General features: G+C 71.2%; 46 protein-coding genes, 4 tRNA genes, 1 other RNA gene and 2 pseudogenes (1 of these 53 cut by a window edge). 18 read left to right on the top strand and 35 right to left on the bottom strand.

Translation table 11 applies throughout. From position 1 onward, the window contains the following. Positions 1-8 carry the 3' end of a DUF6274 family protein gene (locus ACZ5PB_RS34725; protein ID WP_468696806.1) on the top strand. 259 nt of this gene lie to the left of the window's left edge, so 8 of the gene's 267 nt are visible here — the last part of the coding sequence; its start codon lies off the left edge, out of view; the stop codon is at positions 6-8. Between the two features lie 605 nt (positions 9-613). Here ACZ5PB_RS34725 and bldC read toward each other — a convergent pair. Together bldC and ACZ5PB_RS34715 are read right to left on the bottom strand one after the other, a co-directional pair. After that, positions 614-820: a developmental transcriptional regulator BldC gene (gene bldC, locus ACZ5PB_RS34720; protein ID WP_003949541.1), complete on the bottom strand. Its 207-nt coding sequence runs from the start codon at positions 818-820 to the stop codon at positions 614-616. Positions 821-1423: 603 nt separating this feature from the next. Beyond that, positions 1424-2266 carry a DUF8083 family protein gene (locus ACZ5PB_RS34715; RefSeq protein WP_468696804.1) on the bottom strand — a complete coding sequence of 281 codons (843 nt, stop codon included), beginning with the start codon at positions 2264-2266 and terminating at the stop codon, positions 1424-1426. A gap of 152 nt (positions 2267-2418) precedes the next feature. Between ACZ5PB_RS34715 and ACZ5PB_RS34710 the strand changes: the two genes are divergently transcribed. After that, positions 2419-3519 (top strand): Leu/Phe/Val dehydrogenase, encoded by a 1101-nt coding sequence (locus ACZ5PB_RS34710; protein WP_468696802.1) that lies wholly within the window; start codon positions 2419-2421, stop codon positions 3517-3519. 277 nt (positions 3520-3796) lie between these two features. Continuing rightward, positions 3797-4045: a DUF3073 domain-containing protein gene (locus ACZ5PB_RS34705; protein ID WP_384343443.1), complete on the top strand. Its 249-nt coding sequence runs from the start codon at positions 3797-3799 to the stop codon at positions 4043-4045. Positions 4046-4241: 196 nt separating this feature from the next. On the opposite strand, the gene purM is transcribed toward ACZ5PB_RS34705, so the two are convergent. Further along, a complete protein-coding gene (purM, locus tag ACZ5PB_RS34700; RefSeq protein ID WP_468696800.1) occupies positions 4242-5318 on the bottom strand; it encodes a phosphoribosylformylglycinamidine cyclo-ligase in 1077 nt (358 codons plus the stop codon). Between the two features lie 50 nt (positions 5319-5368). Beyond that, on the bottom strand, positions 5369-6895 hold the full coding sequence (gene purF / locus ACZ5PB_RS34695; protein ID WP_468696799.1) for an amidophosphoribosyltransferase: 1527 nt from the start codon (positions 6893-6895) through the stop codon (positions 5369-5371). 427 nt (positions 6896-7322) lie between these two features. On the opposite strand from purF, the gene ACZ5PB_RS34690 reads away from it, so the two are divergent. The 3 genes from ACZ5PB_RS34690 to ACZ5PB_RS34680 all read left to right on the top strand — a co-directional run bounded on the left by ACZ5PB_RS34690 (position 7323) and on the right by ACZ5PB_RS34680 (position 10549). After that, complete coding sequence (locus ACZ5PB_RS34690) at positions 7323-7415, top strand: putative leader peptide (protein ID WP_468696797.1); 93 nt, start codon at positions 7323-7325, stop codon at positions 7413-7415. Between the two features lie 130 nt (positions 7416-7545). Then, positions 7546-9027 carry a sulfatase family protein gene (locus ACZ5PB_RS34685; RefSeq protein WP_468696795.1) on the top strand — a complete coding sequence of 494 codons (1482 nt, stop codon included), beginning with the start codon at positions 7546-7548 and terminating at the stop codon, positions 9025-9027. A 121-nt stretch (positions 9028-9148) separates the two neighbouring features. After that, positions 9149-10549, top strand: coding sequence for an LAETG motif-containing sortase-dependent surface protein (locus ACZ5PB_RS34680; RefSeq protein ID WP_468696793.1), 1401 nt, complete (start codon positions 9149-9151; stop codon positions 10547-10549). An 18-nt stretch (positions 10550-10567) separates the two neighbouring features. Here the strand turns inward: ACZ5PB_RS34680 and ACZ5PB_RS34675 are convergent, their stop codons facing one another. From ACZ5PB_RS34675 to purS, 8 genes are all read right to left on the bottom strand, one after another. Beyond that, positions 10568-11428 carry an META domain-containing protein gene (locus ACZ5PB_RS34675; protein WP_468696792.1) on the bottom strand — a complete coding sequence of 287 codons (861 nt, stop codon included), beginning with the start codon at positions 11426-11428 and terminating at the stop codon, positions 10568-10570. Between the two features lie 60 nt (positions 11429-11488). Beyond that, a complete protein-coding gene (locus tag ACZ5PB_RS34670; protein WP_468696790.1) occupies positions 11489-12289 on the bottom strand; it encodes a maleylpyruvate isomerase family mycothiol-dependent enzyme in 801 nt (266 codons plus the stop codon). Between the two features lie 51 nt (positions 12290-12340). Then, positions 12341-13198: a M23 family metallopeptidase gene (locus tag ACZ5PB_RS34665; protein WP_468696788.1), complete on the bottom strand. Its 858-nt coding sequence runs from the start codon at positions 13196-13198 to the stop codon at positions 12341-12343. Between the two features lie 60 nt (positions 13199-13258). Next, positions 13259-13768, bottom strand: a complete 510-nt coding sequence (locus tag ACZ5PB_RS34660) for an ArsR/SmtB family transcription factor (RefSeq protein WP_468696786.1) — start codon at positions 13766-13768, stop codon at positions 13259-13261. A gap of 59 nt (positions 13769-13827) precedes the next feature. Then, the gene (locus ACZ5PB_RS34655) at positions 13828-15570 is read right to left on the bottom strand and encodes a hypothetical protein (protein ID WP_468696785.1); all 1743 of its coding nucleotides are present in this window, start codon (positions 15568-15570) and stop codon (positions 13828-13830) included. Between the two features lie 122 nt (positions 15571-15692). After that, positions 15693-17942, bottom strand: coding sequence for a phosphoribosylformylglycinamidine synthase subunit PurL (purL, locus tag ACZ5PB_RS34650; RefSeq protein ID WP_468696783.1), 2250 nt, complete (start codon positions 17940-17942; stop codon positions 15693-15695). After that, the gene (purQ, locus tag ACZ5PB_RS34645) at positions 17939-18619 is read right to left on the bottom strand and encodes a phosphoribosylformylglycinamidine synthase subunit PurQ (RefSeq protein WP_468696781.1); all 681 of its coding nucleotides are present in this window, start codon (positions 18617-18619) and stop codon (positions 17939-17941) included. The genes purL and purQ overlap by 4 nt, the downstream gene beginning before the upstream one ends. After that, entirely contained in the window at positions 18616-18867 is a 252-nt protein-coding gene (gene purS, locus ACZ5PB_RS34640) for a phosphoribosylformylglycinamidine synthase subunit PurS (protein ID WP_389252250.1), read from the bottom strand. The genes purQ and purS overlap by 4 nt, the downstream gene beginning before the upstream one ends. A 346-nt stretch (positions 18868-19213) precedes the next feature. On the opposite strand from purS, the gene ACZ5PB_RS34635 reads away from it, so the two are divergent. From ACZ5PB_RS34635 to ACZ5PB_RS34600, 8 genes are all read left to right on the top strand, one after another. Beyond that, a complete protein-coding gene (locus tag ACZ5PB_RS34635) occupies positions 19214-19531 on the top strand; it encodes a histone-like nucleoid-structuring protein Lsr2 (RefSeq protein ID WP_468696778.1) in 318 nt (105 codons plus the stop codon). A gap of 164 nt (positions 19532-19695) precedes the next feature. Continuing rightward, a tRNA-Gly gene (locus ACZ5PB_RS34630) sits at positions 19696-19767 on the top strand. An 83-nt stretch (positions 19768-19850) separates the two neighbouring features. Further along, positions 19851-19926: transfer RNA gene (locus ACZ5PB_RS34625), tRNA-Gly, on the top strand. A gap of 137 nt (positions 19927-20063) precedes the next feature. Next, a complete protein-coding gene (locus ACZ5PB_RS34620; RefSeq protein WP_468696776.1) occupies positions 20064-21044 on the top strand; it encodes an ABC transporter ATP-binding protein in 981 nt (326 codons plus the stop codon). Then, positions 21041-21859: an ABC transporter permease gene (locus tag ACZ5PB_RS34615; protein ID WP_468696774.1), complete on the top strand. Its 819-nt coding sequence runs from the start codon at positions 21041-21043 to the stop codon at positions 21857-21859. The genes ACZ5PB_RS34620 and ACZ5PB_RS34615 overlap by 4 nt, the downstream gene beginning before the upstream one ends. Positions 21860-21942: 83 nt before the next feature. Next, entirely contained in the window at positions 21943-23322 is a 1380-nt protein-coding gene (locus tag ACZ5PB_RS34610) for a sensor histidine kinase (protein ID WP_468696868.1), read from the top strand. Continuing rightward, on the top strand, positions 23319-23930 hold the full coding sequence (locus tag ACZ5PB_RS34605; protein ID WP_468696772.1) for a response regulator: 612 nt from the start codon (positions 23319-23321) through the stop codon (positions 23928-23930). Before ACZ5PB_RS34610 ends, ACZ5PB_RS34605 begins: the two co-directional genes overlap by 4 nt. Before the next feature lie 23 nt (positions 23931-23953). After that, positions 23954-24029, top strand: a tRNA-Gly gene (locus ACZ5PB_RS34600). Positions 24030-24111: 82 nt separating this feature from the next. Here the strand turns inward: ACZ5PB_RS34600 and ACZ5PB_RS34595 are convergent. The 6 genes from ACZ5PB_RS34595 to ffs form a co-directional block, all read right to left on the bottom strand. Further along, positions 24112-25029, bottom strand: a complete 918-nt coding sequence (locus ACZ5PB_RS34595; RefSeq protein ID WP_468696770.1) for a phosphoribosylaminoimidazolesuccinocarboxamide synthase — start codon at positions 25027-25029, stop codon at positions 24112-24114. A 95-nt stretch (positions 25030-25124) separates the two neighbouring features. Beyond that, on the bottom strand, positions 25125-26603 hold the full coding sequence (locus ACZ5PB_RS34590; protein ID WP_468696768.1) for a N,N-dimethylformamidase beta subunit family domain-containing protein: 1479 nt from the start codon (positions 26601-26603) through the stop codon (positions 25125-25127). A 316-nt stretch (positions 26604-26919) separates the two neighbouring features. Continuing rightward, positions 26920-28761 carry a M48 family metalloprotease gene (locus ACZ5PB_RS34585; RefSeq protein ID WP_468696766.1) on the bottom strand — a complete coding sequence of 614 codons (1842 nt, stop codon included), beginning with the start codon at positions 28759-28761 and terminating at the stop codon, positions 26920-26922. A 298-nt stretch (positions 28762-29059) separates the two neighbouring features. After that, positions 29060-30319: a phosphoribosylamine--glycine ligase gene (purD, locus tag ACZ5PB_RS34580; protein WP_468696765.1), complete on the bottom strand. Its 1260-nt coding sequence runs from the start codon at positions 30317-30319 to the stop codon at positions 29060-29062. A gap of 42 nt (positions 30320-30361) precedes the next feature. Continuing rightward, positions 30362-32614, bottom strand: coding sequence for a DNA polymerase III subunit gamma and tau (locus ACZ5PB_RS34575; protein WP_468696764.1), 2253 nt, complete (start codon positions 32612-32614; stop codon positions 30362-30364). A gap of 47 nt (positions 32615-32661) precedes the next feature. Then, positions 32662-32758, bottom strand: an RNA gene (gene ffs, locus ACZ5PB_RS34570) — signal recognition particle sRNA small type. A gap of 120 nt (positions 32759-32878) precedes the next feature. On the opposite strand from ffs, the gene ACZ5PB_RS34565 reads away from it, so the two are divergent. Further along, positions 32879-32963, top strand: a tRNA-Ser gene (locus ACZ5PB_RS34565). 113 nt (positions 32964-33076) lie between these two features. On the opposite strand, the pseudogene ACZ5PB_RS34560 reads toward ACZ5PB_RS34565, so the two are convergent. From ACZ5PB_RS34560 to ACZ5PB_RS34550, 3 genes and pseudogenes are all read right to left on the bottom strand, one after another. After that, a pseudogene (locus tag ACZ5PB_RS34560) lies at positions 33077-33274 on the bottom strand (FlgD immunoglobulin-like domain containing protein); the annotation flags it as partial. A 261-nt stretch (positions 33275-33535) separates the two neighbouring features. Continuing rightward, the gene (locus ACZ5PB_RS34555) at positions 33536-34186 is read right to left on the bottom strand and encodes a response regulator (RefSeq protein WP_468696763.1); all 651 of its coding nucleotides are present in this window, start codon (positions 34184-34186) and stop codon (positions 33536-33538) included. Next, positions 34183-35442: a sensor histidine kinase gene (locus ACZ5PB_RS34550; RefSeq protein ID WP_468696761.1), complete on the bottom strand. Its 1260-nt coding sequence runs from the start codon at positions 35440-35442 to the stop codon at positions 34183-34185. The genes ACZ5PB_RS34555 and ACZ5PB_RS34550 overlap by 4 nt, the downstream gene beginning before the upstream one ends. Positions 35443-35609: 167 nt before the next feature. Here ACZ5PB_RS34550 and ACZ5PB_RS34545 point away from each other — a divergent pair, with 167 nt between their 5' ends. After that, on the top strand, positions 35610-36821 hold the full coding sequence (locus tag ACZ5PB_RS34545) for a DUF418 domain-containing protein (RefSeq protein WP_468696759.1): 1212 nt from the start codon (positions 35610-35612) through the stop codon (positions 36819-36821). 92 nt (positions 36822-36913) lie between these two features. Here the strand turns inward: ACZ5PB_RS34545 and ACZ5PB_RS34540 are convergent, their stop codons facing one another. From ACZ5PB_RS34540 to ACZ5PB_RS34485, 12 genes are all read right to left on the bottom strand, one after another. After that, positions 36914-39373, bottom strand: a complete 2460-nt coding sequence (locus ACZ5PB_RS34540) for a penicillin acylase family protein (protein WP_468696757.1) — start codon at positions 39371-39373, stop codon at positions 36914-36916. A 34-nt stretch (positions 39374-39407) separates the two neighbouring features. Continuing rightward, positions 39408-41189, bottom strand: coding sequence for an ABC transporter ATP-binding protein (locus ACZ5PB_RS34535; RefSeq protein WP_468696755.1), 1782 nt, complete (start codon positions 41187-41189; stop codon positions 39408-39410). A 44-nt stretch (positions 41190-41233) separates the two neighbouring features. After that, positions 41234-43015, bottom strand: coding sequence for a thiamine pyrophosphate-binding protein (locus ACZ5PB_RS34530; protein ID WP_468696753.1), 1782 nt, complete (start codon positions 43013-43015; stop codon positions 41234-41236). Further along, positions 43012-43950: a hypothetical protein gene (locus tag ACZ5PB_RS34525; RefSeq protein ID WP_468696751.1), complete on the bottom strand. Its 939-nt coding sequence runs from the start codon at positions 43948-43950 to the stop codon at positions 43012-43014. The genes ACZ5PB_RS34530 and ACZ5PB_RS34525 overlap by 4 nt, the downstream gene beginning before the upstream one ends. Next, complete coding sequence (idi, locus tag ACZ5PB_RS34520; protein WP_468696749.1) at positions 43951-44538, bottom strand: isopentenyl-diphosphate Delta-isomerase; 588 nt, start codon at positions 44536-44538, stop codon at positions 43951-43953. It abuts the gene before it with no gap. 80 nt (positions 44539-44618) lie between these two features. Continuing rightward, entirely contained in the window at positions 44619-45407 is a 789-nt protein-coding gene (gene fabI / locus ACZ5PB_RS34515; RefSeq protein ID WP_468696747.1) for an enoyl-ACP reductase FabI, read from the bottom strand. Continuing rightward, positions 45400-46152 carry an SDR family oxidoreductase gene (locus ACZ5PB_RS34510; protein ID WP_468696866.1) on the bottom strand — a complete coding sequence of 251 codons (753 nt, stop codon included), beginning with the start codon at positions 46150-46152 and terminating at the stop codon, positions 45400-45402. Before ACZ5PB_RS34510 ends, fabI begins: the two co-directional genes overlap by 8 nt. Next, complete coding sequence (locus tag ACZ5PB_RS34505) at positions 46149-47378, bottom strand: beta-ketoacyl-[acyl-carrier-protein] synthase family protein (RefSeq protein WP_468696746.1); 1230 nt, start codon at positions 47376-47378, stop codon at positions 46149-46151. Before ACZ5PB_RS34505 ends, ACZ5PB_RS34510 begins: the two co-directional genes overlap by 4 nt. 35 nt (positions 47379-47413) lie before the next feature. Then, positions 47414-50143, bottom strand: a complete 2730-nt coding sequence (locus ACZ5PB_RS34500; RefSeq protein WP_468696744.1) for an aldehyde dehydrogenase family protein — start codon at positions 50141-50143, stop codon at positions 47414-47416. Between the two features lie 222 nt (positions 50144-50365). Continuing rightward, a complete protein-coding gene (locus ACZ5PB_RS34495) occupies positions 50366-50467 on the bottom strand; it encodes a class III lanthipeptide (RefSeq protein WP_468696742.1) in 102 nt (33 codons plus the stop codon). 257 nt (positions 50468-50724) lie between these two features. Next, positions 50725-53271: a class III lanthionine synthetase LanKC gene (gene lanKC, locus ACZ5PB_RS34490; RefSeq protein WP_468696741.1), complete on the bottom strand. Its 2547-nt coding sequence runs from the start codon at positions 53269-53271 to the stop codon at positions 50725-50727. Further along, a complete protein-coding gene (locus ACZ5PB_RS34485) occupies positions 53264-54025 on the bottom strand; it encodes a GNAT family N-acetyltransferase (protein ID WP_468696739.1) in 762 nt (253 codons plus the stop codon). The genes lanKC and ACZ5PB_RS34485 overlap by 8 nt, the downstream gene beginning before the upstream one ends. A gap of 18 nt (positions 54026-54043) precedes the next feature. On the opposite strand from ACZ5PB_RS34485, the pseudogene ACZ5PB_RS34480 reads away from it, so the two are divergent. Beyond that, positions 54044-54958: pseudogene (locus ACZ5PB_RS34480) on the top strand (FAD/NAD(P)-binding protein); the annotation flags it as partial. Between the two features lie 1425 nt (positions 54959-56383). On the opposite strand, the gene ACZ5PB_RS34475 reads toward ACZ5PB_RS34480, so the two are convergent. Then, positions 56384-56569: a DUF5708 family protein gene (locus ACZ5PB_RS34475; RefSeq protein WP_468696737.1), complete on the bottom strand. Its 186-nt coding sequence runs from the start codon at positions 56567-56569 to the stop codon at positions 56384-56386. A gap of 156 nt (positions 56570-56725) precedes the next feature. Between ACZ5PB_RS34475 and ACZ5PB_RS34470 the strand changes: the two genes are divergently transcribed. Next, positions 56726-57229 carry a MaoC/PaaZ C-terminal domain-containing protein gene (locus tag ACZ5PB_RS34470; RefSeq protein ID WP_468696735.1) on the top strand — a complete coding sequence of 168 codons (504 nt, stop codon included), beginning with the start codon at positions 56726-56728 and terminating at the stop codon, positions 57227-57229. A 52-nt stretch (positions 57230-57281) separates the two neighbouring features. Here the strand turns inward: ACZ5PB_RS34470 and ACZ5PB_RS34465 are convergent, their stop codons facing one another. After that, positions 57282-57560 carry a hypothetical protein gene (locus ACZ5PB_RS34465; RefSeq protein WP_468696733.1) on the bottom strand — a complete coding sequence of 93 codons (279 nt, stop codon included), beginning with the start codon at positions 57558-57560 and terminating at the stop codon, positions 57282-57284. Positions 57561-57671: the final 111 nt, after the last annotated feature.

The raw sequence follows: 57671 nt of genomic DNA, 5'->3' as shown, positions 1-57671 counted from the left end.
TCCCGTGACCATTGCCCCGCGACCGCTACCCCCTTTCGGTGGCAAGCTCAGATTTAGCAAGAGTCATGAGCTGTGACGGGTGTCACGAGAAGAGTTTGTGGGACAGGGGTACTTACACCCTTCCTACAACAGCCCAATTTAATATGTGCAATTGCACCTCCCCGCAATGCCTTCCGGAGCCCCTCCGAAGGCGCCCCGAAGGCCCCGCCGAGTCGCCCCCCGGCCCTCCCCGACCAGCGCCGCACCGGGCACATCCACCCCCGGCCGGCCCGCTCGCCGCCACTCGCGGCTGGAGCCCCCAGGAGGGCGGAGACCGGCCCGGGACGCCCGGAGGCCCCGGGAGGGGCGCAGAACGGCGCCCTGGCGTGAAGAGGGCATAAAAAAATCGCGCTGGACCCGGCGGAGTCCAGCGCGATCACTGACCCGGCTCCCGTTGGGGCGGGTGCCGGTCAGATGGAGCTATGGGTGGGCGGGCGGAACGAGTTGGGGGACCCGTGTCCGAAATGCCCAGTGATGCAGGGGTGTTGCTCGGTCCTGCCAGGTATTGCCGTTACTGCGGGTAAAGCTGTGACTCGTTAAAGCATGAAGCGGTAATGCGAGGTAATGCGATGCCTCAGGCCTCGCTGCGCTGCTGCGGAATACCCGCAAGCAGTGCGCGGACCTCGGCCTCGCGGTAGCGCCTGTGCCCACCCAGCGTGCGGATGGACGTGAGCTTGCCTGCCTTGGCCCAGCGGGTCACCGTCTTCGGGTCCACGCGGAACATCGTGGCGACCTCAGCCGGGGTCAGCAGCGGCTCGGCGTCAGGGGTGCGAGCGGTCATGAGCGGCCTCCTCGGGAGAACCGAACCTTCACGGTTCTTTCCTCTAAATTCTGCACCTTGACCCGCGTTGCCCGAAATGGCGGACGCGGGCCGAGTCGGTTATAGGACGAACGGCTTGTCCTCGGCACTACAACTACACCATCCGTCCAGCCGCGTGGGCCAAACCGATGGAATTGCCCTCTGAGGTGTTCATCCGCGACGGAAGCCCGTGGACCATGCCATAGCGGACAGTCACGCCACAGTGACGATCAGTCACAGAGCGATCAGGAGTCATCAGACCCCCCATAGAGTGCAATGCCGAGCATTCCGCCCCTACTTGGACGGAAGGAGCCCTCCCCGGACTCCTTGTCCTATTTTGACACGAGGGCGGGGGATGGGCGCAAGGGGCGATTAAGTGCTGTCCGTCACGCTTGACACAAAAGCCCGGATCGGGACGTAGGTCCCGAGGTCCCTCGCCTCACCTGTCACACGCACCACATCACGGGATGGTTCACCTGTAGCTCAGGTTTTGCTCAAATCGCATTCGGTATGCGGTATTCAGTGCCCGGGAAGCGGAAAACGGACGGCCGCCGGAGCAGCCGCCCGTCCCTGCGCACACCCCGCTCAGTTGGCGAACTGCCGCTCCCGCACCGCCCGCCACCGCTCCGCGAGCCTGCCGTACGCCTCGGCCGCCCCGTCCGGGTCGCCGGCCCGCAGGGCCGCGATCCCCTCGGCCACGTCCGCCGCCGACCGGTCCGCCGTGAGCTCCTTCTCGTCCAGTACGTGCGCGAGACCTCCGTAGTCCAGTTCGACGAGGGACCTGGGGTGGAACTCCTCCAGCCAGCGCCCCACCTCCAGCAGTCCGGTCACCAGCGGTCCCTCGTCCATGTGCTCGCGCAGCGTCCGCAGCCCGCGCGCCACCCGCCGCCGCGCCTGCACCATCGGCGTCCGGTAGCGCAGCACCGGCGCGCTGTCCGCCGAGCCCTTCGCGTACTCCCGCTCCTCGTCCCCGAAGAGGACGAACCACCGCACCGGCACGTGCCACACCGAGGTCTTGATCCACGGCCGTGCGTCCGGATTCCGCTCCCGCCACCGCTCGTGGTCCGCGCTCGCCTGCCGGCGCAGCAGCGGCGGCACCACGGCGTCCAGCAGCGCCGCCGGGTACTGGTCCGCCAGCTCCTCCAGGGCCAGCCAGCCGCGCAGCCTGGTCCGCCACGGGCAGACCACCACGACCTCGTCCACCTCGGCCACGTACGCGTCCCCGCTCTCGTGCACCGGCACCACCACGGGCGGCGTGGGGAGCAGATCGGCGAGCGCGGCGCGCAGTTCGTCCTGCGGGCCGGGGTGCTCGGGGCGGCGGGCGTAGCGGGCCCAGTGCGTGCGTTCCGGTTCGGGAAAAGCGGCCAGCGGTTCGTACACCCGCAAGGACGACACGTACGGGACGATCACCGATGACGCCAAGGGCACGCCGCCTCCTCCACTCGACCGGAGACAAATCGTCCCACGGCTCCTTCGGATGGGGGTGATCTGCGGCACTCCGGCCTAATGACGGGCCCTCGGGGCCTAATCTCATGCCCATCGGCCCTCTCCACCCGCAAGAGGGCTTCACCGCCTCGCAATTGGGAGTCACCACAGTGACCGCATCTTCCGACGGCGTCCTGCACACCCTGTTCCGCTCGGAGCAGGGAGGTCACGAACAAGTCGTGCTCTGCCAGGACCGCGCCTCCGGCCTCAAGGCCGTCATCGCCCTGCACAACACGGACCTCGGTCCCGGCCTGGGCGGCACCCGTTTCTATCCGTACGAGAGCGAGGAGGCGGCCGTCGCGGACGCCCTCAACCTCTCGCGCGGGATGAGCTACAAGAACGCGCTGGCCGGGCTCGACCACGGCGGCGGCAAGGCCGTGATCATCGGCGACCCGGAGCAGATCAAGACGGAGGAGCTGCTCCTCGCCTACGGCCGGTTCGTGGCCTCCCTCGGCGGCCGTTACGTGACCGCCTGCGACGTCGGTACGTACGTCGCGGACATGGACGTGGTGGCCCGCGAGTGCCGCTGGACCACAGGACGCTCCCCCGAGAACGGCGGCGCGGGCGACTCCTCCGTACTCACCGCGTTCGGTGTCTTCCAGGGCATGCGCGCCTGCGCCCAGCAGCTCTGGGGCGACCCGACGCTGCGCGGCCGCAAGGTCGGTGTGGCCGGGGTCGGCAAGGTCGGCCACTACCTGGTCGAGCACCTGCTGGAGGACGGCGCCGAGGTCGTGATCACGGACGTACGGGAGGAGTCGGTGCGCCGTATCACCGACAAGCACCCACAGGTCACCGTGGTCGCCGACACCGAGGCGCTGATCCGCGTCGAGGGCCTGGACATCTACGCCCCGTGCGCGCTGGGCGGCGCCCTGAACGACGACACCGTGCCGGTGCTCACCGCCTCCGTGGTGTGCGGCGCGGCCAACAACCAGCTCGCCCACCCGGGCGTGGAGAAGGACCTCGCGGACCGCGGGATCCTCTACGCGCCGGACTACGTGGTGAACGCGGGCGGGGTGATCCAGGTCGCCGACGAGCTGCACGGCTTCGACTTCGACCGGTGCAAGAAGAAGGCCGCGAAGATCTTCGACACCACGCTGGAGATCTTCGCACGTGCGAAGAGCGACGGTGTTCCTCCGGCCGCGGCGGCCGACCGGATCGCCGAGCAGCGGATGGCGGAGGCGCGCGCCCGGCGCTGATCGGAGGAGGCCGGCCCGGCCGATGGGGAGACATCGCTCACCCCCGTCGGCGGGTCGGCCGTCAGGAAGGGGCTAAAATCGCGGTTGACCAGCGGGGACGGATCGTCTCGCCGGTTGTGCTTCGAGGTGTCTCATGCGGGCGGCGTACCGTATGGCCAAAGAAGCAGGTACCGTTGAAGTCCTGCGGACCGGTCTCTTCACGGAGAGCCCGTTCCCAACCATGAACGCGTGTCAAGACTCTGGGGCCGTCGAGCCCCGTCACCGAGGGGGTCGAGCCATGGGGCGCGGCCGGGCAAAGGCCAAGCAGACGAAGGTCGCCCGCCAGCTGAAGTACAGCAGCGGCGGGACTGACCTGTCGCGTCTGGCCAATGAGCTGGGCGCTTCGACTTCGCAACAGCCGCCGAATGGCGAGCCGTTCGAGGACGATGACGAGGAAGACGACCCGTACGCACAGTACGCGTCGCAGTACAACGACGAGGACGAGGACGATGAGTCCGGTCCTTCGTCGCAGCGCCGCGGTGCTTGACGCTTCGGCTCTGACGCGTTCAGTTCTGGCGCTCGTACACCTCGAAAATTTTCATAAGGTTTGAGCAGAACCACCGGACCCGGTCCTGGGCTTTCGCCCCGGGCCGGGTTCTGTGCGTCCTGCTGGCCTTGGCCCGGCCCGCCCCGGCGGAAGGCCCGAGCGGCCGGCCCCGGTGGACGGGGCCGGCCTGCCCGGACTACTTCGCGTAGTCGCCGGTCAGGGTCGCACCCTCGCGGTGGTCGCCGCGCGCGAGGATCTCGCCCGCCACCCAGGAGTCGACTCCCCGGTCCTCCAGCGTCGCCAGGGCCACGTCGACCGACTCCTGCGGGACGACGGCGATCATGCCGACACCCATGTTGAGGGTCTTCTCCAGCTCCAGGCGCTCGACCTTGCCGGCCTGGCCGACGACGTCGAAGACGGCGCCGGGGGTCCAGGTCGAGCGGTCGACCGAGGCGTGCAGGTGGTCGGGGACGACCCGGGCCAGGTTGTTGGCCAGGCCGCCGCCGGTGACGTGGCTGAAGGCGTGGACCTGCGCGGTGCGGGTCAGTGCCAGGCAGTCCAGCGAGTAGATCTTGGTGGGCTCCAGGAGCTCCTCGCCGAGCGTGCGGCCGAACTCCTCCACCTCCCGGTCCAGGGCCCAGCCCGCGCGGTCGAAGACGACGTGCCGCACGAGCGAGTACCCGTTCGAGTGAAGACCGGAGGATGCCATCGCGATCACGGCGTCGCCCTCACGGATCCGGTCAGCGCCCAGGAGCTGGTCGTACTCCACGACACCGGTGCCGGCGCCCGCCACGTCGAAGTCGTCCGGGCCGAGCAGGCCCGGGTGCTCGGCGGTCTCGCCGCCGACCAGCGCGCAGCCCGCGAGGACACAGCCTTCGGCGATGCCCTTCACGATGGCGGCGACACGCTCGGGGTGCACCTTGCCGACGCAGATGTAGTCGGTCATGAAGAGCGGCTCGGCGCCGCAGACGACGAGGTCGTCGACGACCATGCCGACGAGGTCGTGGCCGATGGTGTCGTACACGCCCATCTGACGGGCGAGGTCGACCTTCGTACCGACGCCGTCGGTCGCGGAGGCGAGCAGCGGACGCTCGTAGCGCTTGAGGGCGGAGGCGTCGAAGAGACCGGCGAAACCGCCGAGGCCACCGAGGACCTCGGGGCGCTTCGTCTTCTTCACCCACTCCTTCATCAGCTCGACGGCGCGGTCGCCGGCTTCGATGTCGACGCCCGCAGCCGCGTAGCTGGCACCGGTGGTCTCAGACTTCTCAGACATGGGGAGGTGAGAACTTTCGTGTCGGACTAGCGAGGGTGTTGCGGGCGGCCTCAGGGACGACGGAGCGCTTCGGTGGCGGCGGTGTTCGCCACTCCGGCCGCGATCTCGGTCTCCAGGAGCTGCTTGCCGAGGAGCTCCGGGTCGGGGAGTTCCATGGGGTACTCGCCGTCGAAGCAGGCGCGGCAGAGGTTCGGCTTGGCGATCGTGGTCGCCTCGATCATGCCTTCGATGGAGATGTACGACAGGGAGTCGGCACCCATCGAGGTCGCGATCTCGTCCACGGTCATGCCGTTGGCGATCAGCTCCGCGCGGGTGGCGAAGTCGATGCCGAAGAAGCAGGGCCACTTCACGGGGGGAGAGGAGATCCGGATGTGGATCTCCGCCGCGCCCGCCTCGCGGAGCATCTTGACCAGTGCGCGCTGGGTGTTGCCGCGGACGATCGAGTCGTCCACGACCACCAGGCGCTTGCCCTTGATGACTTCCTTGAGCGGGTTGAGCTTCAGACGGATGCCGAGCTGGCGGATCGTCTGTGAGGGCTGGATGAAGGTCCGGCCGACGTAGGCGTTCTTGACGAGTCCCGAGCCGTACGGAATCCCGCTGGCTTCGGCGTACCCGATCGCGGCGGGGGTGCCGGATTCGGGCGTCGCTATGACGAGATCGGCCTCGGCAGGAGCTTCCTCGGCCAGTTTCCGGCCCATCTCAACCCGGCTGAGATAGACGTTGCGGCCCGCGATGTCGGTGTCGGGGCGCGCGAGGTAGACGTACTCGAAGACACAGCCCTTGGGCTTCGCTTCTGCGAATCGAGAGGTCCGGAGACCGTTCTCGTCGATCGCGAGCAGCTCGCCGGGCTCGACCTCGCGGACGTAGGAGGCGCCGCAGATGTCGAGGGCGGCGGACTCGGAGGCCACCACCCAGCCGCGCTCCAGACGGCCGAGCACCAGCGGGCGGATGCCCTGCGGGTCGCGGGCCGCGTACAGCGTTCCTTCGTCCATGAAGACGAGGGAGAAGGCACCCATCACCTGCGGGAGCACCTTTGCGGCGGCCTCCTCGATGGTGAGGGGCTTGCCGTCGTCGTCGGTCTGGCCCGCGAGGAGGGCCGTGACCAGGTCGGTGTCGTTGGTGGCTGCCACCTGGGTGGCGCGGCCGTTCTCCTTGGGGAGCTCGGCGACCAGTTCGGCGAGCTGCGCCGTATTGACCAGGTTTCCGTTGTGGCCCAGCGCGATCGAGCCGTGCGCGGTGGCACGGAACGTCGGCTGCGCGTTCTCCCACACCGAGGCTCCGGTGGTGGAGTAGCGCGCGTGACCGACCGCGATGTGGCCCTGGAGGGAGCCGAGAGAGGTTTCGTCGAAGACTTGCGAGACCAGTCCCATGTCCTTGAAGACGAGGATCTGGGACCCGTTGCTTACTGCGATACCGGCGGACTCTTGTCCCCGGTGTTGCAGTGCATACAGTCCGAAATAGGTGAGCTTGGCGACCTCTTCGCCGGGAGCCCAGACACCGAAGACGCCGCAAGCGTCCTGGGGGCCTTTCTCACCGGGGAGCAGGTCGTGGTTGAGTCGTCCATCACCACGAGGCACGGCACCGAGTGTAGGCGAGATCGACCACTGGTCCGAATTGGGGATACGAACAAGCCCTGATCCGGGGCGAAACGGTCCTGCTCAGAGGCCTGATCGGGGTCGTTCGCACGGTCCCGTCCGCAGCCCCGTCCGCAGCCCTGCGGGAGGTATTTCATGGCCCCGGGCCAGGGTCCTGTACACAGCGGAACCGGCCGGGGTCAGCCGCGGCCCCGGCGGCCGGGCTGACCGCTGCGTCCAGGTTCACGGAGGCGACGGCAACCTCCCTCGCGTCGAGTGCCCGGCGGACGAAGGTCCGGGCAGGGGCACGGAAGGTGATCGGGCGGCTCCGGGCGGTCGGCCGGGTGGGTGCGGGGGGTGTCCGGGGGTGCGTCCGCAGGGTGGGACGTGCGTTGACAGGGGGGCGGGCGGTCGGACAAGGTCCACGGTCATGCAGCCTTTCGCGGACCGTCCGGTCCCGCTCGTTGCGCGCCGACACGTCGACCTGGTCCGTGTCGCCAGCGCCATCTGTCGCTGCGCGTAAGTCCCCATCCCCGGTCAGTCCCCTTGTGCGCCGGACCCTCTGAGCAGGGCTCCTTCCGGCCGCTTCCTCCTGCCTTCCCGGAGACACCGTGACTTCGCGCGTTCCTTCCACGCCCGCCACGCCCCCGCACATGCCTGAAACACCCGATACGTCCGAACCGCCCTTGTCCCGGCGCACTTTCGCGGCCGGTGCGGCCGCCGCTGCCGGTGTCGTCGCCACCGCTGCCGTCGTCGGGCCGGCGGCCGGGTCCGCCGGGGCCGTGGAGTCCCGGTCGGGCGGCTCGGCCGGGGAGCCCCGGGAGCGGCCCTTCCGGGCTGCCGTCAAGAGGCGTTCGCGGCGGCCGAACATCCTGTTCATCCTGGGCGACGACCTGGGCTGGGCCGATCTCTCCTCGTACGGCTCGCCCCACATCCGTACGCCGAACCTGGACCGGCTCGCCCGGCAGGGCGTGCGCTTCACCGACGCGTACTCGGGATCGGCGACCTGCTCGCCGACCCGCTTCAGCCTCTACACCGGGCGCTTCCCCGGCCGTACGAAGGGAGGGCTCGCCGAGCCGATAGCCGACAAGGGGGTCGGACTGGAGCCCACGCATCCGACGCTGGCCTCGCTGCTGCGCGGCGCGGGGTACTCGACCGCGCTCATCGGCAAGTGGCACTGCGGATTCCTGCCCGACTACAGCCCCACCAGGTCGGGCTGGGACGAGTTCTTCGGGAACTTCGGCGGGGCGCTGGAGTACTACTCAAAGCTCGGCGGGAGCGGCGAGTACGACCTCTACGAGGGCGACGCCGAGTACAAGGACCTGCGCTACTACACGCGCATCCTGACCGAGCGGGCCAGTGAGTTCGTCCAGCGGGACCACGACAAACCGTGGCTGCTCAACCTCAACTTCACCACTCCGCACTGGCCCTGGATCGCGGACGGCGACGAGGAGGCGAGCGCCGAGGTCGTACGGCGGATCAAGGCCGGGGACCGGCGGGCGCTCTGGCACCAGGACGGCGGCTCGGTGGAGAAGTACACCGAGATGGTCGAGGACCTTGACCGGTCGGTCGGCGAGGTGCTGCGGGCGCTCAAGCGGTCGGGGCAGGAGGAGGACACCCTCGTCTTCTTCGCGAGCGACAACGGCGGCGAACGCTTCTCCTACAACTGGCCGTTGACCGGCAACAAGGGCTCGCTGCAGGAGGGCGGCATCCGGGTGCCGACCATTGTGCGCTGGCCCGCCCGGCTCGACGGGCGGCAGGTCAGTGACGTGCCCGTCTACACACCGGACTGGACGGCGACGCTCCTGGAGGTGGCGGGGGCCAGGGCGGACCGGGCGTTCCCGCTGGACGGGGCTTCGCTCGCCGGATACCTGCTGCGCGGCGAGCAGGCTCCCACGCGCGATCTCTTCTGGCGGGTACGGGGAGAACGGGCGCTGCGGCGCGGGGAGTGGAAGTACTACCGGGGCAGGAGCGGGCGCGACCAGCTGTTCCGGCTGAGCGGGGACGCGCGGGAGCAGGCCGATCTGGCGGGGGTGCGGCCGGAACGGCTGGCGGAGCTGCGGGCGGCCTGGGAGGCGGTGGATGCGGGGCTGCTGAAGTACCCGGACGCTTCGGCGGGATCGAGTACGGGCTGAACTGCCTTGCCTTAAGGGGGAGTTAAGGGCGGCATAACGCCTGGTGGGTGGGGGTGGCGGGGAGCGGGGCACGGTTTAGCGTGTGGCGCTCCCCCCACTTCCGGTCGTGAAGGATCCCCCCATGCGTTCCCCTTACCGCTCCCGTGTTTCCCGTGTTCCCGTGCTCGCCTGTGGTGTCGTGCTGGCGGCGGTGGCCGGTTCGTCGACCGCGTACGCCGCCGATGCCGACGCCCCCGCCGCCAAGCGGACCGTGCAGGTCGTGATGGTCAACTTCAGCGACAGCACGCTGACCGACACCGCGAAGCTCAAGTCCACCCTGGAGAGCACCTATTACGGCTCCAGCGGATCCCTGACCTCGTACTACAACGAGATCACCCGGGGCCGGACCACCTTCGGACCCCGGGACGCCGGGCAGAAGGTGATCGGCCCGCTGACCCTGCCCATGGCGGGTGCCGGGTGCGACACCTCGAAGATGGCGGACGAGACCTACAAGGCGCTGGCCGCCAAGGGCATCGCCGAGGACTCCTTCGACCACGCCTCGATCGTCTACCCGAACAGCGTCGCCAAGTGCGGGTTCGCCGGGCTCGGCACGGTCGGCGGCGGGAAGACGTGGATGCCGGCCGAGGAGTTCTCGACGGACGCGCTGATCCACGAGTTCGGGCACAACTTCGGGTACCACCACCACATGCGACTGCGCTGCCCCGAGGGCGATCTGGGTGCCGGGTGCAAGGAGGACGCCAAGGACTCCACCAGCCACAAGTCCGTGATGGGCGGCGGGGGTTCGGCCGCCGGGCTGAGCGCACCCGAGCTGATCCACAACAAGTGGCTGACCGGTGGGGAGCTGGCGCAGGTCACCAAGTCCGGGACCTACACGCTGCGTCCGCTGGCGGGGGCCGGGAGCGGGGTGCGGGCCTTGAGCATTCCGCTGGGCGAGGCGGCGGGGGCGGGCAAGGAGGGTGACCGGCTGATCGTCGACTTCCGGGCGAAGGCGGGGGCGCTGGACGGGAAGATCCAGGGCGTCCACGCGTACAGGGTGACCGCTGGCAAGTACGCCGAGTCCGCCTTCGTCGACCCCACCCCCGGTACCGGCGAGGCGGCCGACGCCGATGCACTGAAGGCGGGGGCCGAACTGACCGACACCGCACGGAAGATACGGGTCAAGGTGGTCTCGGCGGGGGCCGGTTCGGCGACGGTCTCGGTCAGCCTGAACGGGGTTCCGGCCCCGGCGGGCGGGTCGGCGGCCAAGCCCCAGACCGGCGGAAGCCCTTCGCCCGCGACCGGGAAGCCGACCGAGGCGTCCGCGCCGGGCACCCCGGCCGGGTCGACGGCCGGGCAGGCATCCGGCGCGGCTTCTGGTTCGGCGTCCGGCTCGGCTTCCGGTTCGACGTCCGGCTCGGCTTCCGGTGAGGACCTCGCCGCGACGGGAGGCAGCTCCTCGACCCTCCCGCTGGCCCTCGGCGGAGCCGCCCTCCTCGCCCTCGGCGCGGCGGCACTGGTCAAGCTGCGCCGCCGCCGGGCCTGAACACCCCTGACAGACCGCCTACTTGGTGGCCTTCGCTTCCAGTCCCTTGCCGTCCGGTCCGGTGAGGGACAGGGAGCGGCCGTCCACCTGGTAGGCGGTCTTGCCGCTCAGCACCTTCAGCAGTTGCTTCTCCACCGTGGCTCCGTCGCCCTGGCACATCATCCGGGTGGTCGCGATGCGCCCGAACTCCAGGCTCCCCTCCCCCTGCTTCGCCTTGCCGTTCAGGGAGTTGCAGCCGGTGCGGCCGGTCACCGAACCGTCCTTGCCGAAGATCAGATACGCCTTCCCCGCCGTGCTCTTCGGCAGCGACTTGGCCGTCTTGCCCTCCAGGAAGGAGTCCACGGTCCACTTGGTCCCGGCGAGCGGCGAGGCGGGCTCCACCGGCTTCGAGGTGAGCGCGATCGTGTCGCCCGCCGCCGTCGTGAGGGTCAGCCGGTTGTCGTCCAGCTTCGCCTTCAGCCGTTCCTTGAACGCCTTGCGCAGCGTCAGCTCGAAGTCCTGCTGCTCGCAGGCCATTTGAGTGGAGAGCAGCTTGTCGAGGTCGACGGCGTCGCCCTTGACGGTGGCCTTGCCGGTGAAGGAGTTGCAGCCGTAGTTACCCTTGACCGTGCCCTTGTCGTCGATCTCGACGTACACGTCCTTGGGCGCCGGGGCCTTCTTCCCGCCGACCGTCGAACTCTCGACGGTCCAGCGCACCCCGGTCAGTGGCAGGTCGGGCTGGACCTTGCTGTCCCCACCGCCCTTCTTGTCACCGCCACCGGCCCCGGCGCCCGTCGTCTCCGTACCGCAGGCGCCCAGCGCGAGGAGCGCCAGGGCCGTGACGGCAACGCTGAGCACCGGCTTCGTCTTCCGCGTCTTGAGCTTCGGCTTCGTCTGCATGCCGGTGTGACGGAACAGGTGGGACTACTGGTTCCACTTACCCCGGCGCACGCCCCCGCCTCACCCCATGATCGGCAGCACCCCCACCAGATCCGCACGCTCCCCACTGGCTCTGACCTGGGCTTCTTCAAGAGCGTCCGCCCATTGTGTACGTCCTGTGGCAAGCCGGATCCAGGTCAGCGGATCGGTCTCCACGACATTCGGCGGGGTGCCCCTGGTGTGCCGGGGGCCCTCGATGCACTGGACGACCGCATAGGGCGGAATGCGTACTTCCGTGGACGCTCCGGGCGCCTTCACGGCGAGCGCGTCCGCCAGCAGCCGGGTGCACGCGGCGAGCGCCTGCCGGTCGAACGGGACGGCGGCGCCGGTCGCCCGGTTCACGTCGTCCGTGTGCACGACCAGTTCGACGGTACGGGTGACCAGGAAGTCGGCCACGGTCATCGGCCCGACCCGGGTGGCGATCACCTGCTCGTCGGCCAGTGCGGGGAGCAGCTCGGCGAAGCGTGCCCCCGTCCTCTCGTAGAGCTCGACGAGGTCGGTGGCGGCGGCGGCCAGCTCGCGCGAGTCACTGTCGACGTCCGCCGCGCGGGCGACGGTAGCGAACGGCCAGTCCACCAGCGCCAGTTCGGCCCTGGCGGGGGCGGGCCCGCGCAGGTTCCGGTCGAAGGACGAGACGGCCATGGAGAGGTGCGCGAGGAGGTCGCGCACGGTCCACTCCCCCATCCCGGCGGCGGGCAGGGCGAGCTGCTCGGGGCTCATTTCCGCCACCGCGTCGTGCACGTGCCCGAACTGGGCGAGGACGGCGGCGCGGATCTTGGCGGAGTCGTACCGCCGAGCGCGTCTCTGCTGCTGAGGAGCCATGAACACACGCTAGCGCGGCCCACTGACAATGCCCCCGAGCCGCCGCTACCGCTACCGCTCAGGCTCCGACTCCAGCTCCCGCTCCGGCTCCCGCTCCTCGACCGTGAAGTGCGTGCCCCTGCCCGGTACGCCCACCCCCGCCCAGCTGAAGGGCAGCCCCCGCGCCGTGTCCACGTCGGGGGTGTCCATCAGCTGGAAGTGGAGGTGCGGTTCGGAGGAGTTGCCGCTGTTGCCGCACCGGCCCAGCCGCTGCCCCGTCACCACCCGGTCGCCGGTACGGACGTCCAGCGAACCGCGCCGGAGGTGCGCGTACACCGCGTACGTACCGTCACCCAGGTCCAGGACGACATGGTTGCCGAGCACCCGGTGCGGTCCCGCGATCACGCGCACGGCGCTCTCGACGACCATCAGGTACAGCACTCCCAGGAGGGAGCTGCGGCTGAGGTGGTCGCGCTGGGCGTCCTCCGCGTGCACGACGGTCCCGTCGGCGACGGCGTACAGCGGGGCCCCGAAGGCGGGGAATTCCTCGCTCCGGCGGGCGAGCGGCCAGAACCACACCGCCGCCGGCCTGCTGTCCCCGTCCGCCGGCTCCGCCAGGACGTCGATCGCGTACGTCTGCCCGTACTTGTGCGTGCCGTGGCTCGGCTGCTTGTCCGCCGGACTGTTCAGCGCGGTCCACCGCCCGGTCACCGGAGGCGCGACCTCGACCGTCGCCGGGACTCCCAGCGCGACCCGGCCGCGCCGGGAGTCCTCCCACCGCCACAGGGTCAGCGCGAGCGCCGCCACGAGCGGTGTCCAGCTGGCCAGATAGCCGTAGGGCAGTTCCACGAAGAAGCCCGCCACCGCCTGTACGGCGAAGATCCCCCAGAGAATGCGGCTGAGGTGCAGGGCTGCCTGACGTGCGGACATGGTCGTTCCCCCTTGGTCGATGCGGTGTTCAGGTGCGCGCGTCCGGCGCGCGTCCGGCGGCTACGGCGTGGCGGCGGACAGCATCACCAGCAGCGGTACGACACGGGTGACCGGCACCTCGTAGCGCCCCCGCCCGGACGTGACCAGCCAGCCCGCGGCGGTGAGCTGGCGCAGGTGGTGGTAGATCTGGCCGGTGGTGCCCAGCTCGTCGAGCGCGTTGAGCTCGGCGGCGGTGCGCAGGCCCCCGGCGATCTCCCGGAGCAGCCGCAGCCGTACGGGATGACCGAGCGCGGCGAAGGCGTCGGCGGTCTCCGCCCAGTCGCGTGCGAGCAGGTCATCGGTGGTCGCGCCGAACTGCCACTCGTACCGCGCCTTGGTCGGCAGCCGCACCGAACCCGCGAACAGCACACCCCCGTCGGCCGCCCCGAGCTCGTCGAGCTGCGCCTTGAGGCCGTCCAGGGCCCAGAGCGAGGGCACGGGATGATCATCTCCGACAGCGTCGCCCGCCCCGCCGCTCTCCAGCGCCGCCATGCGCCGCTCCAGTTCGGCGACGCGCTTCTCCAGGTCCATGAACAGAGATTACGTAATTACGTAATCCCCGACAACCCCCGCAGGCACCCCACGGCCCCCTACAGCAACAGCGCCGCCGCCCCGCACAGCACCGACACCAGCACGATCACCGGTCCGAGCGGCATGCCCTGCTCCCCGGGCGTGCTGTCCTCGGCCGGCCGCAGGGCCGGGTCGGCGAGCATCGCGCGGATCTCGTCGGCCGCGCGGCCCGCGACGTGACCTGCGGCGGTACGGCGGTCCAGCCGCGCCCACCCGGTGGGCCGGATGCCGACGCGTACGCCCTCGGGACCGCGGAAGGTGATGCTGTCGTCGTCGTACTCGACCTTCTCGATCTCCGCCCAGCGCAACTGCCGCACCCGCCAGCCGCCCGCCACCCACACCCCCGAACGGTCCGCCGTGATCCGCCAGTTGAGCGCGGCGGCGATGAAACCGATGGCGAAGGGCAGCGCCCCCAGCGCGAACCACACCCGCCAGCCGCGCTCCCCGTCCAGGAACGACCAGACCACCCCCAGCTCCACCAGGAAGGCCAGCACACCGATGGCCCGGCCGACCGGCCCCGCGGACCAGGAGGGAGGGCGGACGGAGGGGGAGAGGGGTATGGCGTCCACGAAGATCTCGTTCCCGTTGTTCTCGTTGTTCTCGTTACCGCGTCGGCCGCCGACGGCCGCCGGGCTCGTGCTGTGCTCGATGGCGACGCGCCCCTCCGCCCCGTCGACGGCGGCGACATACGCCAACTCGGCGCCGCTCGCGGGGGTTCCGTACAGCACGGCCTCGCGCAGCGGCCTGCGTCCCGTACTGCCGCCGCCCTCGTACGCACCCCAGGAACGGAAGCCGAGCAAGGGTTCCGCACCCGCCGGGTCGTCGGCCGCGTACACCCAGGTCCTGCCGTCCGCGCCCTCCCTGACCAGCACGCGCAGGGCGGGCTGCGGGCGCCTGCGCAGCCGGGCGTACCGCAGGAGCGCCACCACCCCCTCGACGAGCAGCGCGACCCCGAGGGTCCCGGTGCCCAGCAGCACCCACTCGCCCTCGTACTCGGTCATGGAGTGCCCCGTGTACGCGGCGAAGCCGAGCAGGAGTGCCGCGACGGCGATCAGGAGGTACGGGCGACGGGGCCGCCGCACTCCCCCGGGCACGGCGGGCAGCGGATGCCGTTGCGGACCCGCCGCCTCCGCCACCCGCTCCCAGCGCCGCAGCCGTACGCCCCGGCGGTGCACCAGGGTCACCGCGGCCAGGACGGCGGCCAGCCCGACCCCGATCAGCGCGGGCAGCCCGGTCCGGCCCAGGGCATCGGTGGAGATCAGCGCCCCGGCCGTCAGCGGCACGAGCACCGGCAGCGCCAGCCCCGGCCGACGCCAGATCCAGTACAGCTCCAGAAGCAGCAACCCCAGGAACACCATGGGCCACCCCCACCACGAAGCGAGTCCACCAGGGGACATGGACACCGATACGGCATAGACCTTGAGCGTGTCGACGGGTGCGGCCGTACCGCGCCCGTACTCACCGAACGCACCGAAGCTCCCGATCCGCGCTTCCGAACGGCCGGAGAAGGACGACGCCGCCTCCAGTGGCCCGAAGTGCGGCGGCTTCGGTTCCGGAACCGCCAGCACCGCCCACACCACCGCCGCCACCAGCACCAGTACCGCCCACCCCGGATGCGCCCACCGCGCGGGCACGGCGGCCAGCCAGCCGCGTACCTGCGCGGACCGCCAGGACGCCGTGCCCTCGGGTATCCGCGCGGCGGGCAGCGGTACGGGCGGCGGAGGAACGGGTTCCGGTCCGGGGGAAGTTGGGTGTTCGCTCACCCGCGCATTATGTCCATGACAGAAATCACGACAGAAGTGCGGCCCCGCCCCCGGTCACCCCGGGGCGGGGCCGCACTCAACAGCTCGACGTACGACTCGGACGTACGGCTCGGACGTACGACTCAGGCCAGCAGGCCCGGGATCGTCGCCTCGTGCGCGTCCTTCAGCTCGCTCAGCGGGAGGCTGAACTGGCCCTGGACCTCGATCGAGTCCCCGTCCACGACACCGATGCGGGTGACGGGCAGACCGCGCGCCCCGCACATGTCGTTGAAGCGGAGCTCCTCACTGCGCGGGATCGACACGACCGCGCGGCCCGCCGACTCCGAGAAGAGGAAGACGAACGGGTCGAGACCGTCCGGCACCACGACCCGGGCACCCTTCCCGCCGCGCAGGCAGGACTCGGTGAGGGCCTGGATCAGACCGCCGTCGCTCAGGTCGTGGGCGGCGTCGACCATGCCGTCCCGCGACGCCGAGATCAGGATCTCGCCGAGCAGCTTCTCGCGCGCCAGGTCGACCTTCGGCGGCAGGCCGCCGAGGTGGCCGTGCACGACCTCGGACCAGGCGGAGCCGCCCAGTTCCTCGTGCGTGTCACCGAGGAGGTACAGCAGCTGCCCCTCTTCGGCGAAGGCCATCGGCGTACGGCGGGCGACGTCGTCGATGACACCGAGGACCGCGACGACGGGCGTCGGGTGGATCGCGGTCTCACCGGTCTGGTTGTACAGAGAAACGTTGCCACCGGTCACCGGAGTTCCCAGTTCCAGACAGCCGTCCGCGAGACCACGGGTGGCCTCGGCGAACTGCCACATCACGTCCGGGTCCTCGGGGGAGCCGAAGTTGAGGCAGTTGGAGATCGCGAGGGGCTTCGCGCCCGTGGTCGCGACGTTGCGGTACGACTCGGCGAGCGCCAGCTGCGCACCCGCGTACGGGTCCAGCTTGGCGTACCGGCCGTTGCCGTCGGTCGCCATCGTCACACCGAGGCCGGTCTCCGCGTCGATACGCACCATGCCCGCGTCCTCCGGCATGGCCAGCACCGTGTTGCCCTGCACGAAGCGGTCGTACTGGTCCGTGATCCACGCCTTGGAGGCCTGGTTCGGGGAGGCGACCAGCTGGAGGACCTGCGCGCGCAGTTCCTCGCCGTTCGCCGGGCGGGCCAGCGCGTTGGCGTCGTCGGCCTGGAGCGCGTCCTGCCAGGAGGGGCGGGCGTAGGGACGCTCGTACACCGGGCCCTCGTGGGCGACGGTGCGCGGCGGTACGTCCACGATCTGCTCGCCGTGCCAGAAGATCTCCAGCTGGGAGCCCTCGGTCACCTCACCGATGACGGTGGCGATGACGTCCCACTTCTCGCAGATCTCCATGAAGCGGTCCACGTGCTGCGGCTCGACGATCGCGCACATGCGTTCCTGCGACTCGCTCATGAGGATTTCCTCGGGCGAGAGGGAGGAGTCGCGCAGGTGCACGGTGTCCAGCTCGACGCGCATGCCGCCGGAACCGGCCGAGGCCAGCTCGCTGGTGGCGCAGGAAAGACCGGCGCCGCCGAGGTCCTGGATGCCGTCGACCAGCTTCTCCGCGAAGATCTCCAGGGTGCACTCGATGAGGAGCTTCTCCTGGAACGGGTCACCGACCTGCACGGCGGGCCGCTTGGTGGGCTTTGCGTCGTCGAAGGTCTCGGACGCCAGGACCGAGACACCGCCGATGCCGTCGCCGCCGGTCCGGGCGCCGTACAGGATGACCTTGTTGCCCGCGCCGGACGCCTTCGCGAGGTGGATGTCCTCGTGCTTCATCACGCCGATGCAGCCGGCGTTCACGAGGGGGTTGCCCTGGTAGCAGGCGTCGAAGACGACCTCGCCGCCGATGTTGGGCAGGCCCAGGCAGTTTCCGTAGCCGCCGATTCCGGCGACCACGCCCGGCAGTACGCGCCGGGTGTCGGGGTGGTCGGCCGCACCGAAACGCAGCGGGTCGACGACCGCGACCGGACGCGCACCCATGGCGAGAATGTCGCGGACGATGCCGCCGACGCCGGTGGCCGCGCCCTGGTAGGGCTCGATGTACGAGGGGTGGTTGTGCGACTCGACCTTGAAGGTGACCGCGTAACCCTGGCCGACGTCGACGACGCCCGCGTTCTCCCCGATCCCGACGAGCATCGCGTCGTTCTCGGGGACCTTCTCGCCGAACTGCTTGAGGTGGACCTTGCTGCTCTTGTACGAGCAGTGCTCCGACCACATCACCGAGTACATGGCGAGCTCGGCGCCGGTGGGACGGCGGCCGAGGATCTCGCGGATCCGGGTGTACTCGTCCTCCTTGAGGCCGAGTTCCTTCCAGGGCTGCTCGACCTCGGGGGTTTCGGCAGCGTGCTTGACGGTGTCCAGCGTCATGCGTTGACCAACTTCTTCAGGATCGAGGTGAAGAATCCGAGCCCGTCGGTACGGCCCGTACCGATCAGCGGCTCGACGGCGTGCTCGGGGTGCGGCATCAGACCGACGACGTTGCCCGCCGCGTTGGTGATGCCGGCGATGTCCCGGAGCGAGCCGTTGGGGTTGCCGTCCAGGTAGCGGAAGGCGACGCGGCCCTCCGCCTCCAGCTCGTCGAGCGTGTGCTCGTCGGCGACGTACCGGCCGTCCATGTTCTTGAGCGGTACGGAGATCTCCTGGCCCTGCTCGTAATCGAGCGTCCAGGCGGTCTCCGCGTTCTCCACCCGCAGCTTCTGATCGCGGCAGATGAAGTGGAGGTGGTTGTTCCGGAGCATCGCGCCGGGCAGCAGATGTGCCTCGGTGAGGATCTGGAAGCCGTTGCAGATGCCGAGGACCGGCAGGCCGGCCTTCGCCTGCTCGATGATCGTGTCCATCACCGGCGAGAAGCGCGAGATGGCGCCTGCCCGCAGGTAGTCGCCGTAGGAGAACCCTCCGGCGAGGACCACCGCGTCGACCTGGTGGAGGTCCTTGTCGCGGTGCCACAGGGACACCGGCTCGGCGCCCGCGATCCGGACGGCACGCAGCGCGTCCTGGTCGTCGAGCGTGCCCGGAAAGGTGACGACTCCGATACGAGCGGTCACTTCGACTCCTCCACCTTCACGGTGAAGTCCTCGATAACGGTGTTGGCGAGGAACGTTTCGGCCATCTCGTGGATGCGGGCGAGGGCGGCCTCGTCGACCGGCCCCTCCACCTCCAGCTCGAAACGCTTCCCCTGACGGACGTCCGCGATTGACTCGAAGCCGAGACGGGGCAGTGCACGCTGCACCGCCTGTCCCTGCGGGTCGAGAATCTCGGGCTTGAGCATGACGTCGACTACGACGCGTGCCACTGGCACTCCCGGTGTGGTGTGGTGCTTTAAGGCGGTTCCCACAGCGTACCCGGCCAAAAATTCTACGCGGGTAGATATCCTCGCGGCCGATCACGTTCCGGTATCGGCACCGACAACGCCGGGAAAAATCAGGGAAAAAATAGCCGCCCGTCATTGCACTCGGACACGCTGACGGAATTGACTGGGCTTCACAATGCAATGACTCCCCCTGTACAAAGGAATACAAGGGAAAGCAGTATTGCCCCATACTTGTTTCCGAAGAGTCGGCCGGCCGACATCACCGCACGTCAGCGCGGTGGTCACGACAGCCGTCCGGCCACCCGTCCGCCAGGAAGGACCGATATCCGTGGCTCAACGCGTACTGGTCACGCTCTCCGACGACATCGACGGAGGAGAAGCGGCGGAAACGGTGACCTTCGGCCTCGACGGGAAGTCGTACGAGATCGACCTCAATCCCGCCAATGCAAAGAAACTGCGCACGGCCCTGAAGCCGTACGTCGACGCAGGCCGAAAGCACTCGAAGTCGGGCAATGTGTACCGGCACACCGCGGTGGCCCCGGACCCGGCGGCGGTGCGCGCGTGGGCCAGGTCCCACCGGATGGACGTGCCGGCCAGGGGACGGATCCCCAAGAGCGTCTACGAGGCGTTCGCAGAAGCCTCCTGACGGAGTGAAGGGTCTCCCGGCCCGGCCGCACGCGGCGCCCGCGAGGACTCCTCGCCCACTCGCGAAGGTCGGCCGGGAACCGATTTGCATCACACCCCGGTACCTGGGCTAAAGTCTGGAGCACGCCGAAGGGCAAGGCCGCAAGGCCCCGCCTCACGCAGCGTGCGGGTGTAGTTCAGTAGCAGAACATCCTCCTTCCAGGGGGAAGGCGCAGTGTGCAATTCCTGTCACCCGCTCTGCATCGCTCAACCGGTTACCGGGCACTCCGGTGGTTCGGGTAGGGTGATGAAGCACCACCAAGCAGTACTCGCACCACCTTGCGGACGTAGCTCAGTTGGTAGAGCGCAACCTTGCCAAGGTTGAGGTCGCCAGTTCGAACCTGGTCGTCCGCTCCACGAAGAAGGCCCCGGTCATGACGACCGGGGCCTTTCTCGTTGCCCGTCCCGTCGTCCCGGCCGCTCATGACATTTGTCATCGGGAGTGATGACAGCGCGCACTGCCGCCGGCCCCGGGCCGACGGGAGTCTTGGAACATGACCACCAACGCAGAGCTTGTCATCGACGTCGAAGGGCTCCGGCGGACGTACGCCGGAGGGTTCGAGGCCGTCCGTTCCGTCTCCTTCTCCGTGGCGCGCGGCGAACTCTTCGCGCTGCTGGGGACCAACGGCGCGGGCAAGACCTCCACCCTGGAGCTGCTCGAAGGTCTCGCCGCACCGACCGGCGGCCGGATCCGGGTCCTGGGGCACGACCCGTTCACCGAGCGGGCGAAGGTCCGCCCCCGGGTGGGCGTGATGCTCCAGGAGGGCGGATTCCCGGCGCAGTTGACGGTGCTGGAGACCGCGCGGATGTGGGCGGGGTGCACGAGCGGTGCGCGCCCGGTCGACGAGGCGCTGGAGCTGGTGGGGCTCGCCGGGCGGCGTTCCGTACGGGTCAAGCAGCTCTCGGGCGGTGAGCGGCGGCGGCTCGACCTGGCGATGGCGGTGCTCGGGCGGCCGGAGATCCTCTTCCTCGACGAACCGACGACCGGGCTTGACGCCGAAGGACGGCGCGACACCTGGCAGTTGGTGCGGGAGCTGCGCGAGCAGGGCACGACCGTACTGCTGACGACGCACTACCTCGAAGAGGCCGAGGAGCTGGCCGACCGGCTGGCGATCATGCACGAGGGGCGGATCGCCACCGAGGGGCGGGTGGACGAGGTGGTCGCCGCGCACCCGTCGCAGATCAGCTTCGAGCTGCCGGAGGGGTACCACATGGGGGACCTGCCGCCGCTCGGCCAGCTCGGCGTCACCGAGCACCAACTGACCGGCAGGACAGTGCGGTTGAGCACCCCCGCACTTCAGCGGGCGGCCACCGGGCTGCTGGTCTGGGCGGAGGCCGCCGGGGTGCAGCTGCGCGGTCTCGACGTGCGGTCGGCCTCGCTGGAGGAGGCCTTCCTGCACATAGCGCGGGACGCGAGGACGACGGCGAACACGACGTCGAACACCACGAAGAGGGAAGAGGTGGCGGCGCGATGAGCACGACGACGCTGACGCAGGGCACGCACGCGACGGGGTCGGCCGGACCGCGCACCACGCCGGTGGGCCGTATGAAGTCGCTGGCCAAGGCCGAGCTGACCCTCCTGGGCCGGAACAGGTCCGCGCTGGTCATGCTGCTGGCGATGCCGGTCGTGCTGACCTTCACGTCCTGGTCGGCCGCCAAGGGCATGGACCTCGACAAGATCGGGCTGTCCATCGGCACGATGGTGATCCCGACCTCGGTCGCGTACGTCCTGATCTTCGGCGTCTACACCACGCTGGTCGGCACCTACGTCACCCGCCGCGAGGAGCTCGTCCTCAAGCGGCTGCGCACCGGGGAGCCGGGCGATCTGGAGATCCTGGCGGGCACTTCGGTGGCCGCGCTGGCGACCGCGGTGGTGCAGTGCGCGGTGCTGATCGTGGCCGGGGTCCTGGTGCTGGACGCGCAGATGCCGTCCAACCCGCTGTTCGTGGTGGTGGGCATCGTCTTCGGCATCGCGCTGGCCGCGCTGCTGGCCACGGCGACGGCGGCCTTCACCAAGTCCGTGGAGAGCTCGCAGCTCACCGTCGCGCCGGTCATGCTGATCTCGATGTTCGGCTCCGGGCTGATCTTCCCGCTGGAGGCGCTGCCGGACCTCGCCACCCGAATCTGCCAGCTGCTGCCGCTGTCCCCCGTGGTGGAGCTGATGCGGGGCGGCTGGTCGGGCAATCTGACCTGGTCGGGCGGGCTCGGTGCCATGGCCGTCGCGGGAGCCTGGACCGTACTGTCGGCGTACACGGTCAAGAAGCGGTTCCGCTGGGAGCCGCGGCGGTAGGACCGAGGTCCGGCCCCCGTCCCGGTTGCGGGGCGGGGGCCGGCTTTCGGGGCAGCGCTGGTTTCGAGGATGTGGTGACGGGGATGAAGGGCTTCTGGCGGGGCCGCAGCGGGGCGGCCAAGATGGACCTGTACATGCGGATCACGCTGTACGGGATTCCGTGGCTGCTGTATCCCGGAGTCCTCGGCACCGTCGCGACGCGGCTCGCCCGTGGGGACGGGCCGGCCTGGGTGGGCATGGGACTGCTCGCGGTGTCCTTCACCCTGACCGTGCTCTCCATGCACGCCGTCAACCGGGGAATGGCCCACCACCGGTACGGGACCCCGGCACCCCTGCGGACGGCCCTGGTGTCGTTGGTGCTGGGTGTGGCCTACACGGCCCTGGCGGTGGCGTACCACTTCGTCGGCGGTTTCGACCCGAACGGCAAGGACGCCACGGACTTCACCCTGATGCTGATGATCGGCCTGACCCCGGTGGCGATGTGCGTGTTCACCCTGTCGACGATCGGCCGGCTGCTCCTTGCGACGGCCGCCAGCGCGGTCCTCGCGGGGCTGACCGTCCAGTGGATCACCCACAGCGGCCCGATCGCCGTGATCACGGGGATCTCGATCGTGCTGGCGGGCCTGTACGGGCTGCTGGCGTTCCGCTCCTCGCTCTGGTTCGTCGCCACGCTCTGGGAACTCGACCGGAACCGGGACACCGAGGCCAGGCTCGCCGTCGCCGAGGAGCGGCTGCGCTTCGGGCGCGACCTGCACGACGTGATGGGCCGCAACCTCGCCGTCATCGCGCTGAAGAGCGAGCTGGCGGTGCAGCTCGCCGAGCGGGGCAGGCCCGAGGCCGTCGCACAGATGGCCGAGGTGCAGCGGATCGCGCAGGAGTCGCAGCGCGAGGTGCGGGCGGTCGTGCGCGGGTACCGGGAGGCCGACCTGCGCAACGAGATCGAGGGGGCGCGCGGGGTACTGGCCTCCGCCGGGATCAGCTGCCGGGTGGAGGACGGCCTCGCCGCCGAACTGCCCACCGGGGTGCAGTCGGCGCTCGGCTGGGTGGTCCGCGAGGCGACCACCAACGTCCTGCGGCACGGCAACCCCAAGAGCTGCACCCTGCGGCTGACCTCGTACGGGGACCGCGCGGTGCTGGTCGTCGAGAACGACGGGGCGGACTCCTCCACCCCCGTCGGACCGTCCGGCTCCGGCCTGGCGGGGCTGCGGGAGCGGCTGGCCACCGTGGGTGGGTCGCTCGTCGCGGGGCCCGCGGAGAAGGGCCTGTTCCGGGTCCGGGCGGAGGTCCCGCTGACGGCTCCGGACGACCCCGCGTCACGTACTCGTAGTCGTACTCGTACTCGTACTCGTACGGAAAAGGAAGTCGAGGGCATGGCCCCGGAATCGAGCACTCCCGCCACGGGCGGCACCGCCAGGCTCTTCCGGCGGTTCACCCGCTCCGGCGCGGGGGCAGGTGCCGCATGAGCGCCGTACGGGTACTGCTCGCGGACGACGAGCACCTGATCCGGGGGGCGCTGGCCGCGCTGCTCGCGCTGGAGGACGACCTGGAGGTGGTCGCGGAGGCCGCCACCGGGCCCGAGGCGCTGGCCATGGCGCTCCAGCACCGGCCGGACGTGGCGGTGCTGGACCTTCAGATGCCGGGGATGGACGGTGTGGCGGTGGCCACATCGCTGCGGACCGAACTGCCGGACTGCCGCACCATGATCGTCACCAGTCACGGGCTGCCCGGGCATCTGAAGCGGGCGCTGGAGGCGGGCGTGCGGGGGTTCGTGCCGAAGACCGTCAGCGCCCAGCAGCTGGCCGCGATCATCCGTACCGTGCACGCCGGAAACCGTTATGTCGACCCGGAGTTGGCGGCCGACGCCATCGCCGCAGGTGACTCCCCGCTGACCGTACGGGAGGCGGAGGTGCTGGAGTTGGCCGCGCACGGTGCGCCCGTCGCGGAGATCGCCGAGCGGGCCGCGCTGAGCCAGGGCACCGTACGGAACTACCTGTCGTCCGCGGCCTCGAAACTGGGGGCGGAGAACCGTCATGCGGCAGTGCGTCTCGCACGCGAGCGAGGTTGGGTATAGTTGTCCTCGCGCCACGGCGCAACGCGGACGTAGCTCAGTTGGTAGAGCGCAACCTTGCCAAGGTTGAGGTCGCCAGTTCGAACCTGGTCGTCCGCTCCAGTACGAAGAAGGCCCCGGTCATCGCGACCGGGGCCTTCTTCGTGTGGGGCCCGGCCCCTTCGGGTCGGGCCCCACTGCCGTACTACGACCAGCTCTGGCCCGTCAGCCGCTCGTACGCCTCGATGTACTTGGCGCGCGACGCGTCGACGATCTCCTGCGGGAGGGCCGGCGGCGGGTTCTCCGACTTGGCGTCCCAGCCGGAGTCGGCCGAGGTCAGCCAGTTGCGGATGAACTGCTTGTCGAAGGACTGCTGGGTGCGGCCCGGCTCCCAGTCCTCGGCGGGCCAGAAGCGGGAGGAGTCCGGGGTGAGGACCTCGTCGGCGATGACCAGCTGTTCGCCGTCGCCGGACGCGGACGGTTCGTAGCCGAACTCGAACTTGGTGTCGGCGAGGATGATGCCCCGGTCACGGGCGATGTCCCGGGCCCTGCCGTACACGGCGAGGGTGGCCTGGCGCAGCTGGGCGGCGGTCTCCGCACCGGTCTGGCGGGCCACCTCCTCGTAGCTGACGTTCTCGTCGTGGTCGCCGACGGCCGCCTTGGTGGCCGGGGTGAAGATCGGCGCGGGCAGCTCCGAGCCGTTGACCAGGCCCTCGGGCAGGGCGAGGCCGCAGACCGTACGGGACTCCTGGTACTCGACCAGCCCGGATCCTGTGAGGTAGCCGCGGGCGACGCACTCGACGGGGACCATCCGCAGCGACTTGCAGACCAGGGTGCGGCCCGCCCAGTCGGCGGGGGCGCCCTCGGGCAGTTCGGTCGACAGGACGTGGTGGGGGACGAGGTCCGCGAGCTGGTCGAACCACCACAGCGAGAGCTGGGTGAGGACGCGGCCCTTGTCGGGGATGACGGTGGGCAGCACCCAGTCGAAGGCGCTGGTGCGGTCGCTGGCGACCATCACGAGGTCGCCCGCCTCGTTCTGGTACAGGTCGCGCACCTTGCCGGTGTGCAGATGTACCAGGCCCGGCACCTGCTGGGGTTCGGGCTTTACTACGAATCCGGACACGGTTCCTCCCCGTGGTTGTTGCCAATCGCTGACGATTCTCCCGCACGCGCGGGGGAAGTCCCCGGTCAGGGTGGCCCGGGGAGCGGCGGGCAGGGTCAGCTGCCCTTGGCGATGCGGTCCAGGAGGTTGGCCGTGGCCCGCTGGATACGGGGGTCCACATGGCCGGGGCGGTCCAGCGCCGGGGACCAGGCGAAGGTGCCGGACGCGAAGACGAGGGCGCCGCTGGGGGCCCGGTAGAGCGAGGTCTCCTGGTGGCGCAGGGCGCCGTCGCCGTCCCGGTAGGGGGAGTGGGCGAGCAGGATGCGGCCGCGGTGCTCGGGCAGGGCGGTGCGCGGGAAGTAGCGGTCGGCCTCGCCCGCGACCAAGCCCTCGATCTCGTCGCCCTCGCCCGCGCCGGTGTTCTCCCAGAGCCAGTGCTCCGCGTTCCGTACGACCAGGGGGCTGGGCTCGGGGACTCTTCCCGCGTACTGGATCCCCATCAACTGCTGCTCGGGCTTGTCCACTTCGCGCCACAGCGCGGCCTTCCCCGAGCCGCGGCGCTTGCGGCAGGACAGGAAGCGGTCGGGCACGCCGGAGGGGGCGGGGCCCAGCTCGACCTGCCAGTACATGGTGTTGGCGGAGAGGAAGACGAGGGAGGTGCCCTGGTCGCGGGCGTGCTCGGCGGCCCGGCGCATCGGCACCGACCAGTACTCGTCGTGGCCGGGGAAGACCAGGCCCCGGTAGCGGGAGGTGTCGATGTTTCCCGCGTGCAGGTCGCGGGCGTCGGCGTAGGCGAGGTCGTAGCCGTAGCGCTCGGCCCAGCGGATGAAGTCGTAGGCGTGCCCGACGTGCAGCGGCAGGCCCTGGCCCGCGTACGGCCGGTCGAAGGAGACGGTGGTGGCCGCGTCCTCCTCGCCGAGCAGCCGGCCCTGCTCGTCCCAGGCGTGGTAGAGGCTGGCGCCGGTGCGGCCGTCCTCGGGGAAGAGGTTGTACGCCTGCCAGGTGACGTCCGGGAGCAGCAGCAGGAAGTCGGCGGGGCGGTCGTCGCGGACCGTGAAGGGGATGTGGCTGCGGTGGCCGTCGGCGCTGGTCAGCACGGCGACGTAGGCGCCGAGGCTCCAGTACTCGGGGATCTGCAGGCGCCAGGACTGCCACCAGTGGTGGCAGGAGACGGTGCGGTCGGCGGTCAGCGGGGCGGGCTGGACGATGCCGGAGAGGCGCGGGCTGGTGTCGACCTGGAGGGCGCCGGCGCCGCTGTAGTGGCCGATCCGGTAGACGTACGCGGAGAACTCCTGCGGCGGATTGACCGTGACGTGGAAGTCGACGGCGCCGCCCGGGGCGACGGAGCCCGACGAGGTGAAGCCCTTGATCTGGCAGTTCACGTCGTCGGCCGTACGGGGGCCCTCGTGGCGGCGGGGCTGGGGGACCTTGGCGCCGGTGGCCGGATCCAGTTCCGCGTACCAGGGGACTACCGTGCCGTCCGCGTCGAGGTACTGCTCGCCGCCGCGCAGCCAGGGCAGCGGGCCCTGGCCGAAGGGGTCCGAGACGGCGTGTGCGAGCGCACCCGAATCCCAGCGAATCTGCTCCGCCCCCACGTCACGTCCCTCCCTCGGTCCCCCGGGAACACAGGAGCCCCCGGAAAAACATGTGGTGCATCGGCTGTCAGCTCCAGAGCCCCAGCACATCACATAACGCACGCACTCCGTCACCGTTCGTCGCGAATTGGCGTGAAACGGAACCTGCTAGTCCGTTCGTGGGACGCTTCGGCGGTTCTGCGGGCCGTACGGTCACATCCGGAGTACGGGGTTCTACGGGTGGCGGCGGGCGGTCAGGGGCCGCCGGATCCGGCGGCCTTCCGAGGGCCCGCACGGGGCCGCCCGGGGCCCGCCCTGTGCCCGCCCGGGGCCGCGCTCACACCAGCCGCACGGGCTTTTCCGGCCGTACGCCGACGGCGGCGAGCCAGCCGCGCAGCGGGAGGGGGTCGCCGTCCTCGACCAGGCTGAGCACCGGTCCGGTCAGGTCGGAGCGGCGCTTTCCGTCGACGAGCAGGGCGGGGCCGTCCAGCCAGTCCAGGCCGGGGGTGGCGCCCGCGGTGTCGACGGCGGCGCAGCAGACCATCGCGGTGACGTGGTCGGCGAGCAGGTCGCGGCCGGTGCGCGGGGGCTGGATCGGGAAGACCGGCAGCTGGCTCTCGCTCCAGGAGCCGCCCTCCCACAGGTCGTGACCGTCGTGGCCGTCGCCGCCGGGCGGAACCGGGGCGGGCGCCGGGGCCAGGGCCTCCTCGCGGGCGGCCTCGGCGGTGATGCCGGCGGCCAGGGCGTCGGTGCGCTCCTCGTCGACGCGGCCGTCGTCGGGCCCGGGGGCGCCGGTGAGGGGCTCGGCGGTGAGGTGGTCCATGACGCGGGCGAGCGTGGGGCTCGTACCGGCGTTGCGGTCGCGGCCCGCGCCGCTGCCGCTCTTGGCTCCGTCGTCGGAGCGGTCGCCCAGGGTGTCCAGGACGCGGTGCAGCCGGGCGGCCTCGGTGCGCCACTTCCGGTCGACGACCTCTTCCGGGTACGCCTGCCAGTCGACCGGGGACCAGTCGGGGCCGGGGGCCGCCGGGCCGCCGTGGAAGAGGCGGGCGGCGAGCAGGGACGCGGCCTCGTCGACCGCGCCGGGCTCTTCGAGGAGGTCGCAGGCGGGGCGCTCGCCGAGCCGGGAGGCGAATCCGTCGGCGAGGCGGTCGCGGCGGGAGAGTTCGGTGAGGGCCGAGACCACGCCGACGTCGAGGCGGGAGGGCCAGCGGCCCATCCGCCAGGCGGGCAGCGCGACCCGGGTCAGCAGCCGGTCCCAGCCCGCGTAGGCGAGGCCGACCTGCTCCTGGGCGACGATCCGCAGCCCGTAGTCCACGGCCTGGGCCCGCTCGGAAGCGGCGGCGGCGACGCCGCGCTCCAGCTGGGTGATGTGCTCGCGGCAGGCGCCGAGCAGCAGCCGGGAGATCCGGCCGAGGGGCGCGAGCGCGAGGCGGCGCAGCGGGCCCGTCGGGCCGTGGCCCGGTTTGGCGGCGAGGGCGACGGCCGCGTCCAGCCCCCGTACGAAACGGCGGGCGGCGGCTATGTCGGGGTGGGCGGCGGGGCCCGTACCGGCGACGACCGGCGCGAGGACGGCCCGCAGTTCGGCGACGCGCATCCACCAGAGGAACGGCGAGCCGATGACCAGGACGGGGGCGGCGGGCCCGGAGGCGTATCCGGTAGGTCCGGTAGGTCCGGTTGGTCCGGTAGGTATGGAATCGGCGGAGGCGGCGGGACTCGGTCCTGTGGGGCCCGTGGCGTTGGTCCGCTCCTCCAGCCAGCTGTCGCAGTCCGGGGTCAGGGCTATCGCGGAGGGCGCGGGCACGTCGAGCCGCTCGGCCAGGTCCCGGACCAGGCGGTACAGGTCCGGGGCGGACTTCTCGGTCAGCTCCACCGTGGGCGTCACGGCGGGGCGGGCCCGCGCGACCACCAGGGCGACCGCCAGACCGGCCACCAGCGTCACCAGGGCGACGGCGGACACCGCCCAGCGCGCCACGTCCCAGCCCGTGCCCACGAGCCGCCCGGACGCGCCGCCGATCAGCAGCACGACCGCCGCGGCGGTCGGCAGCAGGGCACCGGCCAGCGCCCGGCCGCGCACCCGCAGGACGGCGGTCGCACGCTCGCGCGCGGCCTGCGCGCCCAGCTCCGTACCGTGGGAACCGGGGCCAGTGGCACTGGCACCGGAATCAGACACTCCGGACATGACCGGATTCACCCCCTCTGCACTGCTCGCCCTGCTTGCCCGTCGATGGGTTGCTCACTCCCCCACTGTGGCACCCGCCACTGACATCGCAATGTCGGTGGGCCAAGTGCCGGAACCGCTTGCGCGGCACCCTAGTTGGGGCTTTGGCACCAGTCATCCGGATGGGCGAGCCGTCACCCGATGGAATGGCTTTGGGTAAAGGTGCTGGCTTCCGGGGCAAAGCCTGCATCCCGGTACGGAAGAGGGGCGGACCCGGGTGTCAGCCCCGGTCCGCCCCACTCGGCCGCTCCTGGTCGGCTCAGCCCGTCGCGTCCAGGGCCGCCTTCTCCGCGATGTCCGTACGGTGCTGCGAGCCGTCGAGCCGGATCCGGGCCACGGCGCGGTACGCGCGCTCGCGGGCCTCGGTCAGGTCGGCACCGGTCGCGGTCACGGACAGCACCCGGCCACCGGCGCTCAGCACGGCGTCGCCGTCCTGCTTGGTGCCCGCGTGCAGGACGTACGCCTCGGGGGCGTCCTGGGCGGCCACCTCGGCGAGGCCCTCGATGGGGTCGCCGGTGCGCGGGGTGCCGGGGTAGTTGTGCGAGGCGATGACGACGGTCACGGCGCTCTCGTCGCGCCAGCTCAGCGGCGGCAGGACGTCCAGCGTGCCGTTGGCCGCGCCGAGCAGCACACCCGCGAGGGGGGTGCGCAGGCGGGCGAGGACGACCTGGGTCTCGGGGTCGCCGAAGCGGGCGTTGAACTCGATGACGCGTACGCCTCGGCCGGTCATCGCCAGCCCTGCGTACAGCAGACCGGAGAACGGGGTTCCGCGGCGCCGGAGTTCGTTGACGGTCGGCTGGAGCACGGACTCCATGACCTCGTCGACCAGCTTGGGGCCGGCCCACGGGAGCGGCGAATAGGCGCCCATGCCACCGGTGTTGGGGCCCTCGTCGCCGTTGAGCGCGCGCTTGAAGTCCTGCGCGGGCTGGAGCGGCAGCACGGTCACGCCGTCGGTGATCGCGAAGAGCGACACCTCGGGACCGTCGAGGAACTCCTCGATGACGACGCGCTCACAGGCCAGCGCGTGCGCCCTGGCCTCCTCGACGTCGCCGGTGACGACGACGCCCTTGCCGGCCGCGAGACCGTCGTCCTTCACGACGTACGGAGCCCCGAAGGCCGCCAGCGCGGAGTCGATCTCCTCGGGCGTCGTACAGACGTAGCTGCGCGCGGTGGGGACACCGGCGGCGGCCATCACGTCCTTGGCGAACGCCTTGGAGCCCTCCAGCTCGGCGGCCTCCTTGGACGGCCCGAAGACCGGGATCCCGGCCTCGCGCACGGCGTCGGCGACGCCCGCGACCAGCGGGGCCTCCGGGCCTACGACGACAAGACCGGCGCCGAGTTCGGTGGCGAGGCGCGCCACGGCGGCCCCGTCGAGGGCATCGACCGGGTACAGCTCCGCCACTTCCGCGATGCCGGCGTTGCCGGGGGCGCAGTAGAGAGCGGTGACGTCGGGGTCGAGGGACAGAGAGCGGCACAGGGCGTGTTCGCGGGCGCCGCCGCCGATGACGAGGACCTTCACGGGGTGCAGCCTAGTCGGGCGGCGGGGTGCCGGACTCCGGGGCTACTCGTTTACGAACTCCTCGACCACGGTGGCGCCCAGTTCCCGGACGATCAGGTCGTGGCCGGAGAGGGCCGAGTCGACCAGGTCCGGATCGTCGTCCTCCGGTACGTCGTCCTCGGCGGAGACCGGCGGGGGCTCGGCCGGGGGCGCGTACTGGTTCTGACTCTGGCCATAACTCTGACTCTGACTCTGACTCTGCGACGGCCCCTGCCCCTGACCCGGCCCCTGTCCCTGACCCTGAGCCTGGTGCGGTGCCTGCGCGGGCTGGGCCTGGGGGGCCGGTGCCGGGGCCGGGGCCTGGGCCTGGGGCGGACGCGGGGCGGCCGGAGCCGGGGCCGCGGGAGCGCCCCCGTACCCACCTCCGCCGCCTCCACCCGCACCTCCGCCGAAGCCGCCGCCACCGCCGCCTCCGTAGCCGCCTGCGGGACCGGCCGGGGGCTGGCCGCCACCGCCGCCGCTCGCGTCGACCACGGACTCGATCCGCCACTGCACCTGGAAGGACTCGGCGAGGACCTGCTTGAGGACGTCCTCGCTGCCGCTGCTCGCGAAGTTGTCGCGGGCACCGGCGTTGATGAAGCCGACCTGGAGGGTGGTGCCGTCGAAGCCGACGACCTGGGCGTTCTGGCTGAGCAGGATCCAGGTGAACCGGCGGCGGTTCTTCACGGCCTCCAGGATCCCGGGCCACATGTTCCGCACCTGGGCGGCACCCTGCGCGGCGGCGGCACTGGGCGCCGCCTGACCGGGAGCGGCGGCAGGAGCGGGGGCCTGGGCGGCCTGCGGTACGGCCGGAGCCTGGGGTGCGACGGGCTCGGGGCGCCCCTGGCCGGGCGCGGACGCGGTGGGCCAGCCCCCGGGCCGCCGCGCGGGAGCGGCAGCCGGCGGCGCGGCAGCGGCCGGAGCCTCGGCAGCGGGAGCAGGCGCAGGAGCCACGGGAGCCACAGGAGCCGCAGCCACCGGCATAGGCGCAGGTACAGATGCAGGCACATGCGCAGGCGCCGGCGCATGCCCCTGCACCTCCGGCCCCGGTACGTACCCCATCGCCGGCATCCCGGGCACGGCCCCTCCGGCGACGAACCCGCCCCCGCCACCTCCTCCCCCGGTCCGCTCCAGCCGGTCGAGCCGCGCCTGTACGGAGCGCTCGTCGTCGAAGGCGGCGGGCAGCAGCACGCGCGCGCAGATCAGCTCCAGCTGCAACCGCGGCGAGGTCGCCCCCCGCATCTCGGTCAGCCCGGAATTGACCAGGTCGGCGGCCCGGCTCAGCTCAGCAGCCCCGAAGACGGACGCCTGCGCCTGCATTCGCTCGACCACGTCGGCGGGGGCGTCGATCAGCCCCTTCTCCCCGGCGTCCGGCACAGCGGCGAGAATCACCAGATCCCGCAGCCGCTCCAACAGGTCGGCAACGAACCGACGCGGGTCATTCCCCCCCTCGATGACCCGGTCCACGACCTCGAAGGCCGCCGCCCCGTCCCCGGCCGCGAACGCGTCGACCACGGAGTCGAGCAGCGAGCCGTCCGTATAACCGAGCAGTGCGGTCGCCATGGCGTACGTCACACCGTCGTCGGCCGCACCCGCCAGCAGCTGGTCCATCACGGACATCGAGTCACGCACCGACCCGGCCCCGGCCCGCACCACCAGCGGAAGCACGCCGTCCTCGACGGTGCTCTGCTCCTTGGCGCACACCTCACCCAGGTAGTCGCGCAGCGTCCCCGGCGGCACCAGCCGGAACGGATAGTGGTGCGTACGCGACCGGATCGTCCCGATGACCTTCTCGGGCTCGGTCGTCGCAAAAATGAACTTCAGATGCTCCGGCGGCTCCTCGACCACCTTCAGCAGGGCGTTGAAGCCCGCCGAGGTGACCATGTGCGCCTCGTCGATGATGTAGATCTTGTACCGACTGCCGGCGGGCCCGAAGAACGCCTTCTCCCGCAGGTCACGCGCATCGTCCACACCACCGTGGGAAGCCGCGTCGATCTCGATCACATCGATCGACCCGCGCCCGTTCCGCGCCAGGTCCTGGCAGGACTGGCACTCGCCGCACGGCGTCGGCGTCGGCCCCTGCTCACAGTTCAGACAGCGCGCGAGGATCCGCGCACTGGTCGTCTTTCCACAACCACGCGGCCCGCTGAACAGGTACGCGTGGTTGACCCGGTTGTTCCGCAGGGCCTGCATCAGCGGGGCAGTGACATGCTCCTGCCCGATGACCTCGGCGAACGACTCGGGGCGATAGCGGCGGTACAGCGCAAGGGACGACACACATACGAGGTTATCGGGACCCACTGACAACCGATTCCGCCCGGGAACGCAAAGACCCCCCACGCACCCGCCAGAGCCAACCTACCCTTGCTGCCTTCCGGCCCTGGGGGAGTTCAGTCAGATAGCGCCACGTGAGGGGCTGACACCCACCCTAGCCGATCCCCCACCCCAAAAACGACCCGCTCCCACCTCGGAACTCTCCTCGGACCCACCCCCGACGAACGCGGTCGCAAGCACCCCTCAACGTCTTGTATTGTTTGCGGCGGAGGATTCGCCTAGTGGCCTAGGGCGCACGCTTGGAAAGCGTGTTGGGGGCAACCCCTCACGAGTTCGAATCTCGTATCCTCCGCACTCGCCCAGCAGGGCAGATGAAGGCCCCGACCGGTTTCCGGTCGGGGCCTTCATCGTTTGTTCTCGGACCTTAGTTCGCGCGCTTGGTGAGTTCGAGCGGGCCCGTGATCTTCAGGGGGCGCCGTTGCCGTCCATAGGTGTGCCGGCGAGTTCCCAGGTGTAGGTGCCCGCGTCGGCGGAGCGGCCGTTCCACGAGAAGGTGACGGCGGCGGCGTGCTGTTTGGCCGTGCCGGTGAAGACCGGGTGCCCGGACTTGTTCCGGATCGTTACCCGGGGGTCGGTGACGGGCTTGGACAACTGCCAGTGGCACCTTCGGCCCGCCGGGTGCGTCCAGGTCGACGACGTACTGCCGGTCCTCCGGGCCGCGCCCGGTGTCGCCGAACACCACGTAGCGGCCCAAGGCCGAGCGCACGGCCGAGAAGTGGTCGGAGCCCGTCGGCATCTTCTCGCCGGTCGTCCGCACGTCCGGGCGGGCGAGCAGCGACCGCTCGCCCGCCGACGGGGCGTCGCCGAGGGCGGTGTTCTGCTGGAAGAGCGCCGGCAGGTACGTGGTGCCGGACTCGGCGGGGGTCAGCGCTCCGGGCGGCCGTGTTCCTGGACCAGGATGGCCGCCTGGACCCGGGAGCGCAGGCCCAGTTTGGCCAGGATGTGGGAGACGTGGGACTTCACGGTGGCCTCGGTGATGTAGAGGCGGTTGGCGATCTCCTGGTTGGAGAGGCCCTCGCCGAGGCAGTCCAGGACGTCGCCCTCGCGCTCGGTGAGCTGGTCGAGGCCTTCGGGGTTGGACTGGAGCGCGCTGCTCTGGCCGGCGAAGTGCGCCATGACGCGGCGGGTGACCTGGGGGGCCAGCACGCCGTCGCCCTGGGCTACCAGGTGGATCGCCTCGACCAGCCGCAGCGCCTCGACCGACTTGATGAGGAAGCCCGCGGCACCGGCCTGGAGGGCGGCGTAGACGTACTCGTCGAGGTCGAAGGTGGTCAGGACGAGGACCTGGCAGACGTTCTCCTGGACGAGGGTGCGGGTGGCGACGATGCCGCCGCCGCCCGGCATCCGTACGTCCATCAGGACGATGTCGGGGCGCAGTTCGCGGGCCATCCGGACCGCGCTGGTGCCGTCGACCGCTTCGCCGACGACCTTGATGCCGCCGGCCTGTTCCAGTACGAGGACCAGGCCCGCCCGGACGGCGGCGTGGTCGTCGGCGACGAGGACCTTGATGCTCATGAGTGCTCGTGTTCCCTTGTCGGACCCAGTGGGAGGATCGCGTGGACCCGCCAGCAGCCGCCGACGGGTTCTGCCGTGACCGTTCCGCCGATGGCCGCCGCACGCTCGCGCATGTTGAGCAGACCGGTGCCCGCTCCGGGGAGTACGGGTTCCTCGGTGGCGGTCAGTTTGCTGGTGACCTCCACGTGGAGGTCACCGTCCTGTGCGTGCACCCCGACCCAGGCCCGGGACCCGGCGGCGTGCTTGACCGCGTTGGTGAGTGCCTCCTGGACGATGCGGTAGGCGGCCAGGTCCACCGAGGCCGGGATGTCCGGGGGCAGGTCGATGGGGTGGGGGGTGCCGGCCGCTCCCGCTTCCGAGCCCGACGGGGACACCTCCAGGCCGGTGGCGCGGGCCGATTCCAGGAGTACGTCCAGGTCGGCGAGGCGGGCCGGGGAGGCCTGCGGCATCTGCTGGTCGTCCACGTCCTGGCCGCGCAGCAGCTCGATCATGGCGCGCATCTCGGTGAGTGCCTCGACGCTGTTCTTGCGGATGGAGCGCAGCACCGTGTTGACCGCGGGGCTGTCGCTGGCCATCGTGCCGACCGCGTCCGACTGTATGGCGATCGCGGACAGGTGCCCGGCGATCACGTCGTGCAGGTCCCTGGCCATGCGGGCGCGCTCCTCCGACACGGCGGTGCGCCGGTCGAGTTCGGCGATCCTGGCCTGCTGTCTGGCGCGGGTGCGTTCGGTCTCCGCCTCGTCGCGTTCCTGCCGTACGGTCATCGCCCACCAGACCGGTACGAAGACGATCGTCAGCATCAACATGATGAGCAGCACGGCCACTTGCCAGTCGCCCACGGTCCACAGCAGCACCGTGGTGATCGCCACGACCAGCGCGATGACGGAGCGGATGAGGGTGCGGCTCTGGTTCTTGGAGCCGTGCAGGGTGGCGCTGTAGAGCAGCTCGGAGACGACCAGCAGCATCGAGATGCTGAAGCCCATCAGCACGTCCGCCACGCAGCAGACCAGGCCCGCCACCAGCGCGGGCAGCGGCAGGTGCCGGCGGACCAGTACGGCGAGGCAGGCGCAGGCGAGCGGAATCAGCCGCCAGCCGATGGCGAGGTTCCACAGGGCCAGCGTGTGCACGTCCCGGAAGAACGGATACCAGCCGACCGCGTAGAGGAACGCGCCCAGCGCGAACAGTGCCGCGGCCGGCAGGACGTCCTTCCGGTCGGGGCGAAAGCTCCGGTCCCGCAGGACTCCCAGACCCACCATGCAGTCATAAAATCACAGCCAGGCAGCGTGATTGGCGCCAAATCGCCTGCTCCGAAGGTATCTCCATCGAAGGTGGGAGAGCGCCCCGTGCGCCCCGCCGAAGTGGTGACGTGCGCCCCTACCAACCGCCGAAGACAGCGGCGGGGGTGCGCCGCGACGCTGGATGTATGAACCAACAGCACGGCACAGGCACCACCACCGCGACCGCGGACTCCGGGCCCTTACCGGCGGCACGGCGCATCGAGGTCCTCGACGTACTGCGGGGCGTGGCCATCGTCGGCACGCTCGGGACGAACATCTGGCTGTTCACGCATCCGCTGGGCCCGCCCGGACTGTTCTTCCGGATGCCCGAGGCGGACTCGGCGGGCGGCGCGGTGGAGGTCGCACTGCGCTACCTGTCGAACGGGAAGTTCCTGGCGCTGCTCACCATCCTGTTCGGGGTCGGCCTGGAGCTCCAGTACCAGTCGGCCAAGCGGCGCGGGCGGGCGTGGCCCGGCTGGTACCTGTGGCGGGCGGCGCTGCTGTTCACGGAGGGGGCGCTGCACTTCCTGCTGGTCTTCGAGTTCGACGCGCTCATCGGGTACGCCTTCACCTCGTTGATCGTCGTCTACCTGGTGGGGCGCAGCGAGCGCTGTGTGCGCGCCTGGATCTTCGCCATGGCGGGGCTGCACCTGCTGCTGGTCGGGGCCCTCAGCTGGGCGGTGGCCGCGTCCGGGACCGGTTCGGGTGCGGTGACGGGGATGGGCAAGGCCGACGTGTACGCGGTGGGCGGGTACGGGGAGCAGATCGCGCTGCGCCTGGACCGGTTCGTGCTGTACCGGCTGGAGGCGGTGTTCGTGATCCCGATGGGGGTCGCGCTGTTCCTGATCGGTTCGCGGCTGTTGCGGGCGGGGGCGTTCGAGCGGGGTGAGCGCGGGGCCCTGATCCGCAACCGGCTGATGCTGATCGGGCTCGGCGTCGGCGCGCCGCTGAATCTGCTGACCGCTTTCGGCGGGCCGCACTGGTTCGTGGTGGACCGCTATCTGCTGCCGCCGCTGGTGGCGTTCGGTCTGCTGGGCCTGGTCACCACGCTGGCGCTGCGGGCCACCGGTGAACACGGCTTCCTGCGCCGGGGGTTGACCTCGGTGGGCCGCAGCGCGCTGTCCTGCTACGTGTTCCAGAACCTGGCGGCGGCCGCGCTCTGCTACGGCTGGGGCCTGGGCCTGGCCGCCGAGCTCGACTGGGCGCGGCCGTGGTGGCCGGTGCTGGCCTGGGCGGTGATCGTGAGCTCGTTCGTGGTGCTGTCGACCCTGTGGCTACGGAGGTTCAGTCGCGGGCCCCTGGAACTGGTGTGGAACTGGGCCTACTTGGCCCCCCAACGACTGGGTCGCGTCGCATAGCCGGCCGCGCGGTCCGGGTGGCGGCGGTGGTGCCCGCCTCAGCTCCGGGCATCACCGCTCCGCTTCCCGTACTCCCCCGCCGGAAGACCGGACTACCGGAGTTCCACCGTGCGCAGTTGCGGCGACGCGGCTATCTCGCTCTCGCAGAACCGGCCCTGGGTGAGCTGCCCCCTGGCGAACAGCTCGGTCTGGTCGGCGTAGTGCGGCGAGGTGGGGTCGGCGGACTGGGAGGAGGCGAGCAGCCGTGCCACGTCCGGGCACTCGCCCGCGGTGAAGGAGACGACCTGGATCAGGCTCGCGCCGTACTCGACCTCCCCGTACCCCTTGCCGGGCACCCACTTGTGGCCCACGACGTTGACCGGGCCGAGGTTGTTCGGGGCGCCGCGCGTGGGGATCCTCCGGTCGCCGCGCACCACGTACTGGTGCGCGCCCAGCGGGGCGTCGGGGGCGATGGCGAGTGCACCCAGCTCCGTGACGGCGTCACCGAGTGCGGTGGCCACGGCGGCGTCGGCGGTGTTCAGGTCGCGCGGGGTGTTCACCGGGTCGGCCTTGTCGAAGGGGGTGCGCCACGGGGCGGGTGCGCGCTCGGTGAGCCTGGTCCAGAAGCGGGTGAAGAGGAGGGCGCCCCGGCTGTCGGGGGTGAACCGCTTGTCCCACTGCCCGAGCGCCCGGCAGGCCGCCGTCGCGTCGACGGGGCCGCCGGCCGAGGGCGCCTTGCCGCCGGGGAGCGCGGCACACATCCGTACGGTGTCGGCGACCGCCAGCTCCGCGGTCTTGCTGCGGTCGGCGAACAGCAGGTCCTGCGTGTTCCTGCGGTTGAACCCCTTGCCGGGCAGGCCGTCGGTGCCTGCGATGCGCTCCTCCAGCGAGGTGAGGCTCATCCGGGTGCGGGCGGTGCGCTCGGTGCCGATGCTGCCGATGACGCGGGGGTAACCGGTCAGCGGGGCGCGGGGGTTGGTGAGCCAGGCGCTGTCGTTGGAGTTCGCCGTGTAGTCGTCGCGCTGGAGGGCGGGCAGGTCCTCGGGGCCGAGCAGGCCGGGGGCGACGGCCTTGGCGCTGTTGCCCCAGGCGCAGTCGGAGCGGGCGCCGTCCAGGACGGAGAGCCCGGTGCCCTGGTAGATCGCCTTGCCGAGGTCGGTGTTGCAGCGGGCGGCGAGCGCGTCGGTGAGGTGCGGGGCGACCTGTACGCCGGAGAAGAGCGTGCGGCCGCTCTTGTCGGCGGCGGTGGTGTTGAGCCACGGCATGCCCTGGGTGCGTACGAGGGCGTCCTGGACGTCCTTGGTGCTCTGGGCGCGGTTGAGGTCGAACCAGGTGTTCAGGCCGCGCAGGTTGCCGGAGTTGGCGTCGCGCAGGGCGTACGCGGCGTCCGCCGTCCACTGGGTGGGCAGGCCGAACGCGGCGCCGACCACGGGGCCGTACCGGGTGGACCACAGGGTCCGTTCGACGGTGGAGAGCGTGCCGTCGGCGGCGCGTACCTTGACGGCGACCTTGCGCGAGGTCATCCGCTCGGGCCTGCCGTCGACGAGGTGGCTCGTCGGGTCGCCGGGGACCGGCTTGAGCTGGTAGAGGCCCAGCGGTACGGCGGAGGAGACGGTGTGGCTCCAGGCGACGTTCTGGGTGTGGCCGGAGCGTACGAGGGGGACGCCGGGCAGCCCGCCGCCGGACACGTTGAGCTTGCCGGGGACGGTGAGCTGGGCCTCCCACAGGCGCATCGCGCCGGTCCAGGCGAAGTGCGGGTTGCTCAGGAGCAGGCCCCGGCCGTTCTCGGTCTGTCCCGAGCCGATGCCGAAGGCGTTGCTGCCCTTGCCGTCGCCCGCGAGTGCCTCGGTGACCGAACGTACGGCGGCCCTGGGGTCCCGGAGGGCGGGGGAAGGAGCGGGGGTCGTGGGGGTCGCGGGGGCCGGTGGGGTGGCGGTGACGATCGCGTCGATGGACCGGCCGCCGCCGCCCGAGGTGCTCAGCGCGTGGAACTGGCGGTAGACGTCGAGCTCCGTGATCGGCCGCAGCCAGGGCGCGCCCTTGCAGGACGGGTCGCTGATGTTCGCCGCGCCGGTCTGGGCCAAGTAGCGGTTGTAGCCGCTGACATAGCCGCGCACGATGTCCCGCACCTCGGCGCGGGGGCCGAGCGGGGCGGGCTTGGCGAGGGCGGCCTCGACCGCCTTGGAGTCGTTGACCTGCTGGAAGTAGAGGTCGCTGTGGAGGTTGGAGCGGGCGGGGCCGTAGGCGTTGGTCGGCCCTTCGGCGCCCCGGTACCGCGAGCGCTCGGCGGACACCGTGAGGTAGGTGTCGGCGAGCAGACAGATGTTGTCCTTGGCGACCGCGTAGCCGTATCCGAGGCCGAGTCCGGTGAAGTCGTCCGCCTTGATGTGCGGGACGCCGAACTCGGTGTAGCGGATGGTCGCGGCGGGGCCGGGCTTGGCCTCGGGACCGGCGGGCGCGGCGGCGGCGGAGGCGGGCAGGGTGCCCGCCGCGAGTGCGCCGACAACCAGTGAGGCTGCCCAACGGGCTCTCAGGGCATGCCTGTTGACGTACTTCATGTGTGATTCCCCCATGTGTCTTGCTCCGTGCGTACGCGTCCTTGGCGTCCTACGCGTACAGGTCCTGTGGTCCCCGGTCGTCCGCGTCGTCCACCAGTCCCTGGTAGGCGGCGAGCGTCCGGTAGAGCGGGCTGTCGCGCAGCAGCGACTCGTGGGTGCCGACGGCGGCGACCCCGCCGCCGTCGAGCACGATGATCTGGTCGCTGTCGACGACGGTGGCCAGCCGGTGGGCGACCATGACCGTGGTCGTGCCCGGCCTGCGGGACCTGAGCAGCCGCTGGAGGCTCCACTCGGTCTCCGCGTCGACGCTCGACGTCGGTTCGTCGAGGAGCAGCAGTTCGTGGTCGTGCAGCAGGGCGCGCGCCCACGCGAGCCGCTGGCGCTGGCCGCCGGACAGCACGACGCCCGCGTCACCGAGGTCCCGGTCGAGGCCGTCGGGGTGGTCGAGCAGGGCTCCCAGCTCGACGTCCGCCAGGGCGGTGCGCAGTACGTCGTCGGGGGCGTCGGGCGCGCCGAGCCTGAGGTTCTCGCGGAGGGTGCCCGCGAAGACGGGGGCGTCCTGTTCGACCATGGAGAGCCGGGCGCGCAGGCTCTCGTGGGTCATCTCCCTGATGTCCTGCCCGTCGACCCGGATCGTGCCGCTGCCGGGTTCGTAGAAGCGGGCGATCAGCGCGAGGAGGGTGGACTTGCCGCCGCCGGAGGGGCCCACCACGGCGGTGCGCGAGCCCCTGGGCACCGTAAAGCTGGTTCCGGTGAGGACGGGCGGACCGCCGAAGTAGCGGAAGCCGACGTCCTTGAACTCCACCAGGGGGCGGTCCTGCCCGCCGGGAAGGGGCGGGGCGTGCACGGCCGCTGGCTTCGGCGCGCCCTCCGACTCCCGTACAGCGTCCGCCGCTTCGCGCTCGGTCGGGATGCTCAGCACCTCCGCCGAGCGGTCGATGGCGGCCAGGCCGACCTGGACGGTGGTGATGGCCCGGGACGCCTGGTTGAGCGGCAGGACCACGCTGAACAGGTAGAGCAGGAAGGCCACCAGGTCGCCGAGCGCCATGCTGCCCTGGGAGACCCGGTAGCCGCCGACGAGCAGCACCAGGAAGATGGCGATCTGGATCGAGGTGGTGACGGCCGGCTGGACGACGGCTTCGCGCTTGGACAGCTGGAGGCCCGAGCGGTACGCGTCGTCGGCACGGCTCGCCACCCGCCCGTACTCCCGCTCCGTCGCGTCGAAGACCCGGATGGTCCGTACGCCGTGCAGGGCCCGCTCGAACTCCGCCGTCATGCGGCCGACGTGTTCCTGGGCGGTGCGGCTGATGCGGCGCAGCGAGGACATCAGCGCCCACAGGGCGAAGGCGGCCAGCAGCACCGAGGAGAGGGTGACGATCAGCAGCAGCGGGTCGATGAACGCCAGCACGACGATGGACCCGACGCCGAGCAGGACGGCGGAGATGATGTCGAAGACGCCGTTGCTGATCACCGAGCGCAGCAGTGAGGTGTCGGTGCTGAGGCGGGAGATGAGGTCGCCGAGCCGTCGGCGGTCGTACTCCACGACGGGCAGCCGCAGCAGCCGCCTGATCAGCGCCTGCCGGGTGTCGACGACGACGCTCTCGGCGAGCCGTTTGAGCAGATAGACCTGTACGCCGGTGAAGACCGCCTCGCTGAGGGTGACGGCGGCGAGCAGCAGCACCGGGAGGAGCAGGGCCTTCTCGGCGCCCGCGCCCTCCACGATGTCGCGGACGATCAGCGGTTGCAGCAGCGGGAAGACCGGGGCGAGCAGCGAGGTGAGACAGCCGATGACGACCAGCCGCCGTCGGCCGTTGCCCTGCGCCCAGGTCATCGCCCACAGGGTCCGCAGCCCCGGGCCGGGCTCCGCCGCCCGCTTCACCGCTGTGCCGGGGGCGCGGCGACGGCCCGGACCTCCTCGTCGGACGCGGCGCCGGTGACCGGCGGCCAGTCGTCCGTCGAGCAGCGCACGCGCACGACCGAGACCCAGCCCGCCTCGGCCGCCGCCATCGCCGCGGTCAGGGCCTCCGCCGTGTCGGCGGGCTTCGTCACCGACCAGGTCAGGACGCCGCCGTCGTGCTCGGGGCGGGAGGCGCCGGGGCGCTCGGGGTCGTCGGTGACGAACAGGGTTTCGGGACCTTCGAGGTTGTCGAGCATGCGCTGGAGCCAGCCGTAGCCGCCGTTGTCGAGGACGACGTAGGTGAGGCCGATGCGTTCGCGCAGCAGGGTGGGCAGTTCGACGCGCAGGAGGTCGAAGGCGCCGTCGCCGACGATGGCCAGGACCGGGGCCTCGGGGGCGGCCAGCTTCGCGCCCACGGCCGCGGCGGCGCCGTAGCCGAGGGTGGTCTGCTCGGACGGTACGACGCTGCGTGCCCCGGCGGGCAGCGCGAGGACCGGGTAGAGGTACGACCAGATGTCCATGAGGCCGTTCTCGTGGACGACCACCGCGCCCTCGGGGAGCGCGCGGGAGATCTCCCGTACGACGGACTTCACCCGGACCTGGTCGTCCGGGAGTCCGGGGTGGGCGGGGAGGTCCGCCCACGCTTCGAGGGCGTGGCGGGCGGACGCGATACGGGTGGCCCAGTCGGAGTCGGGCAGGACCTCGGCAGCGACCGCGTCGGCCCACTGGTCGGCGGTGGCCGCCGCGTCGCCGTGCACGAGCGGGCCCGGCCGGTCGTACGAGAACTCGGCCGCGTCGAGGTTCACCTGACAGACCGGCACCCCGGGCGGCAGCCCCTCGGTGGCCGTCTCCTCCAGGCGGGAGCCGAGCGAGACGACCACGTCGCAGTCGTCCAGCAGGGCCCGTACCGGCGGCTGGGCGTACAGCCCGGCCAGGCCGCAGAACAGGGGGTGCGACTCGGCGACCGAGCCCCGCCCGCTCGCGGTCACCAGCAGGGCGGCGCCCAGCGCCTCGGCGAGCCGCTCGGCGGCCCCGTCCCCTGCTCCGGCCCCAGCCCCTGTCCCGCCTTTCAGCCCGCCGCCGGCCAGCACCACGGGCCGCCGGGCGCCCGTCACCTCGGCGGGCGGCACGGGTGCGGTGTACCGGCCGGGCATCGGCGGCCGGGAGTCCAGGAGGTGGTCGGCGACCTGGAACTCCTCCTCCAGGAAGCCGTCGGGTATCTCCAGGAACACGGGCCCGCGCGGCGCTTCGCGTACGAGGGCGGTGGCCCTGCGCAGTGCGGGCAGCAGGCGGTCGGGGTGCGCGACGCGGCCCGCCCACTTGGTCACGGGGGCGGCGAGCGCGAGCGCGGGGGCGTCCTGGAAGGCGCGGGTGCCCTCGGCCTCGACGGCGGTGCCGCCCGCCAGCAGCAGTACGGGGCTGCAGCCGGTGGCGGCTTCGAGCAGGCCGCCGACGGCGTTGGCGACGGCGGGGCCCTTGCCCACCACGCACACGCCGGGGCGGCCCGAGGTCAGCGCGTACCCGGAGGCCATGTGGACGGCCATCCGCTGGTCCCGGCACCACACCAGGCGGATGGCCGCGCGCGCGAAGGCGGACACGACGAGCACGTCGTCGCCGGGCAGGCCGAACACGGTGTCCACGCCCTGCCGGGCGAGGTACGCGGCCACCAGGTCCCAGGCGCCGGTGAAGGTCCGGGCGTCTTCGGGCTCATGATGCTGCTGGTCGTGTGCCTGCTGGTCGTGTCGCTGCTGGTCGTTCATGCGTTACCGCCAGGGGTGTCGAGGAATTGCCAGTGCGGGCCGAAGGGCCGGGGCGTACCGGTCAGCAGCGTGCGCCGCAGGCCGCTCAGGAGCAGCTGGTGCGGGCGGGCCGCTTCGAGGCGCAGCCTGCGGGCGGCGGTGTCCGTTCCGGGACGTCCGAGCAGCACCCACATCGCCTGGCGGGCGCGGGGCGACACCCGGGAGAGGGCGGCGGCCGTCTCGTACAGCAGGGTGCTGCCGACCTCGTCCAGCCAGATCCTGCCGTCCGTCCCGCCCCAGCGTCGTACCGCGAGGTTGTACGTGTTGAAGGAGCCTTCCGCCGCGTCGTCGGCGGTGCTCCTGAGGTCGTCCTCCAGGTCGATGAACGACATCAACGGGCCGACCACAGTGGCCAGTTCGCGTGCCCACGGGCGGCCGGTCAAGCCCGCCGCCACGGTCAGGAACGCCTTGAGGTCGGAGCAGCGCAGCCGGACCGCGCGCATCAGGTCGTCCGCCTCGAAGCCATCGGCGTCGCGCAGCAGCCGGGTCTCCAGCTCGAAGTAGTCGGCAAGTTCGTCGAGGCGCGTGTCGACCGTCTTGTCGTGGAGCTCAAGGCCGTCGAACACCACCCCGAAGTGCTCCAGCCACTTCCGGTCGGGCAGGTCCGCACCGGCCAACTGGTGTGCCTCGTAAGCCCAGTCGGCCTCGTAGACGGTGGCCCACAGGTGGGTGAAGAGCGGGGCGACGAGGACCCGGTCCGCGTCGTCGTAGCCGAGCGCGCGGAACACCGGGGCGAGCGAGCGGTAGACCTTGGCGCCCTTGAGGTCGGCGGCGAGTGAGGTGCGCGGCTCCTGCCAGCCGGGGCCGACGGGCGCTTCGCTCCTGCCCCGGACCAGGCGGGCGAGGGCGGGGGTACGGGTGGGCTCCAGCAGCCCGCCGAGGAGTGGGGGTCGCATCTAGTCCGCCGTCCCGCTCACGCCGAGCAGCCGGTGCGTCTCGCGCGCCACCTGGGCGAACCACGGGGTGTACGCGGCGGCGCCGGGGCCTTCGAGCTCGGCGAGGATCTCCGACAGGGGCCGCCACGCCACCTCGGACACCTCGCTGGGGTCCACGTCCGGCGGGTCGCCCGCGAAGTCACCGATCAGTACGTGGTCGTACTCGTGCTCCACATAGCCCGTGCCGGGGTCCTCGGCACGGTAGGTGAACGCCTCGCCCGTGCGCAGGGTGTCGACCCGGATGCCGAGCTCCTCGACCAGCCGGACCAGCGCCGCGTCCACCGGCGACTGGCCGGGGGCGGGGTGCCCGCAGCAGGTGTTGGTCCACAGCCCGGGGAACCGGCGCTTGGCAGCGGCCCGCCGCTGGAGCAGCACCTCGCCGTCCGCGTTGACCAGCATGACGGAGAACGCGCGGTGCAGGAGGCCGGTGGTGGAGAAGTGCGCCTCGTGCACCGACGTGTGGCCGATGGCCCGGCCTTCGGGGTCGACGAGCTCGACCCGCAGCCGCTCCCGGCTCTCCTGGGTCATGGTGGCTGCTGGGCTGGACACGGTGGCTCCTCTGCTCTGCTGCTCTCTTGCGCCGCTGCGCTGCTGCTCTACTGCTCTTGCTTCGCTGCCGGGGATACGGCTCAGGGCCCGGCGATGTGATAGCCGCCGTCCGCCCACACCACGGAGCCCGTCGTCACCGGCATCCAGTCGGACAGCACCGCGCAGCAGGTCCGCGCGACCGAGGCCACGTCCTTGTCGTCCCAGCCGAGCGGGGCGCCCTTGTCCCAGTACGCCGTGTCGAAGCCGGGAATGGAGGTGGCGGCGACGGTACGCAGCGGGCCCGAGGCCACCACGTTGACCCGGATGCCGCGCGGCCCGAACTGCTGGGCCAGGTAACGCGACACCGACTCCAGGGCCGCCTTGGAGACGCCCATCCAGTTGTAGCCCTCCCAGGCGCGCTGGCCGTCGAAGTCGAGGCCGATGACGGAGGCGCCCGGGGAGAGGAGGTCCCGGCAGGCGTGCGTCAGCGAGGCGAGCGAGTACGCGGACACCTCCAGGGCACGGGAGACGTCCGGCCAGGGCACGGCGGCGAAGTCCTCGTCGAAGCAGCCGGGCGGGCCGTAGGCGACGGAGTGCACGACGCCGTCCAGTCCGTCCGCGTGCTCCGCCACCAGCTCCGGCAGCCGGGCCAGTTGCCCGGCGTCGGTGAGGTCCAGCTCGATCACCGGTACGGGTTCGGGCAGCCGCGAGCAGACCCGCTTGACCAGCGACACGCGCCCGTAGGCGGTGGCGATGACCTGCGCGCCGGCCAACTGGGCCTGTTCGGCGATGTGGTAGGCGATGGAGTTCGGGGTGAGGATGCCGGTGACCAGCAGCCGCTTGCCTGCCAGCAGACCGTTCTTGTCGATGCCGTTCGTCGTCTCAGACACCCATGCTCACCCCACCGTCGACCGGAATGACCGCGCCGGTGATGTACCGGGCCTCGTCGCTCGCCAAGTACGTGATCAGGGAGGCGACTTCGGTCACCGTCCCGGCACGTCGCAGCGGTACGGATTCGATGAACTCCTGCCGCACCTTCTCGGGGAAGTCCCGCCCCATGTCCGTGTCGACGAGCCCGGGGAGGATCACGTTCACGGTGGTGTTCTTGCGGGCCAGCTCACGGGCGAGGGAGCGGGCCAGGCCGATCAGTCCTGACTTGCTCGCCGCGTAGTTGCCCTGGCCGACGCCGCCGAGCAGGGCCGCCGTACTGGAGCAGAAGATGACCCGGCCGCGCGGGGAGCGCAGCAGCGGGCGGATGCTCGCCTTCACCGGGTAGAAGGCGCCCATCAGGTTGGTCTGGACGACGCTGGTGAACTCCTCGGTCGTCATCCGCGACAGCAGGTTGTCGCGGGCGATCCCGGCGTTCACCACCAGCACGTCCAGGCCACCGAGCTGGGCAACGGCGGAGTCCATCGCGCGTGCCACGTCGTCGGGGTCGCCGACGTCGCAGGCCAGCGAGGTGGCGCCGTCGACCGGGGCGCCGGAGACGCTGAGCGAGACGACCGTGTCGCCGTACCCGACGAACCGCTCGACCACCTCGCGCCCGATGCCGCGCGTCCCGCCGGTGACGATCACCTTGCGGGGCGTACGGGCCTCGCTCGCGGCATCTGCCTCTGTGGCCTCGGCCTGGCTCAGCACGCCTTCACCACCAGCGCGGCGTTGTGCCCGCCGAAGCCGAAGGAGTTGGACATGACGACCTGCATCGGGTGTTCCTGCGCCTTGTGCGCGACGAAGTTCATCTCGGTGAACTCGGGGTCGTCGCAGTTGATGGTGGGCGGCGCCCAGCCGGTCTCCAGCGCCTTGACGCAGGCGACCAGCTCGACGGCACCGGCCGCGCCGATCATGTGGCCGGTGGTCGACTTGGTGGAGCTGACCGGGATCCGGAGTGCCCGCTCGCCCAGCTCGGCCTGGATGGCGAGGGTTTCGGTGCGGTCGTTGAGCGGGGTGCTGGTGCCGTGCGCGTTGATGTAGTCGACCTCGCCCGGCTCGACACCGGCCGCCGCCAGTGCCCGCCGCATGGCGAACCGGGCGCCCAGGCCCTCGGGGTGCGGCGCGGTGATGTGGTGGGCGTCGCTGGCCGCGCCGTATCCCGCGATCTCGGCGAGCGGTGTCGCCCGGCGGCGCCGTACGCTCGCGGCCGACTCCAGGACCACTGCGCCCGCGCCGGAGGAGAGCACGAAGCCGTCCCGCTCCCGGTCGAAGGGGCGGCTGGCCGCGGCCGGGTTGTCGTTGTACTTGGCTGTGAGCGCGCGGGTGGCGGCCGTGAGCGCGAGGTCCTTGCCGCTCATGGAGTCCTCGGCGCCGATCGCCACCACGATGTCGGCGTCGCCCCGCTCGATCAGCCGGTGCGCCTCACCGATGACGACAGTGCCCGAGGCGCAGGCCGCCGAGACGGCGAACGACTCGCCCATGGCGCCCAGTTCCATGGAGAGGTACGCGGTCACGATGTCGATCGAGGCGTACGCCGAGAGGTGCGGGCGGACCGCCCGGGCGCCCTTGGCGTCGAACACCCTGACCCCTTCGGCGTCCAGCTTCGTGGTGCCGTACCCGGAGCCGACCAGGACCGAGATGCGCTCCGGCGGGCAGACGCCCTTGGTGATGCCCGCCTGCTCCAGGGCCTGGTGGGCGGCGGCGACCGCGTACCTGGCGTACGGGTCCATCCGGCGCACCTCGGTGCGCGGCATGTAGTCGGTCGGCTCGAAGTCCCGGATCTCGCCGCCGATGGTGACCGGGCAGTCGCCGGGGTCGAAGCTGGTGAGGGAGGTGATGCCGCTGCGGCCCTCCACCATGCCGCTCCATGTCTCGGCCACCGAGTTGCCCAGCGGGGTGATGGCGCCGAGGCCGGTCACGTACGAACCCATTGCTGCTCCCTTGCTCAATTCCGTGCTGCGGGTCGTCACTTGTGGGCCGCCGTGGTCAGTCGCCCGGCGCCGGACCCCGACCCGGCGGAGGCGGCCAGGCCGTTGCCGTACTCGGCCACCGCCTTGGAGATGAGCAGCGGCTGCGGGAAGCGCCGGCCGCCCTGGGCCGCGTAACCGGCCCGGACGCCGCTGCCGCCGAAGGGTTTGTTGCCGTTCTCGATCTCGATGAGCGTCGAGTCGACGCTGACCATGTGCCGTTCGCGGAGGAACTCCACGAGGTCGTCGGCCGGGCCGTAGACCGAGGCGCCGAACGCCCGCTCCTGGAAGGGCTTGGTGCCCAGGACCTCCCGCAACGCGGCCTCGTCGTCGTACACCACCAGGTTGAAGACGGGGGCGAACTGCTCGGAGACGTCCAGCGGTTCGTCCGCCTCCCAGACCAGGACGGTCGGCAGCAGATGGGAGCGGGTGACGTCGAGGACGCCGCCGTGGTGGATCCGGTGCCGGTGGGTGATCAGGTACCGGGTGACCTGCTGGATCACGTTCGGGTCGTGGATGCTGCCGTAGTCGGTCCCGCTGTCGCCGAGCTCGCCGAACTTCAGGGCGCCTACGTTGCGGGACAGGGCGTCGCGGAATTCCTCGGCGAGGGTGCGGTGCACGAAGTAGATGTCGGGGGCCAGGCAGTCCTGCCCGGAGTTGAGCATCCGGACCCGGGCGCCGTCGGCCGCCGCCCGCTCGACGTCGGCGCGGGAGGTGATGATGAACGGGTTGATGCCCTGGCCGAAGAAGAGGAAGAGCTGCTCGTCGCCCAGGCTGACCCGGAGCTCCTCGGCGTTCTCGTAACGGCCGGTGAAGACGACGGTGCCGGGGTTGCCCCGGATGGTGTCGGCGTACTCGCCCTGGGTGCCGGTGAACGCGGTGACGTCCAGGCCGTGCACGGGGGCGAGCAGTTCGTGCAGCGCCAGGGTCACGTCCGCGCACCGCGACGAGGGACGGAAGCTGATCCGGTCGGTGAACAGCGCGGGCACCATCAGGTACAGGGCGTACGAGTAGAGCACCACGTTGGACGGCATGAAGACCCAGGAGGCGGGCACCTTCGGCGGCCGGTGCAGGGCGTACTCGGCTGCCGCGCCGCGCAGGGTGGCGACGAATCCTTCGACCTCGATCTCGGCGGCCTTGCGGTCGGTGATGCCGCCCAGCACCTCGATGAAACGTTCCTTCTCGGTGTGTACGTAGTCGGCGGTGCGCGCCAGTGCCGCGAGGGTGTCGGTCAGCCGACGGTCCGATCTGAAGGGCTCGCCGAGCAGCCTCGGGGCGCTCAGCCGCTGTGCGGTGGACGCCTCGGCGAAGCCCTGGACCCGGCCGATGTCGACCTTGCCGAAGCCGTTCAGCGGGAGCTCGTCCACCACGAAGACGTGGTCGGGGGCCTCGTACGACGCCAGGTGCGCGCTGATCTCGCGCCGCCAGTGCGCGTGCGTGCCGCGCCCAGGGTCGGCGACGACGGTGACCAGCCGCTGGCCGCGCTCGGCGTCCTCGACGACCGCGCAGACGTTGGTCACGCCCGCGTCGGTGAGCCGGCGCTGCACCTCGGCCGGGTAGACGGTGAAGCCGCCCCGGGAGAGCGCGGACCTGCGGCCGAGCACTGTCAGGTTCCCGTCGGCGCCGACCGAGGCGATGTCCTCGGTGTGCTGCCAGCCGGTCTGCGCGTACGTGATCCGGCCGTCGGCGTCGAGGGTGCCCCGGTACTGGTCGGGGGTGCGGACCAGGAGTTCGCCGACCTTGCCCGCGGGCACCTGTGCGCCCGTCGCGTCGACGACCTTCAGCTCGACGCCCGGCAGGGCCTCGACGACCGAGGGCCGGTCGGGCCAGGCGTGCGCCACGTTGCCCAGCTCGGTCGACCCGTACCCGTCGAGCAGCTGGTGGCCGCTGGCCCGGTGGAAGCTCTCGGCGAGCCGCCCCTCCAGCGGACCGCCGCCCACGCACCACAGCCGTACGGCGGACAGGTCGTCCAGCAGCGCCGGGTTGCGGGCGGCGAGGTTGAGGATCGCGCGGTAGGTGCGCGGGGGTGCGTCGACGACGGTGGCGCCGTGACGCTTGCCCAGCCGCAGGGCCTCCGACAGGTGCTCGGGCGGCACCACCAGCAGTCCGGTGCCGGCGACCCAGCTGAGCAGCGCGATGGAGAGCCCGTACTGGTGGGTCATCGGCAGCAGCGGCAGCAGGACGTCCTCGGGCTTGTACTGGACGCGCTCGGCGGTCCGTACGAGGTTGTCGAGGAAGGCTCCGCCGGACCTGACGACGGCGTGCGGCGCTCCGGTGGTGCCGGAGGACAGCAGGATCAGGCCATCTTCGCGGCGGCGCCAGGCGACGGTCGCGAAGTCGGGGAGCTCGGCGGCGCCACCGGCCTCGGCCGAGGTGACGGTGCCCGCGCCGTGGTCCCACAGGTCGCGCAGCGCGATCGACCCGGGCACGCCCTTGGCCAGGTCACCCGGCAGCACGGTGTGCCGGGCGCGCAGGGCGGCCAGGCCGCCCGGGCGGCGGAGCTGCGTCTTGTCGAGGACGACGAGCGAGACGTCCGAGGCGATCAGGCTCAGTACGGCGGCGTGGAACTCGATGGTGTTGTCGCCGCTCAGGACGACCCGGTCACCCGCCCGTACGCCCCTCTCGTGCAGGGCGCGCCGCATGATGTCGATTCCGTGGCCGAGCGCGAGGTGGCTGATTGCGGCCCGTCGCGCGACGACAGATGGTTTTTCCCCCGGTACGGAGGGCATCAGATCTCCCCGTTGTCCTCAGTCTTGCGGTGTCCGTATCCTGCGGTTCGCGTGTCGGACGGGTTCCGTGTCCAGCGGTGTCCGGCACGTGTCCGTTTCCTGCGGGTTCCGTATGGAACGGGAGAGGGGCGCGGCGCACAGCTCGCGCCGCGCCCCTCCTAACAGGCCCGTGGGCCTGGCAGACCCGTGGGTCTGCGGAGCACTTCATCGACAACGCCGCATTCAGCAGCTGTTGGAGATGGTGCTGCCGAGCGCCTCAGCGGTCTCGGTGGGGGCCTCAAGGCCCTGCAGCTCGATGATCGACATGGTGGTTCCTCCCTTCACGGTCTCGGGTGGCGGCAATGGACACCACGGTCTCTCGCGCACCTGTCGCCGGGTGACGCGCGGTCAGCGGGGCAGCGTTCAGCAGGAGTTGCTGATGGTGCTGCCAAGCGCCTCGGCGGTCTCCGCCGGGGCCTCCAGGCCCTGCAGCTCGATGATCGACATGTGTGTGCACCTCCCTTCCAGGTATCGGGCCGGTGGCTCCGGCCGGTGGCTTCTGCGCCGTGTCCCGCGGGCCTCCAGGAGGCCCGGGCCGGGCCTCAGAGAGGCTCGGTCCCCAGGAACGGCAAGCTTTTGAGTCCTCGGTCGCGCACCGCGGCCAGGGCCAGGACCAGCCCGGCGGTGCCGGTGGCCAGGTCCGCGGAGAACCGCACCCCGCCACTGCCCGGCACGCGGGGTCCCGTGTCGCGTTCCACCAGGTGCAGCGGCAGCGCGTCCAGGTGCTGGGCGATCGCCTCGTCCGCGGCGTCCAGGTGCCGTTCCAGGGCGACCATGGCGAGCAGCGCACCCGACCGGCCCGAGAAGACCCCGGTATCGGCCATCAGCCGCACCCTGGCCCCCGCCACCAGCCGTGGCACGGCGGCGCTCAGGTCGGCGTCGTCCCGGTGCCGCAGTACGGCGTCCGCGCCGATCGCCACTCCCAGACCGCCGGTGGCCAGGTACGGCAGCCGCCGTTTGCCGTCGACCACCTGGAGCGTGCCCCGCTCGTCGGCGGTGCACCGTGCCAGGTCCCGGTCGACCGCCGCCCGTGCGAGGTCGAGCCAGCTCGGGTCGTCGGTGGCCTCGTACATCCTGGTGAGGAACACCGCCGCCCCGCTCCAGCCGCGCAGCAGTCCCGCCGGCGGCGCTGCGGTGTGCTCGCTGGGGAACAGCTCGTCGCGGATGCGGTCCGCGGCGCGCAGGGCCAGTGAGCCGAGCTCCTCGTCGCCGAGCAGCGGGCCGAGCGCGAGCGCGGCCAGCCCCATTCCGGCGACTCCGGAGAAGAGTGAGGGGTCCGTGGAGAGGTCCATGTCCCGGCGCAGCGGGGCGAGTTGGGCGCGGGCTGCCTCGTGGTCGCCGCGCAGTGCCCAGTACCAGGCGACGCCGGTCGCGCCGTCCCACAGTCCGGGGGACGCGAGTGCCGCGTCCCTGGACCCGGGGAAGGTACGCAGCCACCGCTCGTGCTCCGCCGGAGGTTCGGTGCCCGCCTGCTGGAGCGCCCACAGGACGCCTGCCGCGCCGTGCGCCAGACTCGCGGGGCCCGCCGTGTTCAGGTACTGGTCCTGGTCACCGGGGTAGAGCCGGTCGGTCCGCGCGGGGTCGGCCATCGTGACGAGCGAGCCCGCCAGGGCGCCCAGGAGCGCGTCCGGGTCCCGGGGCGCATCGTCAGCGGTGTGCCCGGTGGCCTGCGCCGCGGTCCGCGCCGCACCGTCGAGGCCCATGGTGCGCAGGGTCGCGTCGAAGTGGCCCGCCGGCAGTCCGAACCAGTCGGCCGCCGCTTTCGCGTGCCGTACGGCCTTGCCCTGGTCGAGCACGTACAGCGGGGCCAGCGGCATGTAGAGCCACAGCCGCAGCACGGCCAGCGCGTACCGGTCGCGGTACTCCGCCGTACCGGCCTTCGGGGCGAAGCCCGGGTAGGCCAGCGGCGGGTTCGCCGCGTCGCCCAGTTCGGTCGCCATCTCGAAGTCCAGCAGCCGCACGGTGAGTTCGTCGTCCACCAGGATGTTGCCGGGGTGCAGGTCCCGGTGGGCGATCCCCCGGGCGTGCACCTCGCCGATCGCGGCGGTGACCCGCTCCAGCACCCGCTCCGCCTGCTCGCGGTAGGCGGCGACGGCCTCGTCCGTGGGGGCGTGCCCGATGAACGGGTGGTTCAGCGCCACCCAGTTCTGCAGGTTCATCCCCTCGGCCTTCTCCAGCGCCAGGTAGTGGTGCTCCCAGTACCGGAAGGAGCCGACGAGCTCCGGTACGGCGGCCACGTCCGCGAGCCGGGTCAGCATCCCGGCCTCGTAGCGGGCCCTGTCCACGGCGTCGAGGCCGCTCCGGTCGGCGCCGGCGTGCTGCCGGGCCTCCTTGAGCACGACCTCGCGGCCGGTTTCGCTCTCCCGGGCGGCGTAGACGCCGCCACCGTTGGAGAACTGCAGCGCACGCTCCACCGCGAACGGAAAGGGCTCGTTCGACTCGGGGGTGCGCAGAGCGCTCTGGATCTCGACGGGGGGCGAGATCCAGGACGGCAGCCGGAAAGGTACCGACCGCGGATCGGGGACCGGCTCACCCTCCGGGCCGGTCATCGCGAGGACGCGCCTGCCGTCCGGGGTGTAGGTGTACCGGCTGGTGAACGCGCCGTAGCGCAGGTAGACCGGACTGCCGTCGCGCCAACGGCGGTCGCTGAGGATGTAGGGGCCGTCCTGGCCGGCCAGCAGTTCGTGCAGCGCGTCGAGGGCCGGGACGGCGACGTCCTCCTCGGGGTAGAGCGCGAGGAACTTGCCGCTCGCGCTCCGCGGGGCGAACTTGAGGTTGTACGCCTGCAGAGTGGCCCTGCGGGAAAGGAACTTGAAGCTGATGCCGTGCTCGAAACAGTATTCCGAGACGGTCCTGAGCACGTCGACGGCGTTCTCCGCACGGGCCGACACGTGGATCTTCCAGCCCTGCTCGGGCAGTTGCCCGTCGGTACATCGCAGGTGACACCACGGGCCGTGCTGCTTCCTGGTCCAGTTCTCCCGGTCGGGTATCAGCTCCGCGAAGTCCTGGTCGTCCGCCGGACGCCACCGCTCCGGGGGTTCGAAGTACTCGGGGTCCGCCACCGAGAAGAGCTCTCCGGCCTCACGCATCGTCGCCTCCCGTCCTGGTGTCCTGGGCACCCAGGGGTGCCGCGTCGGTGTCGTGGTCGAGGTCCTTGCCGGTGCTGCCCGGGCCCGCGCCCTTGTCGAGGTCCTTCAGCAGGCCGTCGACGTCGAGCGAGGTGCGGCCGCCGCCGGCCACGTAGTCCCAGAGCATGCGGTGGGCGCGGGTCTTGTCCGCCTCCGGGACGACCGGCCGGTACTTCATGCCGTCCAGGTGTTCCGTCTTCTTCAGCTCCGCCTCGTACTCGGAGCGCAGCATCGACCACATGGTGGCGTCGTGGTAACGGCCGTCCACGTAGTAGAAGTTGCGGAGAATTCCCTCCAGGACGAAATTGCCCCGGATCAGCGCGGGAATGGTGTGGGCGTTGAAGGCGCCGGTGGTGAGCTGGACGCGGCGGGCGTCGTACGTCATGAAGAGGATGTCGATCAGCCGGATGATCGCCTCGCCGCCGTAGGAGCTCCGCCAGCGGTCCTGCTCCCCGACGATGATCGCTATCTCGTACGACTGGTGGCTGCCGCGCTGCCGCCAGTTGACGAATCCGAGCGCATCGCCCGAGGTGTCGTAGATCATCCGGAAAGTGACGCTGCCGGAGTGGTGGGCCGCCCGCAGTTCCTCGGGGCTCGCCATTTCCCGTGAGTCACCGCTGAGCGCGGACCCCTGGGTGTCAGGTGCCAGCCACCGCACGATCGAATCGAAGTCGTCCGCCGTCGGCGGGCGCAAGCTGATGAAACGGCCCTGCATCGTTGTTCTCTCCCCGTGATGAATCCGAAGCACCGAAAAGAAATCAGATCGGAAAGAAGCAAAGGACCGTTGGTCCCTGTCTCCTGTTGCTCAGTCACCCGACCTCCGGCAATTTCTTCCGGCGAGTCGAGGAAGAAACTAAAACGGCTCTACTTTTTCGTCAAGGTGGCTTGGAGAAGTCGAATACGGGGCCAGGTCGAACACGGGCGGAGTCGAACGCGGTCGAAGTCGAATGACCCTTGCGTGACCGGGGGTTACACGATTCCACTGCCGTTCGGATATGCCCGCGGAGGGTATCGCTTCGCGGGTAACCTCCGCGCCATGACGGAAACTGAAGGCGTATGGGGCCCCGAGTCGGTATTGGATCCCGAGTCAGCATTGGGCCCCGCGCCGCCATTGGGCCCCGTGTCGCTGGCATTCGTCGGCGCGGGCCCCAGGACGACCGGCCTGCTGGAGCGCATCGCCGCCAATTTCGCCGGGGTGTGGCCCCGCGGAGTCCTGCGGATAGACGTCGTCGACCCCCATCCGCCCGGCGGCGGCCGGGTCTGGCGGCCCGGCCAGCCGGCCCACATGCTGATGAACTCCCGGGCCGGGGACGTCACGATGTTCACCGACGACAGCGTCGTCTGTGCGGGGCCCGTCACGCCGGGGCCGACGCTGGCCGAATGGGCCGCCGAGCACGGCGAGCGGGAGATCTCCGCCCCCGACCTCGCCGCCGAGGCACGCTCCCTGACCCCGGACTCCTTCCCCAGCCGCCGGTTCGCCGGCGAGTACCTGCGCTGGTGCTTCCGCTCCGTCCGCGCGGCCCTCCCCGAGGGCGTCGAGGTGTACGAGCACAGGGCCGCCGCCGTCGGTCTGTCGGAGCGTGCCGACGGCCGCCAGCGCCTCGCCCTGTCCGACGGGAGCACGCTCGACGCGGACGTCGTGGTGCTCGCCCAGGGGAACATCGACGGCAGCATGGACCGGGTCGAGCGGGACCGCGCGGCCTTCGCGGACCGGCACCGGGGGACGTACTTGCCGCCCTCCTGCACCGCCGACATCGACCTCTCCGGGCTGCCGCCGGGGGCCGACGTGCTGGTGTCCGGCTTCGGCCTGGCCTTCGTCGACCTGATGTCCCTGCTGACCGAGGAGCGCGGCGGCCGGTTCGTCCGGGGCGCCGACGGCGAGCCTGCCTATCTGCCGTCGGGCGCCGAACCCGTCCTGTGGGTCGGCTCCCGGCGGGGCGTGCCCCACCTGCCCAAGTCGGGGCTCGCGCTGCGCGGTGCGCGACCGGGCCCGGTCCGGTTCGCCACGGTGGAGGCCTTCAGGGCCGCGCTCGCCGACGGTCCTGGCGGGGCGGCGGACCTGTGGGGCCTGACGGCCAAGGAGTTCGGCTGGGGCTACTACCAGGAGCTCTTCACCGGGCACCCCGAGCGGACCACCAGGCCCTGGCCGGAGTTCGCACGGCTCTACGAGAAGCTCGACTGGGGCAGCGCCGCGCTGCACGCGCTGGTCGAGGAGTCCGTACCGGCGGCCGACCGGCTGGACCTGGAGGTGCTCCAGCGCCCGCTGGAAAAGCTGCGGTTCGCCTCGGGTCACGAGCTGGACGCGTGGATGCTCCGGTACGTGCGCGCGACCGTCGAGCGGGTGACCCTGCCCCGGTGCAGCGCGTGGGCGGGCGGCGCGCGGTCGCTGTTCGAGGCGGGCAACCAGCTGGCCGAGCTGCTGGTGTCGTACCCGGGTGAACTCGACGACCGGGCCTCGGCGGCGATCGAGCGGATATCGGAGTTCAACAGCTTCTTCTCGTCGGGGCCGCCCCCGTTCCGGCTGGAGCAGCTCCTCGCGCTGTCCCGGGCGGGCCTGGTCCGCTTCTTCGGGGCCGGGGCCCGGTTCCGTACGGACGAGGAGGCGGGGCTCTTCGTCGCGTCGTCCGACTCGCTCGCGGGAGAGGTCACCGCCAGGCACTTCGTGGAGGCGCGGCTGGCCGGGCCCGACGTGACCGGGGGGAAGGACCCGATGCTCAGGTCGATGGTCGCCGACGGCATCGCGCGGACCCGGCGCCCGGCGGACGCGGAGAACGTGTCGCGGCTGGTCGCGCAGGACGGCGACTACCGCGTGCCGGATCTCTCGGGACGGCCGCACCCGCGGCGTTACGCGCTCGGCGCCTTCGCCACGGGAGGCAGTCTGGGCTCCTTCTCGGTGCCGGGCACCAACTCGCCGTTCTTCCGGCAGAACGACGCGGTCGGCCGCCGGTTGCTGGAACAGCTCCGCGCCCTGGCGGCGGCGCGGCCGGTCCTCGCGGCGCGGCCGGTCCATGCGGCGCGTCCGGTCCGGCTCCCTGAACCTCGTCGCGACGGCCGGGAGCCGGGCGCCGGACCGCTACTTGCGGGCGGCGGACTTGTAGAGGCCGTAGACGACCTCCAGCGCACCCAGGGCCATGAGGACGACGCCCAGCTTGGTCAGCGTGACGACCGGCGTCTCGATATTGCCGGTGAACCGCCAGAGCACCACACCGATGACAAAAGTGATGCCACCGTACACAACCGCCTTCGTACCTGAATTCATTTCGCACCTTCTCTTCTCTCTTGACCTTCATCGCACTGCCACCAAGAATGTGACCGCACCAAAGACTATAGGCACAACAATGCTTTCGATAAACGCAAGGCATTGTCTCTCCGAATACGCATCCTTCAGTTTCCGAAAAAACCTCCGGGGGTCAGCATGGCCACATTGCAGGAAATAGCAGAGTGGTACCAGGAACGGGCAGGTCAGCACTGCGGCCACAGTGAATGGTTCGAGATCACACAGCCGGACATCAATGCGTTCGCCGATGTCACCCGCGACTGGCAGGACATTCACGTGGACCCGGACCGGGCGGCCGAAGGGCCTTTCGGCACGCCGGTGGCGCACGGATTCCTGGTCCTGTCCCTCGTCACCTTCCTGACGGACAGCCTGCTGGACCTCGAATGGTCGGAATCCGGCCTGAACCAGCGGCTCGACCGGGTGCGGTTCCGCGCCCCGGCCGAGGTCGGCTGCAAGCTTCGGGCCGGGGTGAGCATCGTCTCCGCACGCACCAGGCCGCGCGGGTTCCTGGAGCTGGTGCTGGCGATCGGCATCGAGAAGGAGGACGGGGCCGTCGTGTGCAGCGCCGAGCAGACCCGGCTCTACCTGGCCCGCCCCGACGCTCCGCTGCCCCGGTACCCGCTGGCGGAAGCCGGCGCCTGACCCCGGCGCCTGACCCCGGCGCCTGGCCCCGGTGCTCCTCGGTCGAACTGCTTCAGTCGGACTGCGCCGAGGACTCCGTGAGTTCCTGTCTCGCCCGGAGCTGCTCGGCGAACTCCCGCCACAGCACCGCGTTCTTCCTGGCTATCTCCACTATCAAGTTGGCCTGGTGAGCGGGCAGTCGGTCGATGAACCGGCTCCACTCCTGCGGGGATATGACCCGCGACTCCACCCAGCGCAGGAAGTCCCGGCCCGCCGGATTGAACCGCAGCGACGGATCCTTGCGCAGCCGCTCCAGCGTCTCGGCGACCACGGGCTCGCCCGCGTGTCCCACCTGCCCCGCGTGGCCGTCGGCCCGCTGGGCGGGGGGGGGGGGGGGGGGGGGGGGGAGGGGGGGGGGGGAGGGGGGAGAGGGGGGGGGGGGGGGGGGGACCACCTCGCTTTG

The organism is Streptomyces sp. NPDC032721, assembly GCF_055579625.1.
Note: the sequence above shows the minus strand (reverse complement) of the source record. Positions and strands in the feature narration are given on the sequence as shown.

Bases quoted from the DNA above. Each gene is read 5' to 3' on its own strand.
- ACZ5PB_RS34685 (WP_468696795.1), top strand. From the start codon at position 7,546: ATGCCTGAAACACCCGATACGTCCGAACCGCCCTTGTCCCGGCGCACT.
- ACZ5PB_RS34530 (WP_468696753.1), bottom strand. From the start codon at position 43,015: ATGAACGACCAGCAGCGACACGACCAGCAGGCACACGACCAGCAGCAT.
- lanKC (WP_468696741.1), bottom strand. From the start codon at position 53,271: ATGCGTGAGGCCGGAGAGCTCTTCTCGGTGGCGGACCCCGAGTACTTC.
- ACZ5PB_RS34675 (WP_468696792.1), bottom strand. From the start codon at position 11,428: ATGCAGACGAAGCCGAAGCTCAAGACGCGGAAGACGAAGCCGGTGCTC.
- ACZ5PB_RS34500 (WP_468696744.1), bottom strand. From the start codon at position 50,143: ATGCCCTCCGTACCGGGGGAAAAACCATCTGTCGTCGCGCGACGGGCC.
- ACZ5PB_RS34670 (WP_468696790.1), bottom strand. From the start codon at position 12,289: ATGGCTCCTCAGCAGCAGAGACGCGCTCGGCGGTACGACTCCGCCAAG.
- ACZ5PB_RS34615 (WP_468696774.1), top strand. From the start codon at position 21,041: ATGAGCACGACGACGCTGACGCAGGGCACGCACGCGACGGGGTCGGCC.
- ACZ5PB_RS34690 (WP_468696797.1), top strand. From the start codon at position 7,323: ATGCAGCCTTTCGCGGACCGTCCGGTCCCGCTCGTTGCGCGCCGACAC.
- ACZ5PB_RS34620 (WP_468696776.1), top strand. From the start codon at position 20,064: ATGACCACCAACGCAGAGCTTGTCATCGACGTCGAAGGGCTCCGGCGG.
- ACZ5PB_RS34705 (WP_384343443.1), top strand. From the start codon at position 3,797: ATGGGGCGCGGCCGGGCAAAGGCCAAGCAGACGAAGGTCGCCCGCCAG.
- ACZ5PB_RS34475 (WP_468696737.1), bottom strand. From the start codon at position 56,569: ATGAATTCAGGTACGAAGGCGGTTGTGTACGGTGGCATCACTTTTGTC.
- purL (WP_468696783.1), bottom strand. From the start codon at position 17,942: ATGACGCTGGACACCGTCAAGCACGCTGCCGAAACCCCCGAGGTCGAG.
- ACZ5PB_RS34540 (WP_468696757.1), bottom strand. From the start codon at position 39,373: ATGGGGGAATCACACATGAAGTACGTCAACAGGCATGCCCTGAGAGCC.
- ACZ5PB_RS34485 (WP_468696739.1), bottom strand. From the start codon at position 54,025: ATGCAGGGCCGTTTCATCAGCTTGCGCCCGCCGACGGCGGACGACTTC.
- ACZ5PB_RS34545 (WP_468696759.1), top strand. From the start codon at position 35,610: ATGAACCAACAGCACGGCACAGGCACCACCACCGCGACCGCGGACTCC.
- ACZ5PB_RS34535 (WP_468696755.1), bottom strand. From the start codon at position 41,189: ATGACCTGGGCGCAGGGCAACGGCCGACGGCGGCTGGTCGTCATCGGC.
- ACZ5PB_RS34550 (WP_468696761.1), bottom strand. From the start codon at position 35,442: ATGGTGGGTCTGGGAGTCCTGCGGGACCGGAGCTTTCGCCCCGACCGG.
- ACZ5PB_RS34610 (WP_468696868.1), top strand. From the start codon at position 21,943: ATGAAGGGCTTCTGGCGGGGCCGCAGCGGGGCGGCCAAGATGGACCTG.
- bldC (WP_003949541.1), bottom strand. From the start codon at position 820: ATGACCGCTCGCACCCCTGACGCCGAGCCGCTGCTGACCCCGGCTGAG.
- ACZ5PB_RS34585 (WP_468696766.1), bottom strand. From the start codon at position 28,761: ATGTCCGGAGTGTCTGATTCCGGTGCCAGTGCCACTGGCCCCGGTTCC.
- ACZ5PB_RS34555 (WP_468696763.1), bottom strand. From the start codon at position 34,186: ATGAGCATCAAGGTCCTCGTCGCCGACGACCACGCCGCCGTCCGGGCG.
- ACZ5PB_RS34525 (WP_468696751.1), bottom strand. From the start codon at position 43,950: ATGCGACCCCCACTCCTCGGCGGGCTGCTGGAGCCCACCCGTACCCCC.
- ACZ5PB_RS34665 (WP_468696788.1), bottom strand. From the start codon at position 13,198: ATGTCCGCACGTCAGGCAGCCCTGCACCTCAGCCGCATTCTCTGGGGG.
- ACZ5PB_RS34680 (WP_468696793.1), top strand. From the start codon at position 9,149: ATGCGTTCCCCTTACCGCTCCCGTGTTTCCCGTGTTCCCGTGCTCGCC.
- ACZ5PB_RS34505 (WP_468696746.1), bottom strand. From the start codon at position 47,378: ATGGGTTCGTACGTGACCGGCCTCGGCGCCATCACCCCGCTGGGCAAC.
- ACZ5PB_RS34470 (WP_468696735.1), top strand. From the start codon at position 56,726: ATGGCCACATTGCAGGAAATAGCAGAGTGGTACCAGGAACGGGCAGGT.
- purM (WP_468696800.1), bottom strand. From the start codon at position 5,318: ATGTCTGAGAAGTCTGAGACCACCGGTGCCAGCTACGCGGCTGCGGGC.
- ACZ5PB_RS34660 (WP_468696786.1), bottom strand. From the start codon at position 13,768: ATGGACCTGGAGAAGCGCGTCGCCGAACTGGAGCGGCGCATGGCGGCG.
- ACZ5PB_RS34605 (WP_468696772.1), top strand. From the start codon at position 23,319: ATGAGCGCCGTACGGGTACTGCTCGCGGACGACGAGCACCTGATCCGG.